Genomic DNA, 44,506 nt, shown 5'->3' with positions numbered 1-44,506 from the left:
GACCCCAGCACCAGCGCGGGCACGCACAGCGGCAGGTTGATCAGGAAGATCCACAGCCAGCCCGGCCCGGCGGCGATCAGCCCGCCCAGCGGCGGGCGGCCGCGCGCTGTCGCCCCCGACACCCCCGGGGGCGCGCCCCGGGGGGCGGTGGCCCCAGCCCCCCGCCCCCGGCAACAGTGCCGGAGCTCTGTCGGATCCGCCATCGGTGTCACGCAGACGTTCTCTTCGCCGCAGCCTGTTGACTGTCGTTCATTACATTTGTAATGTAACCGGCGTCCGGGGTGCGCGGAAGGAGACCGCATGGCGAGCCGGAAGGGGCAGCGGGCGCCCGCCGAGATGAAGCGCGCGCTGCAGCGTGCCGCCGTCGAAGTCGTCGCGCGGGAAGGGATCCGCGGGCTGACGTACCGTGCCGTCGCCGGTGCCGCCGGCGTCACCACGGGCGCGGTGCAGCATCACTTCTCGTCCATCGACGACCTGCTGCGCTCGTCGCTCGACTGGGTGCTCGAGGAGAGCGCCGAAAATGGTCTCCTCGGCGCGCGGGCGGGGATCTTCGCGGGCGGGCCGGACGTGCGGAAGCGCTTCGCCGAGAGCGCCGACATCCAGATCTTCCAGTACCGGCTGGTCGTCGAATCCGCCGGGCGGGCGGAGCTGCGGCCGGGCGTGCAACGGCTGTACGAGAGCTATTTCGGTGCGGTGGCGAAAGATCTCGCCTCGATCGGGGCTTCGCCGGACGACGGGCTCACCTCGCTCGTCTACTACGCGCTCGACGGGATGTTCCTGCATCAGGTCGCCGATCCCGAGGCCGACCCCGGCGCGGCGCTCGACGCGCTGCGCACACTGCTGAAGGCGAGCGGCGCCGCGAAAACGTCCATCGTGGACACCTGACCTCTCCTCGCCGCTGTTCGTCAACCACCCGCGTGTCCACTGTCGACACGCGGGTAGTGATCATTTCCTTGTGTGGCAAAGGAAAACTCCGGGTAACGAGGTGAACTCGCCGCGGTTTGGGTGTTGACTTCATCAACACTTGAGTTCAGACTCGGCGCATCGAGGTGCCAAGCTCCACCGGGCGGCGCACCCGATCGCGTTCCTCGGCCACCACGGCCCGAATCTCCGCTGTGAAAGGCGTTCCGATGTCAGACACCGCTGTCGCGACCCTACTGATCGAGGGGCGCTGGGCTGCCGCGCCCTCGTCCTTCGACGTTGTCGACCCCGCGAGTCTCGAGGTGATCGGCCAGGCTTCGGACGCCGGACCCGAGCACGCTCGTTCCGCCCTCGACGCGGCCTCCGCCGCCTTCCGCGGGTGGGCCGAAACGGATCCCGAGACGCGCGGCGGTTACCTGCGTGCCGGGGCGGCCACCATCCGTGCCCGGCGTGACGAACTTGCCCGCTTGCTCAGCCAGGAAAACGGAAAGCCGCTGGCCGAAGCGGCGGGCGAGCTGGCGGGCGCCGCGCGCATGCTGGAGTGGGCCGCGGAGGAGGGCCGCCGCGCCAACGGGCGCGTGACCCCGGCGAACGCGGTGGGTCCCGGCCTGGTGTTGCGCAGTCCTGTGGGCCCCGTACTGGCCATCACGCCGTGGAACTTCCCGGCCAGCATGCTCATCCGCAAGGTCGGTCTCGCGCTGGCGGCGGGATGCCCGGTGATCGCGAAACCCGCCGAGCAGACACCGCTGATCGCCACCGCCCTGCTCCGGATCCTGCAGGAAACCGGCCTGCCCTCGGGCGTGCTCCAGTCCCTGACCACGACCCGGCCCGCGGAACTGGTCGACACCCTGCTCGCCGACCGCCGGCTGCGGAAGGTGAGCTTCACCGGGTCGACGGAGGTCGGCCTGGGACTGTTGCGCCGCACCGGTTCCGTGCTGCGCCGGACGTCGCTGGAGATGGGCGGTCATTCCCCGGCGATCGTCTTCGCGGACGCCGATCTCGAAGCCGCCGCGTCCGGTGTCGTGACCGCGAAGTTCTTCAACGCCGGGCAGAGCTGCACCGCGGTGAACCGGCTGTATGTGCACGAGAGCGTCCGCGACGACCTTCTGGCGTTGATCGAGAAGAAGACGGCGGCGCTGCGGCTCGGGCGCGGGGACACCGAAGGCGTCGCGGTGGGGCCGTTGATCGACGAGGCCGGGATCGCGAAGGTCGAGCGTCAGGTCGCCGACGCCGTCGAGAAGGGAGCGCGGGTACTCGTCGGCGGAAGCCGGTGGGAGCCCGAGGATTCGGCTCTGCGCGGTCACTTCTTCCAGCCGACCATTCTCCTCGACGTCACTCCCGACATGCTGATCTCCCGGGAGGAGACGTTCGGCCCCGCGCTGGCTGTGTCGACGTTCTCGGACGACGAAGAAGCCGTCGCTCTCGCCAACGCGACGGAATACGGCTTGGCCGCGTACGTGTTCGGTGCCGACCTCCGGCGCGTCTGGCGCGTCCTCGAGCGGCTCGACTTCGGTGTGATCGGCGTGAACGACCCCGCTCCCGTGCGCCCGGAACTCCCGTTCGGTGGGCAGAAGAACTCCGGCCAGGAACGCGAAGGCGGCAGCGAAGGCATCGAGGCCTACACCGAGGCCAAGGCCGTCGCGCTGCGTTTCTGAACCACCCGCTTCCGACCGTCCACATCGGAAAGGACCTCGATGACCAGCACACTGTCCACACCGGAACTGTCCGAACTGGACCGGAGCACCCTGATACATCCGCACACGGTGATCGGCGCGCCCGCCGAACCGCTCGTCCTCGAACGCGGCGAGGGCGCGCTGCTCTGGGACACCGACGGCCGCCAGTACATCGACGGCACCTGCGGCCTGTGGCAGTGCCCGGTCGGGCACGGGCGCGCCGAACTCGCCACCGTCGCCGCCGAACAGATCGGCAGGCTGGAGTTCTTCTCGTCCTTCGGGGACTACTCGAACGCCCCGGCCATCCGGCTCGCCGACCGGCTGCTGAAGCTCGCCCCCGAAGGGCTCGAACGCGTCTTCCTCACCAACGGCGGTTCCGAAGGCAACGAGACCGCGATCAAGCTCGCCCGCCTCGCCCACCACCACGCGGGTTCGCCGGAGCGCACGGTCATCCTCGCCCGCACCGGCGGCTATCACGGCATGGGCGGCGGCTCCCTGGCCGCGACCGGCATCGACGGACTGCGCGCGGGTTTCGGCCCGCTGCTGCCGGACGTCGAATGGCTGGGCAAACCGCACGGCATCGAGCACGGCCCGGACGCGACCGATCTCCTCGTCGCCGAGTTGGAACGGCGCATCGAGGAGATCGGCCCGCACCGCATCGCCGCGTTCATCGGCGAACCCGTCCTCGGCGTCGGCGGTATGGTCCCGCCGCCGGAGGGTTACTGGCCGCGAGTGCAGGAAGTGTTGCGGCGGCACGGAATCCTGCTCATCGTGGACGAGATCGTGACCGCCTTCGGCCGGACCGGCCACTGGTTCGGCAGCGACCACTTCGGCATCGAACCGGACATGATCGTGCTCGCGAAGGGCATCACCAGCGGCTACATCCCGATGGGCGCGGTGCTGATCGGGCGCCGGGTGCTGGAGCTGGCCGACGGCGCGACCTTCTTGCACGGGTTCACCTACAACGGCCATCCGGTCGGGGCGGCGGTGGCGCTGGCCAACATCGACATCATCGAGCGGGAGAACCTCCCCGAGCGCGCCCGCGTCCTCGGCGCGCGTCTCCGGGAGCGGCTCGAACCGCTCACGAAGCTCCCGCACGTACGCGAGGTACGCGGGGTCGGCTTGATGCTCGGCATCGAATTCGACGGCGTGCCCACCGCGTCCGTCCAGTCCGGCTGCCGCGCGGACGGCGTCGTGGTCCGCGCGTCGGGCGCCAGCATCGTGCTCTCCCCGCCACTGGTGATCACCGAGGAGCAGCTCGACACCCTTGCCGACGTCCTGTGCCGCCACGTCGCGGCAGCCGCGGGCTGAGGGAGGCATCGTGCGACGCCGGATACCAGCGCTGTTGTCCGCGGCGACGCTCCTCCTGGCCGCCGGATGCGCCGTCTCCGAGGGCGGCGAGAACTCCCTCGTGTTCGTCTCCTACGGCCAGGGCGCCTACCAGGCGGGCCAGCGCTCGGCCTGGTTGAACCCGTACACGGCCAAGACCGGGACCACGGTCACGATCGACGGCCCGTCCAGCATGGCCAAGCTCAAGGCGATGGTCGAGGCGGGCAAGGTCACCTGGGACGTCGTCGACACCGAGGCGTCGTCGGCGGCTCAGGCGTGCGGCACCCTGGTCGAGCCGGTCGACATGGGACCGCTGGCCGCGGCGTTCCCCCGGGACACGCTGACGCCCTGCGGCATCCCGGACGCGTTCTTCGGTATGACGCTGATGTACAACGCGAACGTCTACGGCGATCACCCGCCGTCCCGGCTGGCCGATTTCTTCGACCCCGCCAAGTTTCCCGGGCGGCGGATCATCTACGGCAACGATCCGAGCGTCGGCACACTGGAGGCGGCGCTGCTCGCCGACGGCGTCCCGAAGGACCGGCTCTACCCGCTCGACGTGCCGCGTGCGCTGGCGATGTACGACCGCATCCGGCCCGAGCTGTCGATCAGCGACACCTACGGCGATCAGCAGCAGCGCATGGCCGGGGGACAGGCGGATCTGGCGCTCATCGTCAGTGCCCGCGCCTATTCGCTGCTGAAGACCGGGGCCACCAACTGGAAGGTGGTCTCCGGGGTGCCGATCCCGGTCACCTGGGACGTTCTGGTGGTACCCAAGGGATCCCGCCGCGCGGAGGAGGCGAAGCAGCTGATCCGTTACGCCGCCGAACCCGCGCAATCGGCGGCGTTCGCCGAGCGGGCCGGGGTGGGCCCCGCGAACTCGGCGGCGAAACCCCGCTACCCGGAAATCGCCCGTGCTCTGGACATCTGGGGGGACGACAAGGAGGACCTGCGCGTGCTCAGCGATGTGAAGTGGTGGGCGGCCAACCGGACCAGGGTCGTGAAGACCTGGTCGGACTGGAAAACCGGATGACCGCCGTGGTGCCGGGAAGAGCGACTCGCCGCGTCGCCGCGTCCTGGCTGTTGTTCCCCGCGGCGGCGGTCCTGCTGGTGTTCTTCTGTTACCCGCTGGCCGTGATCCTGTGGCGCAGCTTCTCGGAGCCGGATTTCGGCGTCGCCAACTACGTGGCCGTGCTCGGTGACAAGGTGCAGATCCGCGTCGTGCTCCGGACCCTGCGGACGGCGTTGATCATCACCGCCGCGACGCTGGTCATCGCCTATCCCTACGCCTACGCGATGAGCCGCGTGGGCAGGCGGGCCCGCGGTCTCCTTACGCTGCTGGTGCTGATGCCGTTCTGGACCAGCGTCATGGCCCGCAACTTCGCCTGGTACGTACTGGAACAGCGGGGCGGGGTGATCGAAAAGCTCTTCGACACCGTCGGCATCCACGGGATGAGCCTGCTCGGTTCGGTCGCGGGGGTGACCGTCGCGATGGTGCAGGTGATGCTGCCGTTCATGGTGCTGCCGCTGCAGAACACCATGCTGGGCATCGATCGCAGCCTGCTCCACGCCGCGCGCAGCCTCGGCGCTCGTGGGCCCGTCGCGTTCCTGCGGGTGTACCTGCCGCTGTCGATGCCCGGTGTACTCGCGGGGGTTTCGGTGGTGTTCATCATGTCGCTGGGCTTCTACCTCACCCCGGCGCTGCTCGGCACGCCACAGCAGGCGCTCGCCGCGCAGGTGATCGGTACCCGCGTCAACGATCTGCTCGACTTCGCGGGCGCCGGCGCGCTGGGCGCGATCCTGCTCGTGCTCACGTTGATCGTGCTCGCGGTGATCAGCCGGATCGCCGCGCCGCTCGGCAGCAGCATGACGGGAGGTGCGGACCGTGGCTGACTCCGTCACCCGCGTAGCCCGCAAGGAACGCACCCTCGGTGTGGGACTGCGGATCTGGGTCGTGCTCGTGGGGTTCGTCCTGATCGCGCCGACGCTCGTGGTCATCCCGATGAGCTTCGGCGCGGGCTCGACCTTCCAGTTCCCGCCGGACGGCTGGTCACTCCGGTGGTACGGCGAGTTCTTCGGCAGCAAGCAGTGGCTGGGGTCGCTGGCCAACTCCGTCCAGGTGGCGCTGCTGGCGGCCGCACTCGCGACCGTGCTCGGTGTCGCCGCGGCGTTCGGGCTCGACCGGGCCCGCTTCCGCGGCCGAGGCGCGGTCCGGCAACTGCTGATGGCGCCGATGATCCTGCCCGGCATCGTCGTGGCGGTCGCGGTCTACGGGGTTTTCCTGCGCTGGCAGCTGAACGGCACCATGCTCGGCTTCGTGCTGGCCCACACGGTGCTCGGCGTGCCGTTCGTGATCACCTCCGTGCAGACCAGCCTCACCGGCTACGACCCCGTCATGGAACGGGCGGCCGCCAGCCTCGGCGCCAACCGGTTCACGACCCTGCGGAAGGTGGTCCTCCCGCTCGTCGCGCCCGGGGTGACGTCCGGCTTCGTGTTCGCCTTCGCCACGTCGTTCGACGAGGTGGTCATCGCCCTTTTCCTGCAGACACCGGACATCAAGACGCTGCCGGTGAAGATGTACGAGTCGATCGTGCTGGAGATCGACCCGACCATCGCCGCCGCGTCCAGTCTCATCGTCGTGTTCACGACGGTCCTGTTGCTCGTGCCCCAGTTCCTTCGCCGACGGAGCCACCATGACTGACGAACACCGCGGAATCATCACTTCGCACGTGACCAAGGCGTATCCCGGCGTCGGCCGTCCGGCGGTGGACGACGTGTCGCTGCACATCGCGGACGGCGAGTTCATGACCTTCCTCGGGCCGTCCGGGTCCGGGAAGACCACGATGCTCTCGATGATCGCCGGGTTCACGCCGCTCACCGCCGGGTCGATCACCGTCGACGGCCGCGAGATCTCGCGCCTCAAACCGCATCGGCGCGATCTCGGCGTGGTGTTCCAGCAGTACGCGCTCTTCCCGCACATGACCGTGTCCCGCAATGTCGCGTTTGGACTTTCCCGACGTGGACGGCCGCGTGCCGAGATCGACCGGCGGGTCGCGGAGGCGCTGGAGATGGTCGGCCTTTCCGCGGTCGGCGACCGCTTCCCCCGGCAGCTCTCCGGCGGGCAGCAGCAGCGGGTGGCGCTCGCCCGCGCCGTGGTCTACGAGCCGAGGGCGCTGCTCATGGACGAACCGCTGGGAGCACTGGACAAGAAGCTGCGCGACCAGCTCCAGCGGGAGATCGCGCGGATGCACCGGCAACTCGGCATGACCTTCCTGTTCGTGACCCACGACCAGCAGGAGGCGCTCACGCTTTCGGACCGGATCACGGTGTTCAACGAGGGCCGCGTCGAACAGGTCGGTACGCCGGAAGATCTTTACGAGCGGCCGGAAACGCTCTTCGTCGCGCAGTTCATCGGCGAGTCCAACGCGCTGCGCCTCACTCCGGGCGAGGTGACGATCGTGCGTCCCGAACGTGTGACTCTGTACGCGGAGACCGACGTCCCGGCCGGTCACCAGCGTGCCGGCGCGGTGGTCACCGACGTCGTCTACGTCGGCGACCACAGCCGGGTCTGGCTCCGCTACGGCGACGGCACCCGCGGTTGCGCGATCCTCTCCGCCGGTGCGGTCCACGAGCATCGGCCCGGCGCCGACGTCGTGGTGGCCTGGCATCCGGAACACCAGGCCGTCGTCCCGGACCCGGCTGGCATCGATGTCTTCGCCGACAAGGTGGCGTCATGACCGATTTGCTGCTGCGCGGCGGGATCGTCCGCACCTTCGACGGTCCCGGGGTCGTGAGCGCGGTGCTGATCCGCGATGGTGTCGTGCACGCCGTGGGGGACGACGAGACGGTGTCCGCGGCCGCGAACTCCGGCGCCCGAGTGGTTGAGCTGCAAGGGAAAACGGTCGTCCCGGGGATCAACGACGCGCATCTGCATCTGGCCTGGCACGCACTGAGCGGTCCGGAGTTCTGCGTGGACCTCTCGGCCGCCGGCGACCTGGCCGCCGTCGCCGCGGCGCTGGCCACCGCACCGGACGGCGAGTGGATCGTCGGCCGCGGCTGGCGGGAGACGACCATCGCGGAGTTCGCGGCGGGTGACGCCGTTCCGTCCCGTGCCTGGCTGGACGGGGTCACCGGTGATCGTCCGGCGGTGCTTCACCACGCTTCGTCGCATTCGGTGTGGGCCAACAGCGCCGCGCTGCGCCGGGCCGGGATCACCGCCGGCACCCCGGATCCGCCCGCCGGAGAGATCGTGCGCGACGAGCGCGGCGAGCCGGCCGGGATGCTCGTGGAAAGCGCCCAGGATCTGGTGGCGCGGCTGATTCCACGGCCCGGCAGGGAAGAGCGGCTCGACGTGATCGTCCGTGCGATGCGGCGTCTCAACGAACTCGGCGTCACCAGCGTGACGGATCCGATCGTGACCCCGGAAATGTGGCGGGACTACCAGGACCTGCACGCCGCGGGCAGGCTGACCGTGCGGGTCAACGCGCTCCTGCACTGGGACTGGCCTTCTCCCACCACTTCGGCAGCGAGCCTGCGCCGTGCGCTGGAGAGCGCGTCGTTCGGCGGTGACGACCTGCTGCGCGCCGGGGGCATCAAACTGTTCGCCGACGGCGTGCCGACCCATTGCACGGCGTGGATGCACCATCCTTACCCGGACGGCAGCCACGGCGATCTCGTCACCGTGGGGGACAGCGCCGAGTCCAGAGTGGACGAACTGCGTGCGCTCGTCGCGGCGGCTCACCGGAAACGCGTCCAGGCGCAGGTGCACGTGACCGGCGATCGCGCCGCCGACGCCGTGGTGGACGCCATCGAGGCCGCGGCGGCCGCCGACCCGTGGCCGGCGGCACGACATGTGCTGATCCACGGCACGTTCCTCTCGCCCGCGGTCCACGAACGGTTGGCACGGCACGGAATCGGCGTCATCACCAGCTCGCTCATGCGCACCTACAGCGGCCCGTCGATGGTGCGCACCGTCGGCGAAGCGCAGTGGGCGCGGGCTTTCCCGGCACGCGCCTTGCTGGACCACGGCGTGTCCACTGCGGACAGTTCGGACGCGCCGGTCACCCAGCCCGACTGGCGGCGCGGCGTCGCCACCTTCACCGGCGTGCCCGGCCCGAATCCCTTCGGGCCACCGGCGCCCCCCGACCGGCTGAGCCGGGAGGAGGCGCTGCGGCTGTGGACGTCGGGGCCCGCCTGGACGGAGAACGCCGACGCGGTCAAGGGCACGCTGGCCCCCGGACGGCTGGCTGACCTGGCCGTACTCGACGCCGACCCCGTGACCGCCTCCGCCGCCGAACTCCTGAACCTGCGGTCGGTACTGACCATCGTCGGCGGCCGCGTCGTGCTGGGCTGAAGGGGACTTTCCTCGCACCAGATGAGCTGAAGGGGACTTTTCTCGCATGTTACGAGACGAAAGTCCCCTTCAGCTCTTGTGGACGGTCGCGGTCCAGCCGTCTTCGAGCAGGGCGAAGATCGTCCGGACGTCGCGTTCCGGCTTGGGGCGCCGGTAGACGATGTCGCCCGCTTCGAGCGCGAACCGCGCCAGTGCCGTGCAGACGACGTCGTCCGCGGGCGCGCCGAGGTCCTCGGCGATGGCGCCCGCCAGCGCGGTCTCGTGGCGCAACCACATGTGACGGCTGTATTCGACCAAAGCCGGGGTTTCCTCGACCATCCGGAGGAACGCGGCGACTTCCGCGTTCCCGTCGGCCATGACCGCCCGGTGCCGGAAGTACTCGCACAGCGCCCCCGGGATCGACTGCCCGGCGGGCCGGTCGCGGACCGCCGCGACGAGCGCGGCCTCGATGTCGTCTTCGAGGTCGAAGACCAGGGCCTCCTTGCGCGGGAAGTGTTTGAACAACGTGGTCACGGCCACGTCGGCGGCGTCGGCGACTTCCTTGACGCTGACGTTGTCGTAGCCGCGCTCGAGGAACAGCTTCAGCGCGGCGTCGGCCAGTGCCTGGCGGGTCTGGGCCTTCTTCCGCTCCCGGCGGCCGATCGGTTCGTTCACCCGCTCACCTTAACCCAACGCGCAGCGAAGTCAAAAAGCTAGTGATTGCACTTTTGAAGTGAGTGTGGTCTTCTGGGGGCATGGACACCACCACTCGTATCGCCGTCGTCGGCGCGGGGCTGGGCGGCCTCGCCTGCGCCCGCGGGCTCCAGCTCCACGGCGGCTCGGTCACCGTCTTCGAACGGGAGCCGTCACGGCACGCCCGTTCGCAGGGCGGCACCCTGGACCTGCACGCCGACACCGGCCAAGCCGCCCTGCGCGCCGCGGGCCTGTTCGACCGGTTCCACGCGCTGGCCCGGCCCGAAGGCCAGGAGCAGCGCACACTCGACCCGGTCACGACCGAACTGCTGCGGCACGACCAGCCCGCCGAAACCGACGACTACGCGCCCGAAATCGACCGCGGCCAGCTGCGGGACATGTTCCTCGACTCACTCACCGAAGGCACTGTCCACTGGGGACACACCGTCACCGGCGTCGAGGCGCTGGGCGACGGCACCGCAGGACTCCTCTTCGCCGACGGCACCACGCAGGACTTCGACCTGGTCGTCGGGGCGGACGGCGCCTGGTCCCGGGTCCGCCCAGCGGTTTCCGCCGCAACGCCCGCGTACACCGGCAACACCCTCGTCGAGACGTACCTCGACGACGTCGACACCCGGCATCCCGCGCTGGCGCGGCTGATCGGGAACGGGACCATGGTCGCGAGTTCGGGCGGCAAGGCGGTGATCGCCCAGCGCAACAGCGGCGGCCACGTCCGCGTCTACGCCGATCTGGCGGTCCCGGCCGACTGGCACGTCACCGCCGGTCTGGATCTCGGTGACGCCGAGGTCGTGCGCGCGTACCTGCTGCGCGAATTCGACGGCTGGCACGACGATCTGCTCGGCCTGCTGCGCGAGAGCGAGGGCGGGTTCGCCAACCGCCCGCTACACGTGCTGCCGGTGGGCCACACCTGGGCACACATTCCCGGGATCACCCTGCTCGGCGACGCCGCGCACCTCATGCCGCCGGTCGGTGTCGGGGCCAACCTCGCCATGCTCGACGGCACCGCCCTCGCGGACGCGATCGCCGCGCACGCCGTTCTCGACGACGCGGTCCGTGCCTACGAAGACGTCCTGATCCCGCGCTCTGCCGCGGCCGCTCAGGCCGCCGCCGAACTGATGGAGGTACTGGGGGAGGACGCGCCCGTCGACGTGGACGCGATCCGCAGGCAGCTCAACGACCGGATCCTGAACGCGCGGTGAGGGCCGGGCCGAGGCTGTTCTCCCGCAGCGCGGACGCGGGAATGCCGAGCAGGAGGATGACCCCGCCCAGCACGACCACCCCGGCGCTGATCTGCAGGCCGAGGTCCAAGGAGCCGGTGGTCGTCTTGATCCAGCCGAGCAACGCCGGGCTGGTGGCCGCGGCGAGCGAACCCATCGTCGTCACCATGGCGATGCCGCTCGCCGCGGCCGGGCCGGAGAGATAGATCGACGGAATGGAGTAGAAGACGGTCAGGCCGGAGTAGTGCGCCGCGGTCATCAGGGCCAGCAACACGATCACGAGGTACGGGTTGCCGCTCACGAACGACAGGCCGATCAGGCAGGCGGCGGCGAAGAACTCGGCGCCCGCCGCGTGCCATCGCCGTTCCAGCGTGCGGTCGGAGTGGCGGCCGACCAGCAGCATGACGCCCATGCCCAGTACCGGCGGGATGGCCGCGAGCAGGCCGATGTCCAGCACGTTGCCGACGCCGGAGCTGTTGATGACGAGCGGCGTCCAGAACGAGACGGCGTTGGCGAGGGTGTAGCAGCCGCAGGACACGAGGCCGAGGATGTAGACCCGGGGATCACGCAGCGCGCGCAGCATCCCGCCGTGCTTCGACCCGGCCTGTTTGCGGTCCTGGTCGGCGCCGAGGTCGTCGGCGATCGCCTGCTTCTCGGGCTCGCTCAGCCAGCGCGCCTGTGCCGGTTTGTCCTGGAAGAACAGCATGACCAGCACGCCGAGCACGATGGGAGGAAGCGCTTCCAGTGCGAACAGCCACTGCCAGTCCTTCAGGCCGAGTGCGCCGCCGAGGGTGTGCATGATCCACCCGGACAGCGGCGGGCCGAGGATGCCCGACAGCGGGACGCCGAGGAAGAACAGCGCGGTCATCCGGGTCCGCCGGGCCGAGGGGAACCACTGCGCGAGGTAGAACAACGCGCCGGGGAAGAACCCGGCTTCGGCGACGCCCAGCAGGAAGCGGGCGACGTAGAACAGCGCCGGCGTGGTCGCGAAGACGGTCAGGAAGGTGACCACGCCCCACGACACCATGATCCGCACCAGCGTCTTCCTGGCGCCGATCCGGGCGAGCAGCATGTTGCTCGGCACCTCGAAGAGGATGAAGCCGACGAAGAACAGTCCGACGGCCAGGCCGTAGACGCCTTCGCTGAACCCGAGGTCGGCCTTCAGCCGGACCTGCGCCACGCCGACGTTGGTCCGGTCGATGAAGCTCACCACGTAGCAGGCCAGCAGCAACGGCATGATCCGCCACGCGACCTTGCGGTAGAGCGGGTCGCGGGGAACGGCGGGGCCGCCGTGGGAAGTCGACGTCACTGTCTCACTCCGGGATCGAGAGGAAGGCACACGCCTCCGGTGCCGCCCCGAGTCTCGATCCGAGTGTTGAGAATGTCAACACCCGGTTTCCGGGTCGCGGTCCCGGACGGTGGCCTAGAATCGCCGGATGACCACGCTGCTTTCCATCTCCGAGCTGCTGTCCTACCGGATGCACCGGGTGGCCAACGCGATCTCCCGCAGTGCCGCGACCCGGTACCGCCGCGACTTCGACGTCAGCCTCGGTGAGTGGCGCACACTGGCCCTGCTGGGCGAGGATTCCCCGCTCACACTGAACAAGCTCGCCGCGCGGGCCGGGCTGGACAAGGCGCAGATGAGCAGGGTGGTGGCCAAACTGGACGAACGCGGGCTGCTGGTCCGGGAGTCCGGTGCCGGGCGCAGCACGCGGCTGTCGCTGAGCCGCAGGGGGAAATCCCTCTACCAGGGGCTGATCGAGGCGGCCAACGAGCGCAACGAGGCGTTCCTGGTCTGCCTGACCCCGGCCGAGCGCGAGGCACTGGATTCGGCGCTGGACAAGCTCGGCAAGCTCGCGAAGGTGCTGGAGGGTCAGCAGTCTCTCTAAGTGTTGACATTATCAACACTACTCGGGTAGTCCTGGGGTGAATGATCCTCAGGAGGTGGACCGATGGCAGACCGTGTGACGATCTGCGAGTGCTTCGCCCGCGACGGGCTGCAGCACGAGACCGGGTTCGTGCCCACGGAAACCAAGCTCGACCTGCTCGCCGCCTTCACCGCGGCGGGATTCCGCCGCATCGAGGCCACGAGCTACAGCCACCCGCGTCACGTCCCCGCGTTCGCCGACGCTTCCGACGTCCTCGCCGGCCTTCCCCGGCGCGACGGCGTCGCGTACAAGGCGACCTGCCCCAACCCACGGGCCGTGCAGCGCGCGATCGCCGACCTCGACGCCGGTCGCGGCGCCGAGGAGCTGAGCTTCCTGGTTTCGGCGACCGAGGGGCACACCGAGCGCAACCTGCGGACCACCCGCGCCGCCCAGTGGGCGAACGTCGCGGAGATGTCCCGGCTGGCGCAGGGGAAGTTCACCGTGGTCGGGGTGGTTTCGGTCGCGTTCGGCTGTCCCTTCGAAGGGGCCGTCGACCCCGGCTCGGTCGTCGCCGACATCGTCCGCTTCGCCGAACTCGGCGCCGGCCTGATCACCTTGGGCGACACCATCGGCGCCGCGACGCCCAGGACCGTCGCCGATCTCTACCGGCGGATCGAGCGGGCCGGGGTCGAAGTCCCCGTAGTCGCGCACATGCACAACACGCGCGGGACCGCGCTCGCCAACTGTGTCGCGGCGCTGGACGCGGGCTGCCGTCACTTCGACACGGCCTTCGGCGGCGTCGGCGGTCATCCCGCCCGGATCGCCTACGGACAGGGGCTCACCGGGAACGCCTGCACCGAGGACCTGGTCGCCCTCTTCGAAGCGATGGGCGTCGACACCGGGCTCGACGCCGACCGCGTCGCGGCGGCCTCCGAACTCTGCGAGCGGGCGCTGGGCCGCGAGCTCTACAGCATGATCGCCAAGGGGAGGAAGGAAAAACTCGATGCCTGAGGTACTGCTCAGCGAAGACGATGGGGCGGTGCGCGTCCTGCGGCTCAACCGTCCCGGAAAACTCAACGCGCTCAACACGGAGCTCACCCAGGCCCTGCACGACGCGCTGCTCGAAGCCGACCGCGATCCGGAGGTCCGCGCGCTGGTACTGGCGGGCAGCGGACGCGGTTTCTGTGCCGGTGCCGACCTTTCCGAGTTCGGGCACCTCACCCCGGACAACCCCGCCGCCGTCCTGGATCGCGCCGAACTGACCAGCCGGACGCAGTCCCTGCTGCGCGAACTGTCGACCCCGGTGGTCTCGGTCGTGCAGGGCGCGGCGGTCGGCGGGGGAGCGGGCCTGGCGATCGGCGCCGACATGACCGTCGTGGCCACCGACGTCAAATTCGGCTACCCCGAGATGAAGCACTCCATCGTCCCCGCGGTCGTGATGACCGGCCTGCAGCGGCAGCTCGGGCCCAAGCTGGCCTTCGAGCTGATCAGCCTCGGCCGGATGCTGACCGCACCGGAAATGCTCGATCTGGGGCTGGCCAACCGCGTCGCCGAGCCGGGGGACCTGGTGGAGGAGGGCCTGCGGATCGCCCGCCGGTGGGCCGAGTCCAGCCCGCTGGCGATGGCCGCGACGAAGACGCTGTTCCACCGCGTCGCCGATCTGCCCTACGCCGAGGCGATGCGCGCGGGCCGGGACGTCAACGTGATCATGCGTGGATTCCGGGAGCGCCGATGAAACCGTTGTCCGGCATCACCGTCCTCGATTTCTCCCGAGTGCTGGCGGGGCCCTTCGCGACGCAGGGGCTCGCCGAACTCGGGGCCACCGTGCTCAAGGTGGAACGTCCCGGTCGCGGAGACGAGTCCCGCGGCTGGGAACCCCGCCTGCCCGCGGGCGAAAGCGCTTACTTCTTCGCGTTCAACCGCGGGAAACGCTCGATCACCCTCGATCTCAAGACCGAACGCGGGCGTGAACTCGCCCGTGACCTCGCCGCCAAGGCCGACGTCGTCGTCGAGAACTTCCTCCCCGGCACACTGGACAAAATGGGGCTCGGCTACGAAGCCCTTTCCGCGGTGAACCCCGGCCTGGTCTACGTGTCCAACACCGGGTTCGGCCAGGACGGGCCGTACCGCGACCGCAAGGGCTACGACACGATTTTCCAGGCCCTGTCCGGGATCATGCACCTGACCGGCCACCCGGACACGCCCCCGGCCAAGGCGGGCGTCCCGGTCTCCGACCTCGCTTCCGGCCTGTGGACGATGATCGCCGTCCTCATCGGACTCGTCGGGCGCGGCGGCACCGGCCGGGGGTCCCATGTGGACGTCGCGATGATGGACGTCCAGGTGAGCCTGCTGGCGCTGGCCGCGGCGCGGCTCTTCGCGTACGACGAGGATCCCGTCCGACAGGGCACGCAGCACCCCGGCCGCGTGCCTTCGGCGGCGTTCCAGTGCCGGGACGGTCATTGGCTCCACCTCAGCGCGAGCGATCAGCACTGGCTTCCGTTGTGCGAGGTCCTCGGGCTCGCCGACCTCGCGGCCGATCCGGAACTGACCGCCAACGCAGGACGTCTCCGGGAGCGTGACCGGGTGCTGGGCGCACTCCGCGCGGCTTTCGCGCAGCGGCCACGGGCGGAACTCGCCCGTGCGCTGCGTGAGCGCGACGTCCCGGTCGGCGAGGTCAACTCCGTGCGCGAGGCGCTCGAAGACCCGAACACCGTCGCACGTGGCATGGTGGGGCACTTCGACCATCCGGCCGAGGGCCGGTTTCCCGCGCTGCGCACCCCGCTGCGTCTCGATGGCTACGAGGATCCGGAACCCGCTGTGCCACCACGGCTGGGTGCCGACACCGAAGCCGTGCTGACGGCCTACCTCGGTCTGTCCACAAAGGAAATCGAAACGCTGCGCGCGGAAGGGGTGATCTGAAGTGGACCCGGTGCTGGTGCGTAAGGAGGCCGGGGTCGCCGAGGTGACCCTGAACCGGCCCGAGGCACGCAACGCGCTGAATCTCCCGATGTGCACGGCGTTGCGGGAAGTCTTCGCCGACCTCGACGCCGAGGACGACGTCCGGGTCGTCGTGCTCAAGGCGAGTGGCCCCGTCTTCTGCGCGGGCGCGGATCTCAAGGAGCGCAAGGGAAAGGACGAGACCTGGGTCCGCCGACGGCGGCTCGCCTCGTTCGCCGCCTACGAGACGATCGAACGCTGCGGCAAGCCCGTGTTCGCCGTGGTGGACGGCCCGGTGGTCGGTTCCGGCGGCGAGATCGCCATGAGCTGCGACTTCGTCCTCGCCTCCGGGGCCGCGACCTTCTGTTTCCCCGAACCGCATTGGGGCACGATCGGCGCCACCCAGCGGCTGCAGCGCGTCATCGGGAAACGCCGTGCGAAAGAACTGCTGTTCACCGGTCGCGTCGTCGACGCCGAAGAAGCCGCCCGCCTCGGCCTGGTGACCCGGCTTGCGCCGGCCGGTGAACTGGCGAGACTGGTCACGGAAACGATCGAGGCGATCCTGGCGGCGCCGCCGCTCGCGCTGAGCCTGACCAAGCAGTCGGTCGATCTCGGCGAGGAGGCGGCGCTGACCACCGGCATCCGCATCGAACTCGCCGCGATCGAACGGAATCTCGCCGACGGCGGCTGGCGGCGGGGCGTCGCCGAGTTCGCGGACCGGATCGGAGAATGACCACAGTGGACCCGAGCGAACCGGACCTGACGGGCATCTGTCCACTCACGACGGACGCCGCCCTGCGTCGCGCCGCGACCGTGGTCCCCGGCGTCGAGGCCGTCGTCAACGCCGACGAGCGTGTCACCTACGCCGCACTGGCCGAGCAGGTCGCGGTGCTGCGTTCGGCGCTGCACCACGCGGGCGTCGAGCGGGGTGACCACATCGGACTGTGCCTCGGCAACGGACCCCGCTGGGTCGCGTTGTTCCTGGCCATCACCTCGCTGGGCGCGGTGACCGTGCCGGTCAACACCCGCTTCAAGGCGCCGGAACTGGAGTACGCGTTGCGTCAGTCGGACGTCAAGCTGCTGTTCGTCGCGGAAAAGGTGCTCAGCTCCGCCTTCGTCGCGATGCTCCGCGAAATCTGCCCCGCAGTGGACAAGGAACTGCCCGACCCGAATCTGCCCCGGCTGGCGCGGGTCGTCGTGATCGGCGAGGACGTACCCGAGGGCGCATTGAGCTGGGACGAGTTCGCGACGGGCGCGGGGGAGCCAGTCGAACCAAGCGCCCAACCCGACGACATCGCGCTCGTCCAGTACACCTCGGGGACGACGTCGTTTCCCAAGGGCGTGCTGCTCACCCACCGGAACATGTGTGCCGACGCGTTCTTCTCGGGCACGCGGCTCGGGCTGCGCGCGGGCGACCGGTTCTACAGTGGACGGCCGTTCTTCCACGTGGCGGGCACGACGTTGTCGATACTGGCCTGTCTCCAGCAACTGTCCACTTTGGTCACCGCGGAGCGCTTCGTGCCCGAGACGGCGCTGCGTTTGCTGGCCGAGGAAAGATGCACGCACTTCGCCGGGAACGACACCATCGCGCTGATGTTGCTCAACCACCCGGATCGCGCTCGGTACCGGCTCAGCCTTCGCGGCGCCTGGCTCGCGGCGTCGCCGACGGTGGTACGGCGCGTGATCGACGAACTGGGCGCCGCCGAGGCCGTGGTCGGCTACGGGTTGTCGGAAGCCTCTCCCAACGTCGCGCAGTCGGCGTGGTGGGAGGACGAGGAACTTCGGGTCGACGGCAGTATGCCGCCGGAGCCCGGAGTTTCCGTACGGATCAGGGATCTCGTCACCGGAGACGACGCCGAGCGCGGGCAGCCGGGCGAGATCCGGGTCCGCGGCTGGAACGTCATGCGGGGTTACTACGCGATGCCGGAACAGACCGCGGCGGTGCTCGACGCCGACGGCTGGCTGTCCACCGGTGATCTCGGCGTCCTGCGTGCCGACGGGCGGTTGCTGTTCACCGGCCGGGCGAAGGAACTGATCCGGGTCGGCGGGGAGAACGTCGCGCCGACCGAGGTCGAGGCGGTGCTGCACCGGCATCCGGCGATCCGCCAGGCCGCGGTGGTCGGCGTCCCCGACGAACGCCTCGTGGAGGTCCCGTTCGCCTTCGTCGTCCTCAACGACGGCGCCGCCCCGGAGCCCGGCGAACTGATCGAGTGGTGCCGCGGCGAGATGGCGGGGTTCAAGGTCCCGCGCCATCTGCGGATCGTCGGCGGGTTCGAGGGGATCGGGATGACCGCGAGCGCGAAGATCCAGAAGAACCAGCTGGCCGAGCACGCCGTCCGGCTCTTGAATGAGCACATCTTGAATGAGCAGAGTTTGGACGGCCGATGACCCGCATCGAAACCGACGTCACCCGGCTGCTCGGCATCGATCTGCCGATCGTGCAGGCCGGGATGTCCTGGGCCTCGTCCTCGCCGGAGCTGCCGCTCGCGGTGTCGGACGCCGGTGGCCTCGGCGTGCTCGCCGCCGGGCCGATGCGTCCCGGCGACCTGCGCGACGCGGTCCGGGCGTTGCGCGCGGGCACCGACCGGCCGTTCGCCGTCAACCTGCCGCTCTACCGCAAGGGCGTCGAGGAGACGATCGATCTGCTGCTGGCGGAACGGGTTCCGGTGCTCATCGCCTCGCAGGGCGGGCCGCGGCGCTATCTCGACCGGTTCCACGCCGCGGGCACCGTCTGCCTGCACGTCGTCGCGAGCCCGGAGCACGCGCGCAAAGCCGCCGATGCCGGGGTGGACGGCCTGATCGTGGTCGGTGCCGAGGCGGGCGGGCACCCGCCGCCGGACCTGGTCTCGACGCTGGTGATCGTCCGGGCGGTCGCCCGCGCGGTACCGGATCTGCCGATCGTCGCGTCGGGTGGCTTCGCCGACGGAGCCGGGCTGGCCGCCGCGCTCGCGCTCGGTGCCGGGGCGGCGCAGTTCGGCACCCGGTTCCTGGCGAGCACCGAGGCGAACGTCCATCCCGCCTACCACCGGGCGGTCCTGTCCGCGACGGTCGCCGACGCCCAGCCGGTCGGCCGGGAACTGGGCGTCATCCGGGCGCTGCCCAACGCTTTCACCCGCGACATGACGAAGCTCGAACGCGAGGGCGCGAGCGTGGAGGACCGCCGGCTCCGGTTCGGGAAGTCCACCCTGAAAATGGCGGCTTTCGACGGGGATGTCGACAACGGCAAGATCGAAGCCGGGCAAAGCGCCGGTCTGGTGGACGACATCCGTCCCGCGGCCGAAATCGTGCGCACGCTCGTCGCCGAGTACCTCGCCGCGGTGCGAAGGTTGCCCGGTGTACTGCCTGAGTAACGGCCCGTGTCTTGCGGGGAAAGTACCCGGAGTAACCGTGTAACGACGGGACCCCGGGAGGCGACTTTCCGGACGCGTGAGGCGAGCCAGGGAATTTTCCTTCGGCACCGGCGAACGGCGAGGGTGCCTGGACCATCCTTTGTGGTCGGCAGCGCGCTGTCCGAAGAAGGTCCCGCCGTCGTGGACCGGCGGCGTCGAATCGGTGCTCCGGAGGCCTGATGAATCCGCGCGTCCTGCCCGTGGTGTTGATATTGCTCATTTCGCAGGTGGCGGCTCCGGCGACGGCGGCAGCCGCCACGGCCGGGGTGTGCGACGGCGCGTTCGGTGTCGCCGAAGCCCCGCAGGGAGCCGAGGTGGTGGAGCCGGGCACCGACCTTTCGGCCAGGACCCGTAACAGCCCGCCGGGGACGACGTTCTGGCTGAGCCCCGGCACCCATCACCTGGCCCCGGATCAGTTCGGCCAGGTGATCCCGAAGGACGGTGACGTCTACCTCGGCGCGCCGGGGGCGGTGCTGGACGGCGGCGGGACCAACCGCGCGGCCTTCACCCAGCAGGCCACCGACGTGGTGATCCGGGGGCTGACCATCCGGGGCTTCGTCGCGCCGCAGGACCAGGGGGTGGTCAACCACGATTCGGCGCCGCGCTGGGTGATCGAGGGCAATCTCATCGAGGAGAACCGTGGCGCCGCGATGATGGCGGGCGCCGGGCAGCGGGTAAGCGGGAACTGCCTGCGGAACAACGGCCAGTACGGGATCAACGCCTACCGCTCGGGCGGCGGCGTCCGCGATCTGGTCGTCGAAGGCAACGAGATCACCGGGAACAACACCGACGACTGGGAGACGAAGGCGCCCGGCTGCGGATGCAGTGGTGGCGCGAAGTTCTGGGCCGTCGACGGCGCGGACATCCGGGGCAACTGGGTGCACCACAACCACGGCGCCGGCCTGTGGGCCGACACGAACAACAACGACTTCCTGATCGAGGACAACCTGATCGAGGACAACGAGGCCGAGGGCCTGTTCTACGAGATCTCGTACAACCTCGTCCTGAGCGGGAACACCTTCAACCGCAACGCCTGGACGCGCGGCCGCTGGCGCGCGGAACGGGGTGACAAGTTCCCGGTCGCCTCGGTGTACATCAGTGAGTCGGGCGGGGAACCGCGGCTGCCCGCCAGGACCGACAAGATCGAGATCCGCGGCAACATGTTCTCGGACAACTGGTCCGGGATCACCCTGTGGGAGAACGCGGACCGGTTCTGCAACAGCCCGGCCAACACGTCCACGCTGTCCTGCACGCGGCTGGTGACATCCGCCTCGGACTGCGTCCAGCCCGGGATCGCCACGGAACCGTTGTACAGCGACTGCCGGTGGAAGACGAAGGGGGTCGTCGTGTCCGACAACACCTTCGAGTTCGACCCGGACATCCCGGGATGCTCGTCGCTGTGCGGGCGGATGGCGGTGCTCTCGAACTACGGGACGTACCCGGCGTGGTCGCCGTACAAGGGCGCGGTGATTTCGGAAGCAATCACCTTCCGCCAGGAAAATCAGTGGCGTGACAACAAATACTACGGGCCGTGGACCTTCGTCGCCCTCGATCCTTCCCGGGGCTTGACGTTCGACCAGTGGCGGGCGGCCCCGTACCAGCAGGACGCGTGCAGCAGCTTCGGCGAAGGCGGCAACTGCTGAGCCGGGGGACGAGTCAGGCGGCGCGCACGAGCGCGTCGTCCGGTGCGGGCACGCCCTCGCGGGCGTACCGCCGGGCGAGCGCCGCGCAGACGATCAGCTGGATCTGGTGGAAGAGCATCAACGGCAGCACGATGAGCCCGACCCTGTCGTGTCCGAAAAGGACGGTGGCCATCGGGAGGCCGCTGGCGAGGCTCTTCTTCGAGCCGCAGAACAGGATCGTGATGCGGTCCGCGCGGCCGAAGCCGAGCAGCTTCGCGCCCGCGCCGGTCACCGAGAGCACCAGGCCCAGGATCACCGCGCACACCGCGGCCAGCACGAGCAGGCTCAGCAGGTCGATCCGGTGCCAGATGCCCTCGGTCATCCCCGCGCTGAACGCGGTGTACACGACCAGCAGGATCGAACCGCGGTCGAAGATCTTCAGCGGTGCGGAATGCCGGGTGATCCAGTCGCCGATCCAGCGCCGCGCCAGCTGTCCCGCCACGAACGGCACCAGCAACTGCAGGACGATGTCGAGCACCGCGGAGCCGTTGATCCCGCCGCCGTCGGTGGACAGCAGCAACGCCACCAGCAGCGGGGTGACCACGATGCCGAGCATGTTCGACAGCGACGCGCTGCAGATCGCCGCCGCGACGTTGCCGCGCGCGATCGAGGTGAACGCGATCGAGGACTGCACCGTGGAGGGCAGGACGCACAGGAACAGCACGCCGGTGTAGAGGTCCGGGCTCAGCAAGCCGGGCGACAGCACGGCGGTGGCGAGCCCGAGCAGCGGGAAGAGCACGAACGTGGCGCACAGCACCACGGTGTGCAGCCGCCAGTGCCGCAGCCCGTCGAGGGCTTCCTGGGGTGACAGCCGCGCGCCGTAGAGGAAGAACAGCAGCCCGACCGCGACGTTCGTCGCCGTCCCGAAGCCCTGCGCGACCACGCCGGAGGCGGGGAGCAGGGACGCGACGCCCACGGTGGCCAGGATCCCCGCGATGAACGGGTCGATGCGGAGCTTGGCCAGCACGGCGGTGAGGGGCTTGGTCAGCGTCGCGAATACGGTGGTCATGGATCTCCCTTCCCCGTCCATTCTCGGCGCGCGAATGATCATTGTGAACCCCGATGACCGCACTGACTGTTATCGAGGAACGCGATAAACTTCTCGTGTGCTGGATCCCCGCCTGTGCCGTTCGTTCCTCGCGGTCGCCGAGACGCGCAGCTTCACCGCCGCCGCCCGGCGGCTGGGGGTGGGCCAGCCCACGGTGAGCCAGCACATCCGGCGGCTGGAGGACGCGGCCGGCGGGCTGCTCTTCGCACGGGACACCCACGCCGTGGACCTCACCGCGCGCGGACAGGCGATGCTCGGCTTCGCGCAGACGATCGTGGACACCGAGGACCGCGCCGAGCGGCATTTCCGCGGTGCCGAGCTCCGCGGCCGGGTGCGGCTGGGGGTGTCGGAGGACTTCGCCCTCGGCGAGCTCCCGGACATCCTCCGCAGGCTCCGGCACAGTCATCCGCTCGTCGACGTCGAGCTCACCGTGGAACTGTCGGACACGCTGGCGCAGCGGCTCGGTGCCGGGCAGCTCGACGTCGTGCTCGGCAAACGCAGGCCGGGAACGGCGAGGGGACGGCTGCTGTGGCGAGAACCCCTGGTGTGGATCGGTTCCGCGGCCACGGTGATCGAGCCCGGTCAGCCGGTGCCGCTCGTGCAGTACCCGATGCCGTCGATCACCCGGCAGATCGCGGTGGAATGCCTCGAACGCGCCGGGCTGGACTGGCGGGCCGCCTGCCAGACCTCGAGCCTGACCGGCCTGCGCGCGGCGGCCACCGCCGGGCTCGGCGTGAGCCTGCACGCACGCAGCCTCATCCCCGCCGACCTCGCCGAACTGCCGCCGGACTGCGGCCTGCCGGACCCAGGGGACATCGAGTTCATGCTGTTGTCCCGGGAAACGGCGGAGGAGCCCGCGGTGGCGCTCGCGGAGTTCGTCGTCGACCGGGTCAGCGCGTCCCGGCGGTGAGGATCTTCCGCAGCCGCGCCAGCGCCCGGTGCTGGGCGACCCGGACCGCCCCCGGCGTCGAGCCCACCGCGTCCGCCGTCTCCTCGGCGGACAGGCCGACGACCACCCGTAACACCACGATCTCCCGCTGCCGGTCGGGCAGCACGGTCAGCAACTGGGCCATGCGCTCGTTCAGTTCGCTCTGCAACGCGTGCTGCTCCGGCCCCTCGGCCGCCTCCACCGCTTCGGGCACGTCGGCGACCGGGTCGGTGCGGTTGCGTGCCACCGCGCGGTGCGCGTCGGCCACCTTGTGCTGCGCGATGCCGTAGACGAAGCCCAGGAACGGACGGCCCTGGTCGTGGTAGGTCGGCAACGCCGTGAGCACCGCGAGGCACACCTCCTGTGCGACGTCGTCCGCCGAGGCGTACGACCTTTCCAGCCTGCCGACCCTGGCCCGGCAGTACCGCACGACCAGCGGCCGGATCGCCGCCAGCAGCTGCTCGACCGCGAAGGGGTCGCCCTCGATCGCGTCGGCGACCGGCGCGTCGAGCAGCCGCCAGTGCGAGGGGAACGGATCGGCGGGACGGCCCGTCGCGGCCAGCTCCCGCACCAGCGCGCGGCTCTTGAGCCGGAGCAGCGCGCCTTCCACGTCGACGCCGGTGCGGAGCGTGTCGGCCAATGCGGCGTCGGCCGCGCGCAGGGTTTCGGTGATCGCCTTGTCGCTGTAGGCGGTTTGCGGCATCTCTGCCTCACCTCTTGTCGTGTGTTCGCCGGGCGGCGGGGAACCGCTGTCTCAATCGTTCCCGCGCGTGCCTGCGGTGGGAGCGGACCGTCGCGGGGGTGATCTTCAACGCCTGCGCGGTCTCGGCCGGGGTGAATCCGTCGAGCAGCCACGCCAGCACGGTCCGTTGCTGGTGGGGGAGTACGGAAAGGAGTTCGATGATCTCGGCGTGCTGGGCGACGAGCGCGACCAGCTTGTCGTCCGCGGGCTCGGCGGGCGGGAACCAGTCGGGCCGCGGACCGGCGTCGAAGCGGGCCCGCTCGGTGGCGAGCCTGCCCGCCACGCCCCGCACCCAGGCACGGGGATGCTCGATCGACGACCAGGACTCGTAGGTGAGCAGCATCGCGTCGGCGGCCACGTCGCGCGCCTCGAGCACGTCGGTGCCGATCTTACACAGAAACCCCACCAGCGCTGGGAATTCGGCCCGGAAGAACGTGTCGAAGTCGTCGTCAGCACGCACGCGTTCCCTCACCGTCCCCTCGCGCCGCGTGTCGTCTGTCTCTTGACAGGTGCGGTGAGCGGGCCGCCAGGTGGTAACGATTTAGTCACGGCTCATCGCGTGCCGCGTGCATGACGCGCGGATCACCGGGTAGCCGAGCGGAATGACTACTCAGGAGACGGTGGACCGGCTCCTGCGGGAGGCCGGCCGCACCTATGCCGCCGACGCCGGGATCACCCTTGCCGACAAGCCATCCCCGCTGTACCGGCTGCTGACGCTATCGCTGCTGCTCTCGACGCGGATCAAGGCCGACATCGCGGTCGCGGCGGCACGGGAACTGCACGCGGCCGGGCTCGGGACGCCGCGGGCGATGGTGGAGGCGAGCTGGCAGGACCGCGTCGATGCGCTGGGCCGCGCGCACTACCGGCGCTACGACGAGCAGACCGCGACCGCTCTCGGGGAGGGCGCGGAACTGCTCCTCGACCGCTTCCACGGCGACCTCCGCCGGATACGCGAAGCGGCGGACGGGGACGAGCGGGTGTTGCGGGACCGGCTCACGGAATTTCCCCGCATCGGCCCGGTGGGCGCGGCCATCTTCGCCAGGGAAGTGCAGGAGGTGTGGCCGGAGTTCCGGCCACAGCTGGACACCAAGGCGTTACAGGGCGCGAAGAAGCTGGGATTGCCTCAGGACACCTCCGAGCTTGCCCGGCAGGTCGACGGAAAAGCACTGGCCCGCTTGGCAGCGGGGCTCGTGCGGGTGACACTGGACGATGCGCTCGCGCGGAAAGTGACCGAGCCGACAGCGTGACCGGGGGACTAAACGCGGGCTCCCGTGCGTTGGGACTCGGGCCGCTCTTCGGCGGCCTCTCCCGTCCCACCCGGCGAAGTCCGCCTCGCCGTGACGGCCGGGGTCTGGGTGATTGCGAGAAGTCGGTTGACGCGAAAAAGACAATGAACCGAGGAGGTGAATGACGGAAATGGATGCCATGACGACGGAATGGCAGGCCGAAGCGGCCTGCCGCAACGAGGACCCGGAACTGTTCTTCCCGATCTCCGAGGTCGGGCCGGGGGCCCGCCAGACCCGGCAGGCCAAGGCCGTGTGTGCCCGGTGCCCGGTACGCACGCAGTGCCTTTCGCACGCACTGCGCAACGGGCTGGACCACGGCGTGTTCGGCGGTACCACCGCGGCCGAGCGCCGCGAAATGACCCGCCTTGCCGGTGTCGGAGGGCATCACGCGGCTTGACGTCGCCGGTATTCCCCGGTGATCTTCCTGTATTTCTCCCGGCGATTCACCGGGAATTTCCGGCGCGCCGGAGTGGCATCCTTTTTTCGGACATCCACTCCGGCGCGCGGTTCACCAGCCGACGCTCAGGGTGAGCGCGCTCGGCGGATTGCTGTTGTCGAGGATCTTCACCGAGCTCTGGTCGTTGATATCATCGTAAGCGAACCCGTACGCACGGTGATCGATACCGACGGAGTGGAAGAACTTCGCGTAGTCGTTCTGCACCGTGCCGGTGTAATACGCCGAGGGCGTGTACCACTTCGCCGTGTCCTGTGCGACGCCGCGGTTGAAGGCGGCGCAGAATTCCGCGCCGAGTTCGAGTTCGATACTGCTCATCCCCGGCGAAGCGAGCGCGCCGGAGCAGGTCACGACGTCCTTCGTGGTCGGTTTCCCGAGTTTCTGCGGCGCGGAACCGTCCTTGGTGAAGGTGAGCGTGTCGCCGGAGACCTTCCCGGTGAACTTCTGGCCCAGCCGGGTCAAGGTGAACCCGCCCGCGTACTTGCTCCACACCTGGTCGATGGTGGACTGGAAGTAGTTCGCCTGCGCGCCACCGGGGGCGAACAGCGCCGAGGCGCTCGGCGCGAGGATCCGGTGGGTGCCGGCGAGCGGTTTGAACGCCGCGCCCACCTCGCCGGAGTACCGGGAGAACACCTGGTCCCGGCTCGCCGTGATGCCGACCGTCTGGTCGTAACCCGTCGAGGACTGCTGCAGGCGCGCGGTCATCGGGAACCCGAACATGTCGACCTGCGTGGTGTTCCCGCCGAAGTTGGCCTTGCCGTTGGCGAAGGTGTACTCGTACCAGTCGAGGTAGACGTCGGCGTTCGGATCGGCGGGGTTGTTCAGGTCCGGGCCGCCCCAGCCGCTGTCGTCGGCGGCGATCGGCAGGTACATCGGCGAACCGAGCGAGAGATAGATCCGGCCGCCGTACACGCTCGGCGGCATCGTGACCGTCGACGCCTGCGCCAGGGTGAACGACATGTTCGCGTAGTTCCGGCCCTTCTTGGTCAGGTGGCCCGGCGCGGTCTCGTCGTTGTGGTTGATCGGCGTGAAGGTGCCGTCGGGTTTGAGGTAGTGCCATTTTCCGCCCGGCTCGGGCATCCCCAGCATCGTGACGTAGACCTGGGCGTCGCTCCACTTCCCGCCGGTGTTGTTCTTGAGTGTCAACGGGAACCGGCCCGCTGCCGCCTGCGCCTGCGGAGCCGCGACGGCGCAGGTACTCGCCAGCAGGAGCAGAGCGGCGAACGCGCGGCGCAGCCGCCGTCCGGTGCGCTGTGGACTGTGCTTTGTGGACATAAACGCTTCCTTCGTCTTCAGCGCCCGAAGGTGAACCAGTTGAGGCTGACGAACGGGGCTGGCTGGCCGCTGGTGAACGTGAGGTACACGTCGTGCTTCCCGGTGACGCCGGCGATGTTCGCCGGCACCGTTCTCCATGCCTGCCAGCCACCGGTGGAAGCGATGGCGAAGCTGCCGATCGGCGCGGCCGTGGCGCTGTCGAGCCGGACTTCGACCAGCCCGCTGACGCCGTTGCCCGCGCCGCTCGCGACCCGGCCGTTGAACTGTGTCGCCGGGGTACCGCCGAAATCGACGTTCCGGTACAGCGCCCACTGCCCGTTCTTCGCCTGGGCGAGGTTCTGCCCGCCACCGGCGTCGGCGCTCGGTTCGGTGCTCAGCCCGGTCAGCGTGTCGGCGGCTTCCGCCTCGATCCGGCCGTAGGCGTCCCGGGTGCCGGAATTCGGCGGTGTGGTCGGCGTCGTGGTGGTCGCCCCGCCGCCGCGGGAGAGAACGCGGACGTAGTCGACGACCATCGGGACACCGGACTTCGTGGCCGCGGTCGGGCCGCCGCCGAACGCGTCGGGGAACCCGCCGCCCATCGCGACGTTGAGGATCAGGAAGAAGCCGTGGTCGGTGGCGTTCTTCCAGGTCGTCGCGTCGACCTGGTCCTGGCGCACGGTGTGGAAGTTGACGTCGTCGACGAAGAACCGCAGCTGCTGAGGGTTGACGCTGCGATCCCATTCGAGCGCGAAGGTGTGGAAACCGGCCTGGCAGGCGGTGCCGGGGCAGACGTGCTGCCCGCCGATGCCGGTGGTCTCGTTGCACGGCCCGCCCGGCGATACTCCACAGTGGACGGTGGCCCACTCGTTGTTGAGCCCCTGGACGTTCTCCATGATGTCGAACTCGCCGATACCCGGCCAGTTCCACCAGTTGCCGCGGAAGGGCGCGCCGAGCATCCAGAACGCGGGCCAGTAACCCTTGGCGGCGTCCCCGGTCACATTGGGCATCTGGAGCCGGGATTCGACGCGCAGGGTGCCGTTCGCGGGTGGCTGGAAATCGGACCGGACCGTCTCGATCCGGCCGGACGTCCACTTGCCGGCGCCGTCGCGCACCGGGGTGATCCGCAGGTTGCCCTGGCCGTCGAGGGCGACGTTGCTCGTGCTGTCGGTCATCGTCTCGACCTCGCCGGTGCCGAAGTTCGGCGGGCCGCCGGGGTAGCTGGTGCCGGTGGTGTACTGCCAGTTCGCCGGGTTGACCTTGCTGCCCGCGGCGCCGTCGAAGTCGTCGGCGAAGACCTGGGTCCAGCCTGACGGCGGTGGCGGCAGCGCGGCCTGTGCCCGCATCGTCAGCGGAAGCGTGACCAGCACCGCGGCCGTCATGGCACCGATGAGCAGGAGAAAGCGCCGTCTTCCGGCGCGGGCGGGGAGGGTGATCGGGCTGGGCATCGGGTGACCTCCTTGTCAGCCCTCGGTCCAGTACGTGGGTTTGTTGTGGTTCACAACAAACCCGGGGTTCCTATGAGAACCTGCCGACCGGCCGCTGTCAGTCCGCCGTTCGGACGAACTTGGCTCCCGTGCTCTTCGCGGCCCGACGAGGTCTGGACCACAGCCCGATCCGCTGGGCCGATCGGCGGAATGGCAGACTGCCCGGCGTGAGCGGAACGGTCCTGATCCTCGGCGGACGCAGCGAAATCGGCCTCGCCGTGGCACAACGGCTGGTATCGGGCGGCGCGCGTCGCGTCGTGCTGGCCGCGCGCCGGAGCGCCGAGCTGACGGCGGAAAGCGCTCTGCTGCGCGAAGCCGGGGCGGAGTCCGTGACCTGCGTCGAGTTCGACGCCGACGACCTCGCCGCCCACGGGCCTTTCCTGACGAAGGTCGCGGCCGAGCACGGCCCGCTCGACGTCGTGGTGCTGGCCTTCGGCATCCTCGGCGATCAGGCCAGGGCCGAGACCGACGCGGCGCACGCCGCGGCGATCGTCCACACCGACTACGTCGCGCAGGTCGGCGTGCTGACGCACGCGGCGAATCTGCTGCGGGAGCAGGGGAACGGCGCGCTGGTCGTGTTCTCCTCGGTCGCCGGGGTGCGGGTGCGGCGGGCCAACTACGTCTACGGTTCAGCGAAGGCCGGGCTCGACGGCTTCGCGAGCGGGCTCGGCGACGCGTTGCACGGCAGCGGGGTGCGGCTGCTGGTGGTGCGGCCCGGCTTCGTGGTCGGCAGGATGACCGAGGGCATGTCGCCGACGCCGTTCTCCAGCACGCCGGACCAGGTCGCCGACGCGACCGTCGCCGCGCTTCGCCGCGGACGTGCCACGGTCTGGGTGCCGGGCGTCCTGCGGCCGATGTTCGCGGTCCTGCGCCTGCTGCCGCGGGCGCTCTGGCGCCGTATGCCGCGCTGACGGCGGAGGCCGTTCCGGGCGCGGAGTGCCGTGTCGATCACGCAGCGTTGTGTGATATTGGGCCGTGCGGGCGGTCCATACGGGTTTGCGACAGGTTTCTCAGGTTCTTCCCAGCTAACGCGGTGATCCTCGAATGCGGGGTCGGAAATCCGCGTCAGGGAAGGCAAGGGGAGTTCGTCGTGCTGCTCACGTCTCGGGGCCGCCGCATCGGCGGCCGCGTAGCGCTGGGAGTGGTGTCGACGCTCGTCCTCGGCGCCACCGGTTACGCGTGGTCACAACTGCACCGCCTGGACGCGTCGCTGGTGACCGCCGACGTCATCTCCCCGTCCGGCCGCGTCCCGGCCGAGCAGATCGGCCAGCCGCTCCAGACCGCGCAGAACATCCTGCTGGTCGGGCTGGACTCGCGCACCGACGCGAACGGTTATCCGCTGCCCCAGAACGTGCTCGACGCGCTGCACGCCGGCGACAGCACCGACGGCGGTGACACCACGGACACCATGATCGTGGTGCACATCCCGGTGGGCGGCGCGGCCGCCACGGCGATCTCGATCCCGCGGGATTCCTATGTGGACATCGCGGGCGGCCTGGGCAAGCACAAGATCAATTCGGCGTACAGCCGTGCCAAGGCGAACGCGAAGTCCACGCTGAGCGCGCAGGGGCTTTCCGGGCCACAGCTGGAAGTCCAGGCCAACGAGGCCGGGGCGAAGAGCGCGATCCAGACCGTCGAACAGTTCACCGGGCTCACCATCAACCACTACGCCGCGGTGAATCTCGCCGGCTTCTACGCGTTGAGCAACGCCGTCGGCGGCGTCGAAGTCTGCCTCAAAGCGCCGGTGCACGACAGCTACTCCGGCGCGGATTTCCCGGCCGGGCAACAGAGTCTCTCCGGCGCGCAGGCGCTCGCCTTCGTCCGGCAACGGCACGATCTGCCCAACGGCGATCTCGACCGGATCGCCCGGCAGCAGGCGTTCCTGTCCAGTATGGCCAAGAACGTCCTCGGTGCGGGGACACTGACCAATCCGGCCAAACTGGACGCGCTGATGTCGGCCGTGCAAGGGTCGGTCGTGCTCGACAAGGGCTGGGACGTGCTGAGTTTCGCCCGGCAGTTGCGCGGGCTCAGCTCGGGCTCGATCGGCTTCGCCACCATCCCGGTGCAGAGCCTTTCGCTGCAGACGCCCTATGACGGCGACGCCGTCCAGGTCGACCCGGCGCAGGTGCGCGAGTTCGTGCGCACCGCGCTCGCCACCCCGGCCGTCACCGCGTCTTCGGAATCGGCGAGTCAGGGGACCGGCGTCCGGCCGGTGGCCAACACCAGCACACCGAGCACTTCGAGTACTCCGGCGGAACCACCGTCCCTCTCCTCGCCGCGGGTCAGCTCCGCGTCGGGCTGCGTGAACTGAACGCCGCCCTGTTTTGCCGGTGACGGCGGGCAAATGTGGCTGCCCGAACGTCACTGGATCGGCGCTCTCCGTGCTCCACGGCGTTAAGATCCGGCCGACCAGCGCGCCAGTCACCGGGAGGGCGGAGGCCAGTGAAAATGCTGCCGAAGGGTGACGGCGCGCTCGTGGTCCGCACCGACTTCACCCATCCCCAGGCCTGGGACGAACTGCGCGTACTGTTTCGCACCTATGCTCCGGACGGCCTGCTCACGAACGTGCGAGTGGTCGACGATCCGCACTACGAAGGCATGACGACGCAACAGTTGCTCACCCTCGTCCCGGACGGCGGCGAGTACGCCTACCTGGCCGTCGCGGACGGTTTCACCACGGCGTCGGCGGCGAAACGCCCGCAGGACCGCAGCGTGGTCATCGTCGATCTGGACGACGAAGAAGAACCAGGCCGCACCTTCCGTGCCCTGGTCTCGGAACTCGCGTCGATCGACGCCGGCCTCTCGCCGCCGCGGCCGTGATTGCCGAGTTGAGCGATCTGACCGTTCAGGTCGACACGGGCCGGTGGAGCGAGACGATCCTGGACTCGGTGGACCTCGTGGTCCCGGCGGGCCGGATCACCGCACTGCTCGGTGAATCCGGCTGCGGCAAATCGATGGTCGCCGCGGCGCTGACGGGTCTGCTTCCCGCCGTCGCGCGCAGCACTGGGGACGTGCGCATCAACGGCACGGCCGTGCGGGATCAGCGACAGTGGCGACACCTCCGCGCCGGAACCGTCGGCCTGGTGCCACAATTCGGCGTCACGGCCTTCGCAGCGGAGGAAACCGTTGGCGCGCAGCTCTTCGAGCGTCAACGGCGGCATCGTGGCCGGAGTGTGGAGGAGGCCTGCGCGGCGGCGTTGTATCCTACGGAGGTACTCGATCTGTATCCGCATCAGCATTCCAGCGGGCAGATCCAGCGGGCCGCGCTGGCCGCGGCCCTGCTACCCGGTCCCGATCTCCTCGTCGTGGACGAACCTAGCGCCTCCCTCGACCCGGACACCGCCTACGAGGTATGGACCAATCTCCGCGCCTACGCCGATACCGGTGCCGCCGTCCTGACCATCACCCACGACGCCCCGCTGCTGAGCGAGACCGGGGTCGCCGATCAGATGGTGTTCCTGCGCGCCGGCCGCACCACCGCCACGGGGTCACCCACCGAGATGCGTGCTCTCGCGGATCCTTATGTGCAGGGCTTCTTTCGCTAGATTTACCGATCCGGCCGGTGACCGTCGGTATCAGTTGATGTCGAACTCGTTGCCCTCCGGATCCTTCATCCCGACCGCGTAGTGGTCGAGCCCCTCCTCGGCCAGGGCGCCGGTGATGGTGGCGCCGCGGCCGGCCAGTCTGTCGGCCTCGGCGTCGACGCGCTGCCGGCGGATTTCGAGCGGGTCGGTCCGCGCGCCGCTGGCGTGGATGTCGAGGTGCAGCCGGTTCTTGACCACCTTGGGGTCCTGGACCGGTTGGAACCAGATGCTGGGGCCGTCGCCGTTCGGGTCGCTGATCCGGTCCGCGCCGTCGACCAGGTCCTCTTCGGGTATCCCGAGGTCGCGGTAGTAGTCGTTCCAGGTGGCGAAGCCGGCCGGCGGGGGCGCGAGTCGATAGCCCAGCGCGGCAGCCCAGAAGCGGGCTAGGCGGTCCGGGTCGGCGCAGTCGATCACCAGCTGGAAGCGTACGGACATCGGGTTCCTTTCGCACTGATTGTCTGAGAGCACCTGAAACCGTGACACGACCGCCAACACCCCAGCAACCGGCCACGATCTTTGTCAGACACGTCCTAGACAGCGACGGGTCTGTGGAGGATGTTTCTTTTGGGTGTGCGTAAGGGATCTACGTAGTCTGGCGGAATGAATTCGGGGAGTCCGTCCTCGGCGATGCGGACTGTCCAGTCGGCCTTGTGGAGCAGTCGGTGGTGGGCGCCGCAGAGCAGGACGAGATTCCGGAGGACGGTGAGTCCGCCGTGTATCCACATCGTGACGTGGTGGGCGTCGCAATGCCGTGGCTTGCGATGACAGCCCGGGAAAGCGCAGCCGCCGTCCCGGATGGTCAACGCTTTGCGTAGTGCGGGAGTGACCAATCGCTTGGCGCGCCCGAGGTCGAGGGGTTCGCCCTTGGTGCCGAGGACGGCGGGGATGATCTGGCAGTCGCAGGCGAGCATGCGTGCTTCGGTGGCGGTGATGGTGCTGACCATGTCGAGGCAGGCGGTGCCCAGCTTCGACTTCAGGTCTTCCAGCGTCACTGTGACCAGGAGTTGGGCGCGGTCGCCGCCGGGCACATCCGGGACGTTGGCGAGCATCGCGATCGCCTCGCCGAAGGCTTCCCCGTAGCGTTCGGGGACCGAGCGCAGGTCGGGCCATTTGTCTTCCCCAGCAGGACGCGGGGTGGCCAGTGGATCGAGGATGGTGCTCAGCCGGGTTCCGGTGATGGGGTCGAGCTGGCCGTCGATGTCGAACCAGCCGTCTTTGCGCTGCCGCACCCGCAACTCCGGCTTCCGCTCCGGCGGATCCGGGTCCTTCGGTGGCTTCCCGTCCTGGTCCATCCGCGCCAGCAACTCATCAGCAGCCTTCACCACTTCCTGAGGCGTCGCGTGACGGGCCAACTCCACGAGGATCTTCTCCGCTTTAGATCTGTCCTCTTCGGACACGAAGCTGGGGACCTTCTTGAGAAAGTGAAGGATACGGTCGCTGTGGTGCGGGCCGATCTCGCCGTCGAGGGCGGCGGCGCCGGTTGCTGGCGCCACCGCGGGGAGTTCGGTACCGTCGATGTTACGGCCGGGATTCAACCCGTGGGCTCGATCGAGGTACTTTTTGGCGTCACCACGCGACATCCGAGCCATATGCGCGAACCACGCCGCGGTGGAGCCGTAGCCGTACAGTTTGGACGCACCGCGGGAATCGATCTCCACGAGGTACTGGCCAAGTTCGGCGTCCAGGCGCCACATGGCCTCCAGTCGTGTACGCACCTCATCGGCGAGTTCACGACCGGATCGCCGCCACAGCTCCTGCGGCGGTTCCAGAGTGGACAGATTCCCGGACACGCCACCATCATACCGCGCCGGATAGAACATATGTGCGACACGAATGGGTGAAGTAGGTCTGAGCTTGTTTAAGGTGCTGCGGCGATTTCGCGTATCGTGTGGCGGAGATCCGGTCACCGTGTTGAGACTCGGTAGTGCTCTCCTTGCTGGGGTAAGGCAAGACAGAACGGATGCCCGGGGGTTCGCTGGCTTGGCCAGGTAGGTGGGATGTAGTCGGCGACTTGCTGGAAGCCGATGCGTGGTTCGTGGTCCGGTGGCGTCGCGATAGACACCCAGTCCTCATCGTCTTTGACGCGGTGCATGCTTAGCGGGGGCTCGTAGAACCCAGCGAGATTTCGGGGGCTCCGGGCGGTCAATGACGAGAGCAAGTCGCCAGACCCCGTCGCACCACTTAACGACAAGCCAAGGTGACCGAACCCGAACCCGCGCCGCCCGCAGTTTGTCCACAAAGGACCAAATGCGGGGCTGAGTCGCCTGCTGTGCCGCCATTTGCCCCGGCCGCGTCCTCAAAGCTCCGCGGAAGGCGGGGAATCCGCAACCACCGGCCACGATGCCGCCGAGGAGACGCGTCCTCGTGCGCCAGTGGTCATGTCCAGTGCATCAGGGGCCCCGCACCGCACTGAAGTCCACGGAGGACGAATCGGGTTCGGCGTGGCACCGCCGCCGCGAAGTACGGGAACACGGACCAGGGAAGCGCGCAGCGGCTCAGCGCAGCAGCGCGATGACCTCCGCGAAGGTGTCCATACTGAACTCGACCACCGAGAAATACGTCAGCCCATAGGTTTCCCGGTATTCGCGCACGGTGTCGGCGATCGCCGAAGGGCTGCCGCTCAGAATGCCGGGCAGCTTCCGGATCCGCTCGTCGGACAGGCCGGGGGCGAGCTGGCGCTGGAAAGTCAGGTCGGCCGTCGAAGCGTCCGTGAAGACGCCCTGGACGAGCAGGTTCAGTTCGGGCTCCGTCTCGCGCGAAGCAGCTGCGGCGCGCACGAGGTCCATCTTCTTCGCCAGCGCGGCGTGGCCGGTGTCGTTGTCGTCGATGGGGAGGGCGCCCGCGATGCCGACGATGTCGGCGTGTTCGGCGGCGAAGCGCAGCACCCGGGGGCCCGTTCCGGCGATCATGATCGGCGGGCCGGGCTGCTGGACGGGCGGGGGCTGGTGATCGGCGAACAGGCGGCGCAGCTCGGACACGGTGTGCGTCAGGTGATCCACGCGTTCCCCCGCGCTGGGGAAGGGAAGACCCGCGGCGTCGAATTCTTCCTTGACGTAGCCCGTGCCGAGGCCGAGTTCGAGTCGTCCGTCGACCAGGAGGTCGGTGGTGGCGACCTCCCGCGCCAGCAAGGCGGGACGATAGAAGCCGGCATTCAGTACATAGGTGCCCAAGCGTGCCGTCGTGGTGACTTCCGCGGCCGCCGCCAGCGCCGGGAACGGCGCGGGGAGGCCGAGATGGTCGGGCACCTGGATCACGTCGTAGCCGAGGCTTTCCGCGCGCCGTGCCTTGTCCTGCCACTTCGCGCGCGATTCGCAGATGGCCATGTTCACGCCGAAACGGAATGGACGGGCGGACATGCGTTCTCCTCTGGTCGGCGGACATCCCCGAGAACGATCTTAGGTAGCTTCCCCGGGAGCGGCACCGGCTTTCCGGGCACCGAAAACTGTCCGAACGGCCTGGGGATTCCGATGCCGCGGCAGGGTTCCCGGCTCACCGCAGCTGCGCGATGACCTCCGCGAAGGCGGCCATGTCGAACTCGAGCACCGTGAAATACGTGATCCCGTACTTCTCCCGGTACTCGTGCAGGGTGTCGACGATCGCCGAGGGGCTGCCGCACAGAACGCCGGGCAGCGCGAGCAGTTGCTCATCGGACAGCTCGGGGGCGAACCTGCGCTGGAAGGACAAATCGATCGCCGCGGCATCCCGCGCGACGGCCTTGACGAGCAGGTTCAGTTCGAGGTCCGCCGCGCGCGGGCCGGCGGCGGAGCGCACGAGTTCGATCTTCTCCGCCAGCGCGCCGTGTCCGGTGTCGTTGGCGTCGAGAGGCAGGGCGCCCGCGATGCCGACGATGTCCGCGTGCTCGGCGGCGGCGCGCAGGAGCCGCTTTCCCTGTCCGGCGATCATGATCGGCGGCGCCGGGCGCTGGGTGGGCGGGGGCTGGTGGTCGGCGAGCAGGCGGCGCAGTTCCGTCACCGTGTGCACCAGATGGTCCAGACGTTCGCCGGGGCTGGGGAAGGGAAGGCCCGCGGCTTCGAACTCGGACTGGACGTAGCCCGCGCCGAGGCCGATTTCGAGGCGGCCGTCACTGAGCAGGTCGACCGTGGCGGCTTCCCGCGCGAGCAGTGCGGGACGGTAGAAACCGGCATTCAGCACATAGGTGCCCAGACGTGCCGTGGTGGTGACCTCGGCGGCCGACGTCAGCGCCGGGAACGGCGCGGGCCTGCCCAGGTGGTCGGGCACGTTGAGCACGTGATAGCCCAGCTCCTCGGCCTGTCGTACCTTGGCTTGCCACTCGGTGCGTGAGTCGCTGGTGAGCAGGTTGACGCCGAAACGGAACGGGCGGGTGGTCATACGGTCTCTCCTCGGTGACGCGGCCGAACGAAGATCATCCTAGGTAACTCGGGTCCCTCGCGACACCGGTTTCCCACGCCGGAGGCCGCCCCGGACATCCGGGGCGGCCTCGCGATGACGCAGCTCACACGAACGCGCTCTGCCCGGTGATCGACTTCCCGACGATGAGGGTGTTCATCTCACGGGTGCCCTCGTAAGAGTAGATCGCCTCGGCGTCGTTGAAGAACCGCGCGATGTCGTAGTCGAGTACGATTCCGTTGCCACCGAAGATCTCCCGGCTCCACGCGACGACCTCGCGCATCCGCGAAGTGACGAACGCCTTCGCCAGCGACGAGTGTTCGTCGCGGAAGATCCCGGCGTCCTGCAGCCGCGCCAGCTGGACCAGCATGCCCCACGAGGCGGTGATGTTGCCGAGGCTGCGCACCAGCAGATCCTGCACCAGCTGGAATCGCGCGATCGGGCGGCCGAACTGCTTGCGCTCCTTCGCGTAGGCCAGCGCGAGTTCGTAGGCGCCGATCATCACGCCCAATGCCTGCCAGGCCACGCCACCGCGGGTGGCGCGCAGGATCTCCGCGACGTCGCGGAAGGAGTTGATGTTCTGCAACCGGTTCGCTTCCGGCACGCGCACGTCGGTGAGGGTGATCTCGGCGTTCTCCACGATCCGGTAACCCAGTTTGTTCTCGATCTTCACCGGGGTGAAGCCGGGCGTGCCCTGCTCGACGACGAATCCCTTGACGTTGTTGTCGTCGAGGTCACGTGCCCACACGACGACCAGGTCGGCGAAGGTCGCGTTGCCGATCCACTTCTTGGCCCCGTTGAGAATCCAGGTGTCGCCGTCGCCTTCTTTGGATATGCGCCGTGCGGTGGTGCGCATGCCGCCCGCGACGTCCGATCCGCCCATCGGCTCGGTCATCGCGAACGCGCCGATCCTGTCCATCGCCGCCATCGAGGGCAGCCACCGGTCCTGCTGCTCCTGGCTGCCACCCGACTTGATGCTGTACATCGCGAGTCCGTTGTGGACACCGAAGAAGGTGGCGCTCGAAGCGTCCACACGCGACATCTCCATCGCGGTCATGCCGATGAGCAGGTTGCTCGCGGCGGGCTTGTACTCGCTGTAGCCCTCGTAGGCCAGGCCCGCCAGGTCGAGCGAGCGGAACTTGCCGATGAACTCGCGGGGGAACTCTCCTTTCGCCCACGCCTCGTTGACCAGTGGCTTGATCTCGGTACGCATGAAGTCGCGGACCTTGAGCAGCACCTTGCGTTCGTCGTCCGAGAGCAGTGCTTCGTAGTCGTAGAAGTCGGCGGTCAGCTGGTCTTCGAGTGGTTCCACGGTGGCGGTCATCTCAGTTCTCCTCCTTGGCGGCACTGTCCAAAGCGGACAGCACGGCGATTTGCTTGCGGTCGCGCGTCTCGGCCAGTTCCGAGTACGTGGAGGAGCCGTAAGCCTTTTCGACGGCTTCGATGAGCCGTTCCTGCTCTTCGGGGCTCTGCGAGGGCTTGCCGAGGCCGTCCCACATCTTCTTCATCGACTTGCCGATGTGCTCGGCCATGTGCCGGTAGCCGCCGGGGCCGCCGCCCAGATGCGAGCCGAGGAACGGCCCGACCGTGGCCCAGCGGATGCCCAGCGAGTTCGTCATCACCTTGTCCAGGTCCTCCGGCGTGACGACGCCCTGTTCGACGAGGTAGATCGCCTCACGGCTGAGCGCGTTCTGCAGCCGGTTGCCGACGAAGCCCGGGATCTCCTTGCGCTCCACCACCGGCGTGCGGCCGACGAAGCGGTAGAAATCCACCGCGGCCGCCACCGACTCGTCACTGGTGCGTCCCCCGGGGACGACCTCGACCAGCGGGATGAGGTGCGGCGGGTTGAACGGGTGTCCGATGAGGACGCGGGAGGCGTCGGCCAGTCCGCCGGTGAACGCGGTCGCCGGGATCGCCGAAGACGAGCTCAGCAGCAGTGCGTGCGCGGGGGCTTCGCGGACCAGCGTGGCGAAGAGGTCCTTTTTGAACTCGGCGTTCTCCGGCCCGTTCTCCTGCACGACGTCCGCGTCTCGCACGGCGTCGGCGATGTCGGCCGCGATGACGACCCGGTCGGCGATGCCGTCGACCTCAAGGCCCTGCTGGGCCAGATGCGGGGTGAATTCGTCCAAAGCGGACTGAATGGCCTCGGCCAGATCAGGCCGCGGATCGCTGACCCGGACGGTCAGCCCGTGCCCGGCGAACAACGCGGTCCAGGAGAGCCCGATGGTCCCGGCGCCGATCACCGCCGCGGTGCGGAATTCCGTGTTCATGAGCGCGCTCCCGTCAGGTAGTCGTGGACCGGCTTGACCGGGGCGAGCGTCAGGTCGGTGAGGATATGGCTCGCCGAGACGATCTCGCGGACCGGAAGATCGGCCAGCGGGGCGAGCACGTGTTCGAACAGCTGCAGCCGCGCGGGGCCGGTCCAGGCACCGCGCACCACGACGTCGGTGATCTCGGTGCGGACCAGTTCGGCGACACGCGGAGAACCGTCGTAGTTCGGGATCTTCTTGAGCATGAACGTCGGCACGGTGATCTGCGCTTCGGCTTCGCGCTCGTCCAGCTCGTAGTGCTTGTAGCCCATGGTCGCGGTGGCGACGCGCAGTGATCCGTAGTCGAGCGTGCCGACCAGCGCGCCGTTGTCGACATAGAGGTTCGGCGCCCCGGCGGTCTTCGGGTAGGCGCTGATCTCGCGGCCGGAGGCGGTGGCCGGGAAGTTGTCCAGGTACATCGCGTGCAGGTACTCGCCGCGCTCGCCATCGAAGGTGACCGGGATGGCCTGGCCCGACTCGGTGTAGGGGCCGTAGCCGGAGACGTCGCCCATCTTCATGACCTCGAAGCGGACCAGCGGCTCGTCGATCTCCAGGGGCTCGGGGACGACGGCGCGCAGCGCGTCGATGTCGGTGCGGTAGACGATGTTGAGGTACTCACGGTCGGTGAACCGCGGGATCACCGGTGCGTACGCCGGGTTCACCAACGGGGTGGTGACGTGCTGAAGAACTTCTTGCTGCTTCATGGTTTCTACCGTCCTGTCCACACGGGATCACGGCGCTCGGCGAAGGCCCGCATGCCCTCGCGGACGTCGGCCGAAGCCATCAGATGGCCCATTTCCTCGCGCTGCGCGGCGAACGCGTCGGCGTCCGGCACGCCGTCGGCGGCGCGCACGATCTTCTTCACCGCGGCCAGCGCCAGCGGTGCGTTGCCCGCCAGCTGTTCGGCCAGTTTCAGTGCGGCGGCCGTGGCGTCGCCCGCCGGGACGACCCGGTTGGCCAGGCCCAGTTCCCCGGCGCGGATCCCGCTCACCGGTTCGCCGGTCAGCAGGAACTCCATTGCCAGGTGATGCGGGATCCGCTTCGGCAGCCGGATGACGCCGCCGCCCGCGGCGACCAGCCCGCGTTTGACCTCGGGAAGGCCGAAGGTCGCGTCCTCGGCGGCGACGATCAGGTCGCAGCCCAGCGCGAGCTCGAACCCGCCGCCCATCGCGGCGCCTTCGACCGCGGCGATCAGCGGTTTGGCCGGCGCGGCCTCGGTCAGCCCGCCGAACCCGCGTCCCGGGATCTCCGGGGATTCGCCGCGCAGTGCGGCCTTGAGGTCCATCCCGGCGCTGAACGTGCCGTCCGCGCCGGTCAGCACGCCGGCCCGCAGGTCGGTATCGGACTCCAGCAGGTCGAGTGCGGCGGCCAGCCCGGCGGCGACGGCGGCGTCGACCGCGTTGCGCGCCCGGGGCCGGTCGATCGTGATCAGCAGGGTGGCGCCGATCCGTTCGGTGCGCACTTCGTTGGTGCTCATGGCTTTCTTCTTTCTGGCGAACCTCAGCGAGCGGTCAGCTCGCTCAGGACTTCTTCGGTGTCCTGGCCCGGCGTCGGAGCCAGGCGCCGCACGGAGGCGGGGGTCGCGGAGAACCGCACCGGGACGCCGACCGTCCGGATCGGACCCTCGGTCGGGTGCTCGACGGTGTCGAGCAGGTGGCCTTCGCGGACGTACTCGTCGTCCTGGGCGCGGTCCAGTTCCAGCACCGGTGCCATCGGGATGCTGTGCTTGGCGCACACCTCGGCCCATTCCTCGGTGGTCAGCGCCGGGGCGCACTCGTCGATCAGCGCGGCGAGGCCCTCGTTGTCGGCGGAGTCGATGACGGGACCGTTGACGCGCGGGTCCTCGGCGAGGTCGGGGCGCCCGGCGGCGTGGAAGAAGTCCCGGAAGTTCTGCGGGTTGTAGGGGATCACGCAGGCGAGGCCGTCCTTGGTGTGCACCGCGTGGTGCCCCGGCGACATCGACAGCGGGAACCCGGTGGCGCTCAGCGGGGGCTCGAACACGTGCCCGGAAAGGTGTTCGACCAGGTTGAACGCGATCAACGTGTCGGTCATCGGGATCTCGACGAACTGCCCCTCGCCGGTCTTGTTCCGGTGCACCAGCGCCGCGAGGACGCTGTAGGCGATGGTGAGCGAAGAGACCTTGTCCCCGAGGATCGTCGGCAGGTAGACCGGCTTGCCGAGCGCGCGGTTCGCGATGTCGACCAGCCCGGACGCGGCCTGCACGGTCTCGTCGTAGGCGGCGTTCCCGGCCCGGTCCGAGTCGCCGCGGAAGCCCTGGGCGTGGGCGTAGACCAGGCCGGGGTTGCGGCCCGCGATGTCCGCATAGGACAGACCGAGCCTGGCCAGCGCGCCGGGGCGCATATTGGTGATCAGGACGTCGGCGCCGTCGATCAGCTCGAGCGCCCGCTCGCGTTCCGCGTCGTCCTTGAGGTTCAGCGCCACGCTTCGCTTGTTGCGGTTGACGTTCAGGTTGAGCGGGGTCATGCCCGGCGTGGTGCGGTACCGGCCGTTCCGGACGGTGTCCGCGGGCGACTCGATCTTGATCACGTCGGCGCCGAGATCGCCGAGGATCTGCGCCGCGTACGGGCCCATGACCACGGTGGAGAGGTCGATCACGCGGACCCCGTCGAGCGGGCCCGCCTTCGTTGTGCCGTCCGTCATTTCTCCTCCTGCGCCTTGCATCGCTGTCTGCTTCCGAAGTTAGTCGCGCATTCCGGGAAAGGGAATGATCAAAGGGCGAACAATGGTATGACCGCAGCGGTCACACCATTATCGGGCGCTATCTCGGCGAATTGTGCGTGCGAATTCAGTGGGCGATGGGCTCGCCGAAGACATCGCGGACGATGCCGATCAGCTCCTCGAGATCGCCGCCGTCGGCGCGATCGGCGCGCCAGATCAGACCGGTTTCCAGCTGGGGATCGAAGTCGGCGAACGGGAGGACGGTCACGTTGTCCAGCCGGTAACCGTGCATCGGGCTGCGCTCGTCGAGCATGGAAACCGAGAACGCCTTTTCGCTGGAAATGATTTCGGTGACGCCGCCGTAGCCGGTGTTGGTCAGCCGGATCCGCTTTTTGATACCCCGCGACGTCAACTGCTGGTCGAGCTGCTCGAAATACGCGGGCCGCGTTTCCTCCGGGGAGGCGACATAGGCGAATTCGGACAACTCGGCCAGGCTGACCGAATCCCGGCCTGCGAACCGGTCGGCGGGCACCACCGCGCCGAGCCGCTCGGACATGACCGTGAGCACGTCCAGCGCGGGATCCGCGATCGGCAGCCGGACCAGCGAAAGCGCGAGTTTTCCGTCGTGGACGGCGGCGACGAGGTCGGCCGAGGTACCCGGCCACCGCTTGAGCTCGTAGCGGTCACCGCACCGCCGGGCCAGTTCGTTGACCCGCTCGCGCAGATCCGGGTGCACCCCGGCGGGCATGCCGAGGAACAGCGTGCTGCGCCGCGGTTTCGTCGCTTCCCGCAGCCGCCACGGGATCGAGTTGACCTGCTCCAGAATGTCCCGCGCGATCGGCAGGAGCGCGTATCCGGCGGGGGTCAGCGTCACGTGGTGCGTGCTGCGGTCGAACAGCTGCTGGCCGAGTTCGTGTTCGAGGTCCTTGATGCGCTGGCTCAACGGCGACGCGGCCATGTGCAGCTTGCGCGCCGCGGCGGAGAAGTTCAGCTCCTCGGCCACGGCCACGAAATAGCGCAGGTGCAGCATCTCCACCCGGGCCAGCCTAGCCGAGTAGCGCGGCCGCGCAGGTCAGGAGGCCTGTTCGAACACTGCGAAGTGGGTGGCGACAAACAGGTCCATCGCCTCGTCGACGGCACGACGGTCCCCGGTGGTCACGAGGTCGAGCAGGAGGCCGCGCGCCACCGCAAGACAGAGCCGGGCCCGCGCCGCGCACTGTCCTTCCGGGACACCGGCACGGGCGAGCAACTCGGTCAGCGGCGGCAGCCAGTCGTCGATGACGCCGTCGAGCAGCGCGGTGGTCCCCGGCGTGCCGCCGAGCGCGTGACCGTAGAGCTGGAAGAACAGCTTTTCGTTGCGCCGCAGCGTGTCGTCGGTGAGACGGCGCCAGAACCGGCGGCCGAGTTCGACGATCGGGACGTCGGCGGAGAGATCGGCGAGCACCTCGCGCTGACGCCGCTCGACCTCGTTCACGACCGCTGTGAGCAGGCCTTCCTTGGACCCGAAGTGGTAGATGAGCATCCGGTGGCTGGTGCCGAGCGCGCCGGCGAGGGTGCGCAGGCTCTGGTCCGCGCCGCCGTGCCGCGCGATGTGCTCGATCGTCGCCTCCAGGAGCTTCGCCCGGGGATCGGCGCTTGCCTCGGTCATGTACCACATGGTACATGTACCATGTGGTACGGCGAGGGAGAGGGTCCAATGGGGATTCAGCGGATTTCGGTGCGGGGACACACGACGGCGTCGCCCGAGGAGGTCTACGAGCTGCTGAGGGACGGGGCAAGCTGGCCGGAGTGGTCTCCGCTCGGCTCGTTCCGCCTGATACGGGAGGGGAATGGCGCGCCGGAGGGACTGGGAGCGCTCCGGTTCTTCCGCACCGGGCGGATCAAGAGCTGTGAGGAGATCGTCGAACTCGTGCCGGCACGCCGGTTCTCGTACGTGCTGCGCTCCGGCCTGCCGTTGCGGGGCTACCGCGCCGACGTCGACCTGACGCCGGACGACGGCGGCACCGAAATCCACTGGCATTCGGCGTTCGCGGCGAAGATCCCCGGCACCGGCTGGCTGTACCGGCGGACACTCGCGTCGTTCATCCGGCGGTGCGTCGACGGGCTGGTCGCGGCGACCAGCGCGACCGGGGTGCGGCCCGCCCCATAGAGTAGGCGCATGTCAGCGCCACGACGGGGATCGACCGGACGGACCCAGGAGGAACGCAGCGCCGCGATGCGGACGCGCCTGCTCGACGCGACCGTCGACTGCCTCGTCGAGTACGGCTACTCCGGCACCACGACGACCCGCGTCGCCGACCGGGCCGGGGTCACCCGCGGCGCGCAGGTGCACCATTTCCCGACGAAGGCCGATCTGGTGACGTCGGCGATCCGGCATCTGGCGGCCAAGCGCACCCAGGTCGCGATGGCCGAGCTGGACCGGCTCCGCGCGTCGTCCGATCCGGTGGGCGACGCGCTGCAGCTGTTGTGGGAGATGCACCAGGGGCCGGTGTTCTCCGCGACCGTCGAGCTGTGGGTGGCCTCGCGCACCGACCCCGAGCTGCGGCGGCAGATGGCGCTGGTCGAGCCGATCGCCACCAGCAGCCTGATCGAGTTCGGGAAGGCGCTGCTGCCGGATCATGCGGGACATCCGGAGTTCCTGCACGCGGTGTACACCGCGATGGACGTCGTGCGGGGCATCCTCATCGCCAGCTGGGCCACGCGCGATCAGGTCGAGCTGGAGGCGCGCTGGGACCGGGCGCGCGGGCACCTGCGGGTGCTGTTCACCGCGCTCATGGCGCCCGCGACGTCGCACTGACCTGCCCGCGGGGGTGTTACTCTCTCCAGGAGAGTGAGGAGGGGTTGCCGTGGACCTCAGCCCGAACCCGTTCAACCGGGACTGCCCGACCCGCAAGCTGCTCGACCGCATCGGCGACCAGTGGACGGTGCTCATCGTCGGCGCCCTCGTCGACGGTCCGCTGCGGTTCACCGAGATCGGCAAGCGCGTGGACGGCATCTCGCAGAAGGTCCTCACCCAGACGCTGCGCAGCCTGGTCCGCGACGGCATCCTGACGCGCACCGCCTACCCGGTCATCCCGCCGCGTGTCGAGTACGAGCTGACTCCGTTGGGGCGCAACCTCTCCGAGCCGCTCGACATGCTGGACCGCTGGGCCCGCAGTCATATGGGCGAGGTCGAACGGGCCCGCGACGCCTTCGACCGCGAGAACACCCCGGTCTCCGCCTGAGCCCCCGGGTGGGGGGGTGGGTGGGGGGGGCTGCGGGCGGCCGCGCGCTAGTACCACGCCCTCGACGGAGGGCGCGGGGCGCGC

The 44,506-nt window shown here is 69.3% G+C and carries 45 protein-coding genes; 27 read left to right on the top strand and 18 right to left on the bottom strand.

What is annotated here, in order from left to right; translation table 11 throughout:
• Positions 1-300: 300 nt before the first annotated feature.
• The 8 genes from ACFWX1_RS20750 (at position 301) to ACFWX1_RS20715 (ending at position 9,276) form a co-directional block, all read left to right on the top strand.
• Positions 301-885 carry a TetR/AcrR family transcriptional regulator gene (locus ACFWX1_RS20750; RefSeq protein ID WP_378389602.1) on the top strand — a complete coding sequence of 195 codons (585 nt, stop codon included), beginning with the start codon at positions 301-303 and terminating at the stop codon, positions 883-885.
• A 245-nt stretch (positions 886-1,130) separates the two neighbouring features.
• Entirely contained in the window at positions 1,131-2,576 is a 1,446-nt protein-coding gene (locus tag ACFWX1_RS20745) for an NAD-dependent succinate-semialdehyde dehydrogenase (protein ID WP_378389600.1), read from the top strand.
• Between the two features lie 39 nt (positions 2,577-2,615).
• Positions 2,616-3,905, top strand: coding sequence for an aspartate aminotransferase family protein (locus ACFWX1_RS20740; RefSeq protein ID WP_378389598.1), 1,290 nt, complete (start codon positions 2,616-2,618; stop codon positions 3,903-3,905).
• Between the two features lie 10 nt (positions 3,906-3,915).
• Entirely contained in the window at positions 3,916-4,956 is a 1,041-nt protein-coding gene (locus tag ACFWX1_RS20735) for an extracellular solute-binding protein (RefSeq protein ID WP_378389596.1), read from the top strand.
• Positions 4,953-5,816 carry an ABC transporter permease gene (locus ACFWX1_RS20730; protein ID WP_378389594.1) on the top strand — a complete coding sequence of 288 codons (864 nt, stop codon included), beginning with the start codon at positions 4,953-4,955 and terminating at the stop codon, positions 5,814-5,816. Before ACFWX1_RS20735 ends, ACFWX1_RS20730 begins: the two co-directional genes overlap by 4 nt.
• Positions 5,809-6,624 (top strand): ABC transporter permease, encoded by an 816-nt coding sequence (locus ACFWX1_RS20725; protein ID WP_378389592.1) that lies wholly within the window; start codon positions 5,809-5,811, stop codon positions 6,622-6,624. The genes ACFWX1_RS20730 and ACFWX1_RS20725 overlap by 8 nt, the downstream gene beginning before the upstream one ends.
• Positions 6,617-7,660 (top strand): ABC transporter ATP-binding protein, encoded by a 1,044-nt coding sequence (locus tag ACFWX1_RS20720; protein ID WP_378389590.1) that lies wholly within the window; start codon positions 6,617-6,619, stop codon positions 7,658-7,660. The genes ACFWX1_RS20725 and ACFWX1_RS20720 overlap by 8 nt, the downstream gene beginning before the upstream one ends.
• Entirely contained in the window at positions 7,657-9,276 is a 1,620-nt protein-coding gene (locus ACFWX1_RS20715) for an amidohydrolase (protein WP_378389588.1), read from the top strand. The genes ACFWX1_RS20720 and ACFWX1_RS20715 overlap by 4 nt, the downstream gene beginning before the upstream one ends.
• A 69-nt stretch (positions 9,277-9,345) precedes the next feature.
• Here the strand turns inward: ACFWX1_RS20715 and ACFWX1_RS20710 are convergent, their stop codons facing one another.
• Positions 9,346-9,930, bottom strand: a complete 585-nt coding sequence (locus tag ACFWX1_RS20710) for a TetR/AcrR family transcriptional regulator (RefSeq protein ID WP_378389586.1) — start codon at positions 9,928-9,930, stop codon at positions 9,346-9,348.
• Between the two features lie 80 nt (positions 9,931-10,010).
• On the opposite strand from ACFWX1_RS20710, the gene ACFWX1_RS20705 reads away from it, so the two are divergent.
• Positions 10,011-11,168 (top strand): FAD-dependent oxidoreductase, encoded by a 1,158-nt coding sequence (locus tag ACFWX1_RS20705; RefSeq protein ID WP_378389585.1) that lies wholly within the window; start codon positions 10,011-10,013, stop codon positions 11,166-11,168.
• Here the strand turns inward: ACFWX1_RS20705 and ACFWX1_RS20700 are convergent.
• On the bottom strand, positions 11,140-12,495 hold the full coding sequence (locus tag ACFWX1_RS20700) for an MFS transporter (protein ID WP_378389583.1): 1,356 nt from the start codon (positions 12,493-12,495) through the stop codon (positions 11,140-11,142). The genes ACFWX1_RS20705 and ACFWX1_RS20700 overlap by 29 nt on opposite strands.
• 127 nt (positions 12,496-12,622) lie before the next feature.
• Between ACFWX1_RS20700 and ACFWX1_RS20695 the strand changes: the two genes are divergently transcribed.
• The 8 genes from ACFWX1_RS20695 to ACFWX1_RS20660 all read left to right on the top strand — a co-directional run bounded on the left by ACFWX1_RS20695 (position 12,623) and on the right by ACFWX1_RS20660 (position 21,023).
• Positions 12,623-13,075 carry a MarR family winged helix-turn-helix transcriptional regulator gene (locus ACFWX1_RS20695; RefSeq protein ID WP_378389581.1) on the top strand — a complete coding sequence of 151 codons (453 nt, stop codon included), beginning with the start codon at positions 12,623-12,625 and terminating at the stop codon, positions 13,073-13,075.
• A 63-nt stretch (positions 13,076-13,138) separates the two neighbouring features.
• Positions 13,139-14,065, top strand: coding sequence for a hydroxymethylglutaryl-CoA lyase (locus ACFWX1_RS20690; protein ID WP_378389579.1), 927 nt, complete (start codon positions 13,139-13,141; stop codon positions 14,063-14,065).
• On the top strand, positions 14,058-14,789 hold the full coding sequence (locus tag ACFWX1_RS20685; protein WP_378389577.1) for an enoyl-CoA hydratase/isomerase family protein: 732 nt from the start codon (positions 14,058-14,060) through the stop codon (positions 14,787-14,789). Before ACFWX1_RS20690 ends, ACFWX1_RS20685 begins: the two co-directional genes overlap by 8 nt.
• Positions 14,786-15,973 (top strand): CaiB/BaiF CoA transferase family protein, encoded by a 1,188-nt coding sequence (locus ACFWX1_RS20680; protein ID WP_378389575.1) that lies wholly within the window; start codon positions 14,786-14,788, stop codon positions 15,971-15,973. Before ACFWX1_RS20685 ends, ACFWX1_RS20680 begins: the two co-directional genes overlap by 4 nt.
• A 1-nt stretch (position 15,974) precedes the next feature.
• Positions 15,975-16,724 (top strand): enoyl-CoA hydratase/isomerase family protein, encoded by a 750-nt coding sequence (locus ACFWX1_RS20675; protein ID WP_378389573.1) that lies wholly within the window; start codon positions 15,975-15,977, stop codon positions 16,722-16,724.
• On the top strand, positions 16,721-18,379 hold the full coding sequence (locus tag ACFWX1_RS20670) for an AMP-binding protein (protein ID WP_378389571.1): 1,659 nt from the start codon (positions 16,721-16,723) through the stop codon (positions 18,377-18,379). Before ACFWX1_RS20675 ends, ACFWX1_RS20670 begins: the two co-directional genes overlap by 4 nt.
• The gene (locus ACFWX1_RS20665; protein WP_378389569.1) at positions 18,376-19,341 is read left to right on the top strand and encodes an NAD(P)H-dependent flavin oxidoreductase; all 966 of its coding nucleotides are present in this window, start codon (positions 18,376-18,378) and stop codon (positions 19,339-19,341) included. The genes ACFWX1_RS20670 and ACFWX1_RS20665 overlap by 4 nt, the downstream gene beginning before the upstream one ends.
• 218 nt (positions 19,342-19,559) lie before the next feature.
• Positions 19,560-21,023, top strand: a complete 1,464-nt coding sequence (locus tag ACFWX1_RS20660) for a right-handed parallel beta-helix repeat-containing protein (RefSeq protein WP_378389567.1) — start codon at positions 19,560-19,562, stop codon at positions 21,021-21,023.
• 13 nt (positions 21,024-21,036) lie between these two features.
• On the opposite strand, the gene ACFWX1_RS20655 is transcribed toward ACFWX1_RS20660, so the two are convergent.
• Positions 21,037-22,071 (bottom strand): bile acid:sodium symporter family protein, encoded by a 1,035-nt coding sequence (locus tag ACFWX1_RS20655; protein WP_378389565.1) that lies wholly within the window; start codon positions 22,069-22,071, stop codon positions 21,037-21,039.
• Positions 22,072-22,168: 97 nt separating this feature from the next.
• Here ACFWX1_RS20655 and ACFWX1_RS20650 point away from each other — a divergent pair, with 97 nt between their 5' ends.
• A complete protein-coding gene (locus ACFWX1_RS20650; protein WP_378389563.1) occupies positions 22,169-23,020 on the top strand; it encodes a LysR substrate-binding domain-containing protein in 852 nt (283 codons plus the stop codon).
• Here the strand turns inward: ACFWX1_RS20650 and ACFWX1_RS20645 are convergent.
• Positions 23,001-23,552 (bottom strand): sigma-70 family RNA polymerase sigma factor, encoded by a 552-nt coding sequence (locus tag ACFWX1_RS20645; protein ID WP_378389690.1) that lies wholly within the window; start codon positions 23,550-23,552, stop codon positions 23,001-23,003. The two genes, ACFWX1_RS20650 and ACFWX1_RS20645, sit on opposite strands and share 20 nt — an antisense overlap.
• A gap of 196 nt (positions 23,553-23,748) precedes the next feature.
• A complete protein-coding gene (locus tag ACFWX1_RS20640) occupies positions 23,749-24,240 on the bottom strand; it encodes an RNA polymerase sigma factor (RefSeq protein WP_378389561.1) in 492 nt (163 codons plus the stop codon).
• A gap of 142 nt (positions 24,241-24,382) precedes the next feature.
• On the opposite strand from ACFWX1_RS20640, the gene ACFWX1_RS20635 reads away from it, so the two are divergent.
• Both ACFWX1_RS20635 and ACFWX1_RS20630 read left to right on the top strand, forming a co-directional pair.
• On the top strand, positions 24,383-25,027 hold the full coding sequence (locus tag ACFWX1_RS20635; RefSeq protein ID WP_378389559.1) for an endonuclease: 645 nt from the start codon (positions 24,383-24,385) through the stop codon (positions 25,025-25,027).
• A 169-nt stretch (positions 25,028-25,196) separates the two neighbouring features.
• Complete coding sequence (locus ACFWX1_RS20630; RefSeq protein ID WP_378389688.1) at positions 25,197-25,463, top strand: WhiB family transcriptional regulator; 267 nt, start codon at positions 25,197-25,199, stop codon at positions 25,461-25,463.
• Between the two features lie 111 nt (positions 25,464-25,574).
• Here ACFWX1_RS20630 and ACFWX1_RS20625 read toward each other — a convergent pair whose 3' ends face one another.
• Positions 25,575-26,795, bottom strand: a complete 1,221-nt coding sequence (locus tag ACFWX1_RS20625) for a glycoside hydrolase family 64 protein (protein WP_378389557.1) — start codon at positions 26,793-26,795, stop codon at positions 25,575-25,577.
• A gap of 17 nt (positions 26,796-26,812) precedes the next feature.
• Complete coding sequence (locus ACFWX1_RS20620; protein ID WP_378389555.1) at positions 26,813-28,219, bottom strand: carbohydrate-binding protein; 1,407 nt, start codon at positions 28,217-28,219, stop codon at positions 26,813-26,815.
• A gap of 206 nt (positions 28,220-28,425) precedes the next feature.
• Between ACFWX1_RS20620 and ACFWX1_RS20615 the strand changes: the two genes are divergently transcribed.
• The 4 genes from ACFWX1_RS20615 to ACFWX1_RS20600 all read left to right on the top strand — a co-directional run bounded on the left by ACFWX1_RS20615 (position 28,426) and on the right by ACFWX1_RS20600 (position 31,803).
• The gene (locus ACFWX1_RS20615; protein WP_378389553.1) at positions 28,426-29,169 is read left to right on the top strand and encodes an SDR family NAD(P)-dependent oxidoreductase; all 744 of its coding nucleotides are present in this window, start codon (positions 28,426-28,428) and stop codon (positions 29,167-29,169) included.
• Positions 29,170-29,348: 179 nt separating this feature from the next.
• On the top strand, positions 29,349-30,569 hold the full coding sequence (locus ACFWX1_RS20610; protein WP_378389551.1) for an LCP family protein: 1,221 nt from the start codon (positions 29,349-29,351) through the stop codon (positions 30,567-30,569).
• A gap of 137 nt (positions 30,570-30,706) precedes the next feature.
• A complete protein-coding gene (locus tag ACFWX1_RS20605; RefSeq protein ID WP_378389549.1) occupies positions 30,707-31,078 on the top strand; it encodes a DUF6924 domain-containing protein in 372 nt (123 codons plus the stop codon).
• Between the two features lie 8 nt (positions 31,079-31,086).
• Complete coding sequence (locus ACFWX1_RS20600; protein ID WP_378389547.1) at positions 31,087-31,803, top strand: ATP-binding cassette domain-containing protein; 717 nt, start codon at positions 31,087-31,089, stop codon at positions 31,801-31,803.
• A 30-nt stretch (positions 31,804-31,833) separates the two neighbouring features.
• Here the strand turns inward: ACFWX1_RS20600 and ACFWX1_RS20595 are convergent, their stop codons facing one another.
• The 11 genes from ACFWX1_RS20595 to ACFWX1_RS20545 all read right to left on the bottom strand — a co-directional run bounded on the left by ACFWX1_RS20595 (position 31,834) and on the right by ACFWX1_RS20545 (position 42,846).
• Positions 31,834-32,277 (bottom strand): VOC family protein, encoded by a 444-nt coding sequence (locus ACFWX1_RS20595; RefSeq protein ID WP_378389544.1) that lies wholly within the window; start codon positions 32,275-32,277, stop codon positions 31,834-31,836.
• A 95-nt stretch (positions 32,278-32,372) separates the two neighbouring features.
• A complete protein-coding gene (locus ACFWX1_RS20590; protein ID WP_378389687.1) occupies positions 32,373-33,662 on the bottom strand; it encodes a DUF222 domain-containing protein in 1,290 nt (429 codons plus the stop codon).
• 675 nt (positions 33,663-34,337) lie between these two features.
• Complete coding sequence (locus tag ACFWX1_RS20585; protein WP_378389542.1) at positions 34,338-35,198, bottom strand: TIGR03621 family F420-dependent LLM class oxidoreductase; 861 nt, start codon at positions 35,196-35,198, stop codon at positions 34,338-34,340.
• A gap of 133 nt (positions 35,199-35,331) precedes the next feature.
• Positions 35,332-36,192, bottom strand: coding sequence for a TIGR03621 family F420-dependent LLM class oxidoreductase (locus ACFWX1_RS20580; RefSeq protein ID WP_378389540.1), 861 nt, complete (start codon positions 36,190-36,192; stop codon positions 35,332-35,334).
• A 124-nt stretch (positions 36,193-36,316) separates the two neighbouring features.
• Positions 36,317-37,534: an acyl-CoA dehydrogenase family protein gene (locus ACFWX1_RS20575; RefSeq protein WP_378389538.1), complete on the bottom strand. Its 1,218-nt coding sequence runs from the start codon at positions 37,532-37,534 to the stop codon at positions 36,317-36,319.
• 1 nt (position 37,535) lies between these two features.
• Positions 37,536-38,480: a 3-hydroxyacyl-CoA dehydrogenase NAD-binding domain-containing protein gene (locus tag ACFWX1_RS20570; RefSeq protein WP_378389536.1), complete on the bottom strand. Its 945-nt coding sequence runs from the start codon at positions 38,478-38,480 to the stop codon at positions 37,536-37,538.
• Positions 38,477-39,223: an acetoacetate decarboxylase gene (locus ACFWX1_RS20565; RefSeq protein WP_378389534.1), complete on the bottom strand. Its 747-nt coding sequence runs from the start codon at positions 39,221-39,223 to the stop codon at positions 38,477-38,479. The genes ACFWX1_RS20570 and ACFWX1_RS20565 overlap by 4 nt, the downstream gene beginning before the upstream one ends.
• Positions 39,224-39,228: 5 nt before the next feature.
• Positions 39,229-39,996 carry a crotonase/enoyl-CoA hydratase family protein gene (locus ACFWX1_RS20560; RefSeq protein WP_378389532.1) on the bottom strand — a complete coding sequence of 256 codons (768 nt, stop codon included), beginning with the start codon at positions 39,994-39,996 and terminating at the stop codon, positions 39,229-39,231.
• Positions 39,997-40,019: 23 nt separating this feature from the next.
• A complete protein-coding gene (locus tag ACFWX1_RS20555) occupies positions 40,020-41,180 on the bottom strand; it encodes a CaiB/BaiF CoA transferase family protein (RefSeq protein ID WP_378389530.1) in 1,161 nt (386 codons plus the stop codon).
• Positions 41,181-41,325: 145 nt separating this feature from the next.
• Positions 41,326-42,234 carry a LysR family transcriptional regulator gene (locus ACFWX1_RS20550; protein WP_378389528.1) on the bottom strand — a complete coding sequence of 303 codons (909 nt, stop codon included), beginning with the start codon at positions 42,232-42,234 and terminating at the stop codon, positions 41,326-41,328.
• 36 nt (positions 42,235-42,270) lie between these two features.
• Positions 42,271-42,846: a TetR/AcrR family transcriptional regulator gene (locus tag ACFWX1_RS20545; RefSeq protein WP_378389526.1), complete on the bottom strand. Its 576-nt coding sequence runs from the start codon at positions 42,844-42,846 to the stop codon at positions 42,271-42,273.
• 48 nt (positions 42,847-42,894) lie between these two features.
• On the opposite strand from ACFWX1_RS20545, the gene ACFWX1_RS20540 reads away from it, so the two are divergent.
• The 3 genes from ACFWX1_RS20540 (at position 42,895) to ACFWX1_RS20530 (ending at position 44,422) form a co-directional block, all read left to right on the top strand.
• On the top strand, positions 42,895-43,347 hold the full coding sequence (locus tag ACFWX1_RS20540) for an SRPBCC family protein (protein WP_378389524.1): 453 nt from the start codon (positions 42,895-42,897) through the stop codon (positions 43,345-43,347).
• Between the two features lie 66 nt (positions 43,348-43,413).
• On the top strand, positions 43,414-43,995 hold the full coding sequence (locus ACFWX1_RS20535; protein ID WP_378389685.1) for a TetR/AcrR family transcriptional regulator: 582 nt from the start codon (positions 43,414-43,416) through the stop codon (positions 43,993-43,995).
• A 49-nt stretch (positions 43,996-44,044) separates the two neighbouring features.
• A complete protein-coding gene (locus ACFWX1_RS20530) occupies positions 44,045-44,422 on the top strand; it encodes a winged helix-turn-helix transcriptional regulator (protein WP_378389522.1) in 378 nt (125 codons plus the stop codon).
• The last annotated feature ends 84 nt before the right edge of the window (positions 44,423-44,506 follow it).

It is taken from the genome of Amycolatopsis sp. NPDC059021, from assembly GCF_042739895.1.
In the GTDB taxonomy this organism is placed as follows: domain Bacteria; phylum Actinomycetota; class Actinomycetes; order Mycobacteriales; family Pseudonocardiaceae; genus Amycolatopsis.
Note: the sequence above shows the minus strand (reverse complement) of the source record. Positions and strands in the feature narration are given on the sequence as shown.

Bases quoted from the DNA above. Each gene is read 5' to 3' on its own strand.
- ACFWX1_RS20620 (WP_378389555.1), bottom strand. From the start codon at position 28,219: ATGCCCAGCCCGATCACCCTCCCCGCCCGCGCCGGAAGACGGCGCTTT.
- ACFWX1_RS20580 (WP_378389540.1), bottom strand. From the start codon at position 36,192: ATGACCACCCGCCCGTTCCGTTTCGGCGTCAACCTGCTCACCAGCGAC.
- ACFWX1_RS20625 (WP_378389557.1), bottom strand. From the start codon at position 26,795: ATGTCCACAAAGCACAGTCCACAGCGCACCGGACGGCGGCTGCGCCGC.
- ACFWX1_RS20560 (WP_378389532.1), bottom strand. From the start codon at position 39,996: ATGAGCACCAACGAAGTGCGCACCGAACGGATCGGCGCCACCCTGCTG.
- ACFWX1_RS20605 (WP_378389549.1), top strand. From the start codon at position 30,707: ATGCTGCCGAAGGGTGACGGCGCGCTCGTGGTCCGCACCGACTTCACC.
- ACFWX1_RS20660 (WP_378389567.1), top strand. From the start codon at position 19,560: ATGAATCCGCGCGTCCTGCCCGTGGTGTTGATATTGCTCATTTCGCAG.
- ACFWX1_RS20680 (WP_378389575.1), top strand. From the start codon at position 14,786: ATGAAACCGTTGTCCGGCATCACCGTCCTCGATTTCTCCCGAGTGCTG.
- ACFWX1_RS20590 (WP_378389687.1), bottom strand. From the start codon at position 33,662: ATGTTCTATCCGGCGCGGTATGATGGTGGCGTGTCCGGGAATCTGTCC.
- ACFWX1_RS20555 (WP_378389530.1), bottom strand. From the start codon at position 41,180: ATGACGGACGGCACAACGAAGGCGGGCCCGCTCGACGGGGTCCGCGTG.
- ACFWX1_RS20545 (WP_378389526.1), bottom strand. From the start codon at position 42,846: ATGACCGAGGCAAGCGCCGATCCCCGGGCGAAGCTCCTGGAGGCGACG.
- ACFWX1_RS20540 (WP_378389524.1), top strand. From the start codon at position 42,895: ATGGGGATTCAGCGGATTTCGGTGCGGGGACACACGACGGCGTCGCCC.
- ACFWX1_RS20570 (WP_378389536.1), bottom strand. From the start codon at position 38,480: ATGAACACGGAATTCCGCACCGCGGCGGTGATCGGCGCCGGGACCATC.
- ACFWX1_RS20655 (WP_378389565.1), bottom strand. From the start codon at position 22,071: ATGACCACCGTATTCGCGACGCTGACCAAGCCCCTCACCGCCGTGCTG.
- ACFWX1_RS20535 (WP_378389685.1), top strand. From the start codon at position 43,414: ATGCGGACGCGCCTGCTCGACGCGACCGTCGACTGCCTCGTCGAGTAC.
- ACFWX1_RS20565 (WP_378389534.1), bottom strand. From the start codon at position 39,223: ATGAAGCAGCAAGAAGTTCTTCAGCACGTCACCACCCCGTTGGTGAAC.
- ACFWX1_RS20685 (WP_378389577.1), top strand. From the start codon at position 14,058: ATGCCTGAGGTACTGCTCAGCGAAGACGATGGGGCGGTGCGCGTCCTG.
- ACFWX1_RS20750 (WP_378389602.1), top strand. From the start codon at position 301: ATGGCGAGCCGGAAGGGGCAGCGGGCGCCCGCCGAGATGAAGCGCGCG.
- ACFWX1_RS20730 (WP_378389594.1), top strand. From the start codon at position 4,953: ATGACCGCCGTGGTGCCGGGAAGAGCGACTCGCCGCGTCGCCGCGTCC.
- ACFWX1_RS20630 (WP_378389688.1), top strand. From the start codon at position 25,197: ATGGATGCCATGACGACGGAATGGCAGGCCGAAGCGGCCTGCCGCAAC.
- ACFWX1_RS20635 (WP_378389559.1), top strand. From the start codon at position 24,383: ATGACTACTCAGGAGACGGTGGACCGGCTCCTGCGGGAGGCCGGCCGC.
- ACFWX1_RS20585 (WP_378389542.1), bottom strand. From the start codon at position 35,198: ATGTCCGCCCGTCCATTCCGTTTCGGCGTGAACATGGCCATCTGCGAA.
- ACFWX1_RS20720 (WP_378389590.1), top strand. From the start codon at position 6,617: ATGACTGACGAACACCGCGGAATCATCACTTCGCACGTGACCAAGGCG.
- ACFWX1_RS20670 (WP_378389571.1), top strand. From the start codon at position 16,721: ATGACCACAGTGGACCCGAGCGAACCGGACCTGACGGGCATCTGTCCA.
- ACFWX1_RS20740 (WP_378389598.1), top strand. From the start codon at position 2,616: ATGACCAGCACACTGTCCACACCGGAACTGTCCGAACTGGACCGGAGC.
- ACFWX1_RS20690 (WP_378389579.1), top strand. From the start codon at position 13,139: ATGGCAGACCGTGTGACGATCTGCGAGTGCTTCGCCCGCGACGGGCTG.
- ACFWX1_RS20695 (WP_378389581.1), top strand. From the start codon at position 12,623: ATGACCACGCTGCTTTCCATCTCCGAGCTGCTGTCCTACCGGATGCAC.
- ACFWX1_RS20705 (WP_378389585.1), top strand. From the start codon at position 10,011: ATGGACACCACCACTCGTATCGCCGTCGTCGGCGCGGGGCTGGGCGGC.
- ACFWX1_RS20715 (WP_378389588.1), top strand. From the start codon at position 7,657: ATGACCGATTTGCTGCTGCGCGGCGGGATCGTCCGCACCTTCGACGGT.
- ACFWX1_RS20595 (WP_378389544.1), bottom strand. From the start codon at position 32,277: ATGTCCGTACGCTTCCAGCTGGTGATCGACTGCGCCGACCCGGACCGC.
- ACFWX1_RS20575 (WP_378389538.1), bottom strand. From the start codon at position 37,534: ATGACCGCCACCGTGGAACCACTCGAAGACCAGCTGACCGCCGACTTC.
- ACFWX1_RS20665 (WP_378389569.1), top strand. From the start codon at position 18,376: ATGACCCGCATCGAAACCGACGTCACCCGGCTGCTCGGCATCGATCTG.
- ACFWX1_RS20745 (WP_378389600.1), top strand. From the start codon at position 1,131: ATGTCAGACACCGCTGTCGCGACCCTACTGATCGAGGGGCGCTGGGCT.